We start from the raw sequence: 57073 nt of genomic DNA, 5'->3' as shown, positions 1-57073 counted from the left end.
ACCAGACGCGGGCGCTGCGCCGACGCTTTGTCGGTCCACAGATTCTTCGTATAGCGCTCGCTGGCGAGCTCGATCACCGCATTCGACGCCGCCAGAATCGGCCCGGTTGAGCGGTAATTGCGCTCGAGCGTGATCTGCCTCGCGGGCGGATTGAAGTGCGCCGGAAAATCGAGAATGTTGCGCACGGTCGCGCCGCGAAACGAATAGATCGACTGGGCGTCGTCACCGACCACGGTCAGGCCGCGGCCGTCGGGTTTCAGCGCGAGCAGGATCGACGCCTGCAGCCGGTTGGTGTCCTGATACTCGTCGACCAGCACGTGATCGAAGCGCGCCGACAGGTCGGTCGCGATCGCCGGCTCCGCGGCCATATGCGACCAGTAGAGCAGCAGGTCATCGTAGTCGAGCACACTCTGCTTCTGCTTGGCTTCGACGTACGCGGCAAACAGCATGCGCAAATCGGCTTCCCACTCGCGGCACCAGGGAAAGGCGCTGTTGAGCACGTCGGCGAGGGATGCGCCGGTATTCACCACGCGTGAGTAGATCGCAAAGCAGGTGCCCTTGGCCGGAAAGCGCCGCTCTTTCGCCGACAAACCGAGCTCGTGCCGCACGAGATTCATCAGGTCGGCCGAATCCTCGCGGTCGTTGATCGTGAAGGCGGGTGCGAGGCCGATCAGATCGGCGTATTCGCGCAAAAGCCGCGCGCCGACGCTATGGAAGGTCCCGGACCAGGTCAGCCCTTGCGCCAGCGCAGCCCGCGTACCGAGCGCCGCTCCGGCGATGCGCGTGACACGGCGGGTCATTTCGAGCGCGGCGCGGCGTGAGAAGGTCAGCAGCAGGATACGGCGCGGATCGGCGCCCTTGACCACGAGGTTGGCGACCCGGTGCGCCAGCGTATTGGTCTTGCCGGAGCCAGCCCCAGCGATTACCAGCAGCGCGCCCGGCGGCGCGTTAGGGCTGTCTGCGCCGTATTCGACGGCTTCGCGTTGCGCGTCGTTGAGCTTTGCCAGCCAGGCGGTGGTATCGGTGCCGGAAGCAGACGGTGGCGAAGATTCAGCGACGGAGAGCACAGTGGATTCAGGCCTGAGATGGAATTGACGCGACGACGCATACTGTATATCCATACAAGTATCGGAGACAAGCGACCCTTTTTCCCGTACCGCGCGTCCAAAAGAAATGGCCCGGACGCAGACGCGCTCCGGGCCATTTCATTGGCAAGACACAGCGAGACGTTGACGACGCCCCGCAGCAAGGCCGGCTGAGGCAGCCGCTAGACTTGCCGCAGCGCCCTCGTGCCTCAGAACAACTCAGGCTTAGTGCTTCACGTCGGCGCCGTTGTCCTGGTCGGACGCCTGGCCTTGCATGTTCATCTTCATTTCGTTGTTGGCTGTCTGCTTGTCAGCCTTCTGGTTGATCTTGGCGTCGCGCACCTGTTGCTTGTACTGCGACTTGGCAGCCTTTTGCTGCTGCGCCAACTCTGCCTTGGACGCCTTCTTCGACGCCTTGTATTCGGCGTTAGCCTGCGCGTTGGCGTCGCGCTTCTGGACCAGCGGATCGGTCGAGCCCGATGCCGTCAGACGCGTGGGCGCCGGCGTCACCGGCTGCACACCTTGCGCGGCCGGCGCTGCGGGCGCGACATCGGCGCCTTGGGTCTGGACCTGTGCCTGGCCGTTCATACCGGCGGCCGGTTGTGCGGTCTGCGCAAACGCCGCGGTAGCAGCAAAAGCAGTCAGGGCGGTACCGATCAGGAGCGTACGAATCTGAGTCATGGCTAAATCCTCTCTAAGGTTGTTGTGACGCGGGCGTCGTATCCGGTGCGGCACATTGATGTGTGCTTCATGCCATGCGCACCTCGCCCGGTCTATTCGTTACTGGAAAAATCCAGCAAGCTTTCCTACAGACCCGCACTTTACGAGTGAAGTTCGTAATATACGACCGGTGTTACGGAACGTTTCATTTTCTGACAACTACATAACATCTGCTTGCAATCGCCCGAAAACGCTCCGGCAGCACGCGGACTATTCATTCAGGGCAAGCTTGTGGCTTATGATGCGAACCCTTTGCTTCAAGGTGCAAACGCCATGCCCAACCTCGATTTCACACTGACCGGCGACTACGTCGAACTGCACAATCTCCTGAAGATAACGGGGCTTGCGGACAGCGGCGGGCAGGCAAAAATGATGGTCGCGGACGGCGCGGTGACAGTCGACGGCCGGGTCGAAACGCGTAAGACCTGCAAAATCCGCGCGGGCCAGGTCGTGCTGCTGGGCGATACGCGCATCGCGGTGCACGAGCCTTGACGCGCCAAGTCCGAAAACTCGGGGGACCGCGCGCACCAAAATCGTGCCTCTTCCATCGACATCCCCGCGCCTAAGCAATAAGCTGTCAGTTTCGACAGACAAACAATCGGCTGACAGCCGCCCTACGCTCCGGTGAGCCACCGCATCTCGCCGCCTCACCGGCAGCACGCACGCCCCGCGAATCGGCCGGGCTGCGCCCTCCGCCACGCTGTCGCCCCTTCCGCTTCCAAGCGCTCCATGACTCAATCCGGCTTCACCCGGGTGGCCGCCCGGCCGCCGACCCTGACCCGCCACGCAGCCGATACCGCCAGGCTCGCGGCTCCGCTCGCCATCGCGCAACTGTCGCAAATGGCAATGGGTGTCACCGACACGATCCTGCTCGGCTCGCTCGGCCCCGACGCGCTCGCCGCCGGCGGCCTCGGCGCCAACCTGTTCTTCGTTGTGGTCACGCTGCTGCAGGGCGTGCTCACCTCCGTCAGCGTGAGCGTGTCGCATGCGCGCGGCGCGCAGGACGAAGGCCGCGTGCCGCATATCTACTGGACTGGCCTTGTGCTGTCGGTGCTGCTGTCGGTACCCGCGTTCTTCCTGCTGTCGTTCGCCACGCCGATCCTGCTCGCGTTCGGCGAACCCGCGCTGCTTGCGCACAACGTCGGCGAATACGCGGCGGTGCTGCGCTGGGGCTCGCTCGGCAGTCTGATCGGCGTCGGCCTGATGCGCTCGTTCCTGCCGGCTATCGGCGCAGCCAAGCGGCTCCTGTGGGTGTCGCTCGTCAGCGTGTTCGTCAACGGCTTTCTCAACTACGGGCTGATTCACGGCGTCTATGGACTGCCTCGCCTCGGTTTCCTCGGTTCGGCGGCGGCTACCTCGATCACCGTCTGGCTGAGCGCGCTTGTGCTGATGGCCTTGTTGCATCTGCGGCCGCGCTATAAGCATTTCGTCGTCGCGACGCGGCCGAACGTGCCATTGATGGGCGAGTTGTTCGGCATCGGCTGGCCGGTCGCGATCACCTATGGCGTCGAATCGACGCTGTTCCTCGCCACCGGCCTGATGGTCGGTCTGCTCGGCGAATCGCAACTGGCCGCGCATCAGATCGCGTTGAACGTCGCCTCGGTGGCCTTCATGGTGCCGCTCGCGATCGGTCAGGCAGCAAATGTACGGGTCGGCTACTGGTCCGGCGCAGGGCAGCCGCTCGCCGCGCGCCATGCGGGTTTTGTCGCGCTCGCGCTCGGCGTCGGCTTCATGACGCTGTCGGGCATCGTGCTGATCGCCGCGCCGCACTGGATCGTCGGCCTGTATCTGCATCTCGACGACCCGGCCAACGCCGCCACGGTGGCGTTGGCGAGTTCGCTGCTCGGCGTGGCCGCGATCTTCCAGATCGTCGACGGCATGCAGACGGTCGGCTCAGGGTGCCTCCGCGGCCTGAAGGACACGCGCGTGCCAATGATCGCCGCGACGTTCGGGTACTGGGTCGTCGGCTTTCCGACCGGTTACGTGATGGCATTTCACTTCGGGCTGGGAGCGCGCGGCTTGTGGTGGGGACTCGCGGCCGGCCTCGCGAGCGTCGCCCTTCTGATGACGCTGCGCTTTCACAAACTGAGCTTGCGGCGCGTGCCGGTTATCGCCGGCACACCGCCTGCCCCTTCGGCCTGAAGTCATCTGAGGTCGGCCTGAGGCCGGCCTGAGATCGGCCTGAGATCAGCCTTAACCCACCATTCCGCGAATGGTTGCGCCCGCAACCATCGTTTCCCGGCAAGCGCGCCGCGAACGGTAAAATGCGCCCTTCGGCAAAACCGCGCGCACCCGCGCGACGCCGCGCGCGCCTCACGAAGGCCCGCGCCGCCTGGCGGCCCGACACCCGCCGCCGGCATCTGCCGCTCCTCGCGAGCGGCGCCCCAAGCATGCACCGCGCCTCGCGGCATGCCACTCGACCGACCACCGAATCTCGCTACAAAACATAATCAAGGACCACCCGTCATGCTTGCCCGCGTCACCCGTTTATTTCCGCTCTGGGCCGTGCTCGTTTCGATTACCGCGTACTTCTCGCCCGCCTCGTTCACCGGCATTGCGCCGCACGTCACCACCCTCCTGACGATCATCATGCTTGCCATGGGCGTCACGCTATCGGTGGCCGATTTCCAGCGCGTCTTCACGCGACCCGCGCCGGTTGTTGCCGGCATCGTGCTGCATTACCTCGTGATGCCGCTCGCCGCTTGGGTCATCGCCAAGGCGCTGCGCATGCCGCCGGATCTGACCGCCGGCATGGTGCTGGTGGGCAGCGTGGCGAGCGGCACGGCGTCGAATGTGATGATCTATCTGGCGCGCGGCGATGTGGCGCTATCGGTGACGATCAGCGCGTTGTCGACACTGGTCGGCGTGTTCGCGACGCCGCTGCTCACGCGTCTTTATGTGGATGCATCGATTGCCGTCGACGTGCACGGCATGCTGATGAGCATCCTGCAGATCGTCGCCCTGCCGATCGTGGTCGGCCTCGTCGTCAACCAGTTGTTCAACAAGGCAGTGCGCAAAATCGAACCGATTCTGCCGCTGATCTCGATGGTCGCGATTGTGCTGATCATCGGCGCGGTGGTGGGCGGCACGCAGAAGAGCATCGCGTCGGTGGGCCTCGTGGTCATGCTGGGCGTGGTGCTGCACAACGGTATCGGTTTGCTCGGCGGCTACTGGGGCGGCCGTCTGCTCGGCTTCGACGAAGCCGTCTGCCGCACGCTCGCTATCGAAGTAGGCATGCAGAACTCAGGGCTAGCGGCAACACTCGGCAAGTTGTATTTCACGCCGATCGCGGCATTGCCGGGCGCGTTGTTTTCGGTGTGGCATAACCTGTCCGGTTCGCTGCTCGCGGGGTATTGGGCAGGACGTCCCGCGAAAGGATCGACGCATCCGGATGGCGAGCGCGCCTTGAACGTCGAACGCGGATAATCACGAACCTGCGACGCGCATCGTAGCGACACGGAAGATCGAAAGCCCGCACGCCTGATTCCCCTTAGAATGCATTTGTCGACAGCGTAAGCGCGCTACCCGCGCTGCCGCGATGAGAAGCGTGCAAACCAGGGAGAGCCAGCGTGTCGCGGCATCAAAATCAAGATCAAGATCAGACCGCATCGCACCGCAAGTGCGCGTTCAGCACACCCGGCAGGAAGACCTCTTGGGAGACGACGAGACATTTCTTCCTGCTGTGCTGCGCAACAGCATTTCTGACCGCTTGCGCGACCAAGCCGCCCGCCACGGCATTCGACCGTCCGGTCACCCACGCACTGCCCGCTACTGAAACAACGCCGCTTCACACGGCCCTCGCGCCGCTCGAAGCCGCGCATCCGAATCAGACCGGTTTCCGGGTGCTCTCTAGCGGCACCGACGCCTTGCAGATGCGCATTGCGCTCGCGCGCGCGGCGACGAAAACCCTCGACATGCAGTACTACATCGCCAACGAGGACACCACCGGCAAGCTGTTGCTCGGCGCCGCGCTCTACGCGGCCGACCACGGCGTAAGAGTGCGCATGCTGGTCGACGATCTGAACTTCAAGGACATCAACCGTACGATGGCGGGGCTGAACTCGCACGACAACATCGAGATCCGCGTTTTCAATCCGTTCGGCAGCGCGCAGGAAGGCGTATTCGAACGCACGACGAACGTGTTCACACAGATCGGCCATTTCACGCGCCGCATGCACAACAAGTCGATGATCACCGACAACCAGTTGGCCATCGTCGGCGGTCGCAATCTCGGCGACGAATATTTCAGCGCCAGCGAAACGCTGCAGTTCCGCGACCTCGACGTGCTGGCCGCCGGCCCGGTAGTCGCCGACGTCTCCGCCAGTTTCGACGACTACTGGAACAGCAGCATCGCCTATCCACTGCGGGTGCTGAACAAGCAGAAGTTCGACGCGAAGGAACTCGACCAGACGCGCGACGATTTACGCCAGCACTGGCGCACCAATGCCGACCCGTACAACGCGAAACCGCTGAACGCTACGCCGCTCGCCACGCAGATTGCCCAGGATCAACTTGGCTTGACGTGGGCGCCGGCCGAATTCAAGGCGGACCTGCCGGAGAAAATCGAACATCCTTCGCCGGACTACGTCAGCCCGCCCATGCAGCGGCTGACCGAACTGATGCACGATGCGCAGAAAGATTTTCTGATCATTTCGCCCTACTTCGTGCCGCACGAGAGCGGCGTCAAGGCGGCCGGCGAACTGACGCATCGCGGCGTGCGCATCGCCGTGCTGACCAACTCGCTCGCCGCGACCGACGCGGTAGCGGTGCAAGCCGGCTATAGCCCCTTCCGGGTGCCGCTGCTGCAACAGGGCGTGGAATTGTATGAATTCAAACCGCAGCAGGAGGCGCGGCGTACTGGTTTCGCCGGATCCAGTTCGCGTGCCAGCCTGCATGCAAAGACCTATGTCATCGACCACAAGATTCTGGTGATCGGCTCGATGAATCTCGATCCGCGCTCGGCCAACCTGAACACCGAGCAGACGCTGGTCATCCACAGCCCGGCGCTCGCCGAACAAGTCGCAAAGATCTTCGAACACGCCATCGCGCCCGAGGCCAGCTACCACGTCACACTCGCCGACGCGGCGCAACTCGCCTACCTGCGCTCGATCGGCGCGCCTCTCTCGCCGCTCGTCTGGACCGACGTCGAGGACGGCACGCGCCGCACCTATATCTTCGACCCCCAAGCGGGCTTTTACCGGAACGCGCTAACAGGTCTATTCTCCTTATTGCCTGTCAACGCAGAACTTTGAGAAGCGGAGTTGAACCATGACCGAAGACGTACGAATGGAGCGCGACACGTTTGGTGAAATCGCCGTACCGAACGCTCGTCTATGGGGCGCGCAGACCCAGCGCTCGCTGCAGAATTTCCGCATTTCGTCCGAAAAACAATCCCCCGAGCTGATCACTGCGCTGGCCGTCATCAAGCGCGCCGCCGCCGAGGTCAACCAGGGTCTGGGCGTGCTCGACGAGAACAAGGCCAAGGCGATCATGCAGGCGGCCGACGAGATCATCGACGGCAAGCACCCTGAAGAATTTCCGCTCGCCGTCTGGCAAACCGGCTCCGGTACGCAGACCAACATGAACCTCAACGAGGTCATCGCGAATCGCGCGAGCGAGCTGCTCGGCGGCGAGCGCGGCGAAGCGCGCAAGGTGCATCCGAACGACGATGTCAATCGCGGCCAGTCGTCGAACGACGTGTTTCCGACCGCGATGCACGTGGCCGCCGCCTATGCGATCGTCAAGCATCTGCTGCCCGCGCTGAAGACGCTGCGCGAGACGCTCGACGGCAAGGCCAAAGCCTTCGCGGACGTCGTCAAGATCGGCCGTACGCACCTGCAGGACGCCACGCCGCTGACGCTCGGTCAGGAGTTTTCGGGCTACGTCGCGCAACTCGATCATGGCATCCGTCACGTGGAATCGGCGCTGCCGCACCTGTACGAACTCGCGCAAGGCGGCACGGCGGTCGGCACCGGCTTGAACGCGCATCCGCAGTTCGCCGACAAGGTGGCGGCGGCGATCGGCAAACTGACCGGCTTGCCGTTCGTCTCCGCGCCGAACAAATTCGAAGTGATGGCCGCGGCCGACGCGCTGGTGTTCGCCCATGGCGCGTTGAAGACGGTGGCGGCAAGCCTGAACAAGATCGCCAACGACATCCGCTGGCTCGCAAGCGGCCCGCGTTGCGGCCTCGGCGAACTGTCGATTCCGGAGAACGAACCGGGCAGCTCGATCATGCCGGGCAAGGTCAATCCGACTCAATCCGAAGCCTTGACGATGCTGTGCGCGCAAGTGTTCGGCAACGACGTCGCGGTGAATATCGGCGGCGCGAGCGGCAACTTCGAGTTGAATGTGTTCCGGCCGATGATCGCGCACAACGTGCTGCAATCGGTCCGTTTGCTCGCCGACGGCGCGCACAGTTTCAACGACAACTGTGCAGTGGGCATCGAGCCGAATCGCGAGCGCATCGATACGTTGCTCAACGAATCGCTGATGCTGGTGACGGCGCTCAATCCGCATATCGGATACGACAAGGCCGCGCAGATTGCGAAGAAGGCGCACAAGGAAGGTACGACGCTGAAGGCCTCAGCGCTCAAGCTCGGCTATGTGACCGAGCAGCAGTTCGACGAGTGGGTGCAGCCGAAGGATATGGTCGGGCATTCGGCGAAGTGATCGCCAACCGGATCTGCCGGCGCCTCTCGCCGGTCCGGCCGATTGACTGACGTGATTGCAAAACAGGCCATGCGAACGCGATGTTCGCGTGGCCTGTTTTTGCGTGCCGCTGGCAAGCAGCGGCACGTCTTCAGCAAGGCGTGCGGATGCCGCCCGAGGCGCCGTTTAAACCTTCCCTTGCGCCACTTCTTCCGGCTTCAGTTCGACGATCGCGTCGAGCGCGTCTTTCACGTCCATCGCGTACTTGGCAAGGCGCTTCTGTTCATCCGTTTCCGGTACGAACGCCGGCACCGGCACCGGGTGGCCGTTCTCGTTGACGGCGACCATCACCACGAGGCAGTCCGTGGTTTGCAGCAGCTCGCCGCCCTTCGGGTCGCCTGCCTGCACCGACACGTGGATGTGCATGCTGGTACGCCCCGTCGCCACGACCCGCGCGCGCAGCTCAACCAGGTTGCCGACGAGGATCGGCCGGCGAAAGCGGATATTGCCGACGCTGACCGTCACGCAGTAGCGCCCCGACCACACCGCCGAGCACGCGTACGCGGTCTCGTCGATCCACTTCATCAACGCGCCGCCATGCACCTTGCCGCCGAAGTTGACCGAGCTGGGCTCGGCGAGAAAGCGGAAGGTGGTTTCGGAACGGTCCAGGGGCGCTAAGGCAGGGGTGCTCATCTTGACTCCGGTCAATCGGACGCATTTAAAGGAGGCGATTATACGAGCGCAATATTGACTCCGTCGCGGGTCGGATGGGATTAAGCGGCCGAATTTCGGCCTGGGCGAGCGCAATACTTTCGTCGAGCTTTCGATTGACGGCCTACTTAACTCGCCGCCACGAGCGCAGAAACCGCCGCGCGCTGCGGCACGACCGCCGACTCGAATCGCTCCCGATACTCCAGCGGCAACACGCCGAAGCGCCGCACGAAGGCTCGCCTCAAATTCTGCTCGCTGCCGAAGCCACAATCGAGCGCAATCCGCTTCAGCGGCCGGCGCGACTCCGCCAGCGCCCGCGCGGCGGCTTCCAGCCGTAGTGCCGACACCGTTTTGGCCGGCGTGCGGCCCACCTCGTCAACGTAGCGGCGCGCGAAAGTCCGCGGACTCATCTGTGCACGCTCGGCGAGTCGCTCGACCGAGAGGTCGTCTCGCAAATGGCCCGCCATCCAGCTATGCAACGCTTCAAACGGTCCGCCTGCCGAAGCCTGTGCTGCCAACGCCGCGCTGAATTGCGACTGGCCGCCGGGTCGCTTCATGAACACCACCAGCCGCCGCGCCGCCTGCATCGCAACCGCATGGCCGACATCTTCTTCGATCAGCGCCAGCGCCAGATCGATGCCCGCCGTTACGCCCGCCGAGGTCCAGACGGCGCGTTTTCCCTCGCCATGGCCCACGTCGCGTATAAAGATCGGATCAGCGTCGACCTGTACGTTGGGAAAGCGCTGTGCGAGATGCGGCGCGTCCCGCCAATGGGTGGTCGCCCTCCGGCCGTCGAGCAGGCCCGCCGCGGCGAGATAGAAGGCGCCCGTGCAGACTGAGCAGACGCGCCGCGCCTCCGGCGCACGCCGCCTGATCCACGCGACGAGTTCCGGTTGCAACGTGCAGTGTTCGTCAATCGGGACGCCGGGGATGATTAGCGTGTCGATCGGCTGATTGTCGAGCGAATCGAGCCGTTGCGTGACGACCGGCAGGCCAGGAAAGGTTTGCAGCACGCCGCCGTCGATCGACGCGACCGTCGTGCGATAGGCGACAGGCTCGGCGGCGTTGCCGGGCTTGTCTGGTTTGCCCGCCGCAGCCGCCATCGTCAACTCCGCGCGCCAGAACGCCTCGAGCGGGCCGCATGCATCGAGCAGCACGAGTTCAGGCGCGACCGCGAAAACGATATGACGCGCAGTCATCAGGACACCCCCACCGCAAGTTGCCGCTTGCGCGACCACGCGTACGCCAGCGTGGCCAACGCCGCCATCCCCAGCAGCGGAAAGATCGCAGCATTGATCGTCGCCCAGCCGAAGCGCGCCAGCAATTGCCCGGCGAACAGCGAGCCCAGCGCGGAAAACGCAAACGTCGTGAATTCGCTGGTTGCCTGCGTCTTGGCCCGCTCGGACGGCCGGTACGACTGTGCGAGCAGCGTCGAGCCGCCGACGAACATGAAGTTCCACCCCACACCCAGACAGGCGAGCGCCGCGTAGAAGTGCGGCAGATCGGTCGAGCGCAGCGCCAACACACCGCACAGTGCCGACAGTACGATCCCCGCACCGATTACCGGCAACACGCCGAAGCGCCGGATCAGCCCCGCGGAAAACAGCGACGGCGCGAACATGCCGACAAGGTGCCATTGAATGATCGCCGCGCCGTCGCCGATCGTGTGGCCGCAGGCAACTGCAGCAATCGGCGTTGCGGTCATCACGAACATCATCACGGCGTAGCCGAGCGCGTTATTGGCGAGCGCCGCGGCAAAGATCGGCTGCCGCACGATTTCGCTGAGCGGCCGCGCCGGTTCATGCGTCACGGCCGCATTCGCGGACGGTGCGGCGTCGCGATACAGCAGCGCCAGCATGGCAATCGACACGAGCCCGAAGCCGGTGACAAGCGCATAGGAGCCGGCGAACGCGACCGGCGCGAGCCAATCCTTGCTCCATGCGGCGAGCAGCGGTCCGCAAACGGCGGCCACCACGCCGCCGGTGAGCACCGTCGAAATCGCGCGGCTTTTGCCTTCGATTCCGACCGCGTCCGCAGCCGCCAGCCGGTAGTACTGCGCGAACGCCTGGAACACGCCGACGGTCGCCGTGCCGGCGCAGAACGCCCAGAAGCTGTGATGAAAGATCGCCCACACAGAGACGGCGCCGCCCAGCGCGCCGACGCCCGCGCCGAGCATGAAGCCCGCGCGCCGTCCGATGCGCGCCATCAGGAACGACGCGAAGATGGTGGTCAGCGCGGCGGCGACGGTAATCAGTGAAAACGGCAGCGTCGCGAGCGCCTTGTCGTCGGCAAGCGTGTAGCCGACCAGACCGGTCAAGGTCAGATCGATCGAGACCGATGAGGTGTAAAGCGCCTGGCAGACCGCCAGCACGCGCGCGGCGCGCCGGTTGTGAGGATCGGAGTGGCCTGAGCCCGTTTGAGTGGCTGCAAAAGACGAAGCGGTGGAAGAAGCAGCGGGTGGCGGCATCGGTAGGCCTCGGACGGCGAAAGTGGCGATGCCTCGATCGTCACATGGCCTGAGATGGCAGAAATGACAATGATGCATCAATTCCAGCCAGTTGCCGCACTCGCCCACCTGAAAATTTGGCCGCACTAGCCTCGTGCTTACTTGCGGACCGAAATGCCCTCGTCGATCGTGCCGTACATCGTGATGCTGCCCGTGCCCGCGCCCGAACTCGAGCCGGAACCGCTCTGCGCGCACGCGCTGAACAACAGAACCGCGGCCGCGGCGGCAAGAAGAAATTTCATGACAGCGTGTTCCGGCAAAGACAGGCTTCGATTCTAGCCTGGCGGCCCAACGCACCGCCAAAGCGGCATCGCCGCACCGAAATGCGGAGGCACCGGCTCGCCGAAGCATGCGCGAGCGTGTCCTGGTCGCCGGATTTTCGTAGCCACTGCATTCGACGATTCACGCTAAGCTGAAACATCGAATACGGCAGCCAGATACAGTGGACTGCATGGCGCCCTGCCCGCGCCGCCAACCGGAGACGCCTAATGCCCACCACCCTCACCGACGAGCAGAATCACTTCCCCGGCTTAAGCCGCATCGGTGCGCTGCTCGCCGATCCCGGCCGCGCTGCGATGCTGTGGTCGCTGATGGACGGCAGCGCCCGCCCGGCCGGTGAACTGACAATGATCGCCGGGCTCTCGCCGTCGGCGGCCAGCGCTCATCTGGCGCGTCTGACCGACGGCGGCCTGCTCGCGCTCGAAGTGCGCGGCCGGCATCGCTATTTCCGGATCGCCTCGCCGGATATCGCTGCGTCCATTGAAGCGCTCGCCAACGTCGCGCAGGTCAGCGCGCCGCAACGGGCCGTGCCGCGGCCGGTGCGCACCGTGCCGGTCGACATGCGCTACGCCCGCACCTGCTACGACCATATGGCGGGCGAATTGTCGGTGCGGGTGTTCGAGCGGCTGGTCGAGCGCGGCCTGCTGACGCTGCACGGCACGTCGCTCGAAGCCACTACCGACGGCGCCGCCCGCTTCGCCGAATGGGGCATCGACATGTCTACCCAGAAGAGCCGCCGGCGCCGCTTCGCCTGCACCTGTCCCGACTGGAGCGAACGGCGTCCGCACCTGGGTGGCGCGCTCGGCGCTGCGCTGCTTGATTCGTGGTCGGCGCATGGCTGGGTCGAACGCACTGAGCGGCCGCGGATCTTGCGCATCACCCCGGCAGGCCACCGCCATTTCGACGCGTTCCTGGCCGTTTGAAACACGCTTAACTGATTGACGCGATTACAAAATTTGCGCATTCAGCTTACGAAACGCCTTATCGAGACCTTTTGTTACACGGTCGTAGGGAGGCCTTACAAAAGTGCGGGCCTTGAAACAATGCGCAAGGGTAGAGTGACTCTCACGGATGCCGCACAATGCACGTCCGTCGGAGATAAACCATGAGAACAGTGACCACACCCCAACAATCGAAACGCCGGATCACCGGCTACACGTTGATCGCCGCCGCGGCACTCCTGTTCGCGGCGCAAGCCACCCTCGCGCAGGAAGCCGAACAGGCGCCGCCAGGGGCCGCTTCACAACAGAACACCGATCCGCCTGGGCGCGTTGCACGACTGAACTACACGGCCGGCGCCGTGACCACCGAGCCGGCCGGCGCGACCGACTGGTCATACGCACAGGTCAATCGGCCGCTCACCACCGGCGATCAGTTGTGGAACGATCAGAATGCGCGCTCCGAACTGCACATCGGTTCGACGGCGGTGCGCCTCGACCAGTCCACCAGCCTCGACATCCTCAATCTCGACGACAACAGCGCGCAGCTGAAGGTCGCGCAGGGCACATTGTCGGCGCGCGTGCGCGAACTGGCGCCGGGCTCCTCCTATGAAATCGACACGCCGAATGTGGCGCTCGGCCTGAACGGCCCCGGCGACTATCGCGTCGACGTCGCACCGGACGGCAGCAGCACCACCGTCACCGTGCGCAGCGGCAGCGCGACCGTGTACGGCGACGGCGGCCAGGTGCCGGTCGCGGCTGGCCAGCAGATCCGCTTTGCCGGCACCAACCTGCAACAGGTCGCCGACAACGGCGCGCCGGGTCTCGACGGCTTCGATCAATGGGCAGCAAGCCGCGACGCAGCGGAAGACCGTTCGGTGTCGGCGCGCTATGTATCGCGCGACATCCCAGGCTACCAGGACCTCGATGCCAACGGTACGTGGCGCAGCAGCCCGCAGTACGGTGAAGTGTGGGTGCCGCGTGCGACCCCGGTCGGCTGGGCGCCTTATCACGACGGCCATTGGGTATGGCAAGCACCGTGGGGCTGGACCTGGGTCGATGACGCGCCGTGGGGCTTCGCGCCCTACCACTACGGCCGCTGGGCCTACGTCGACGATTCGTGGGCATGGGTGCCGGGGCCGGTCGTGGTCAGCGAGCCGCCCGTCTACGCACCTGCGCTGGTTGCCTTCGTGGGCGGCGGCGGTGGCGGCGGGATCAACTGGGGCGTGAGTCTGGCGATTGGCGGCGCGGTCGCGGCCGGCGTCGCATGGTTCCCGCTGGGTCCGGGCGAACCGTGGCACCCGCACTGGGGCGATCATGATCATTGGAGCCCGGGTTACTACAACCGCGTCAACAACACGACGGTCGTCAATAACTACAACCACAACGTGACGAATGTGAATGTGACCAACATTCACAACACGTACATCAACTATCGCGCGCCGGGCGGCGTAACCGCGGTGCCGGCGACAGCCTTCGTGCACGGTCAGTCGGTTGGCCGCTTCGCGCAGAAGGTCGATCCGCAGCAGTGGCGCAACGCGCAGATCAATCCGGGCGGTCCGGGGATCGCGCCGGTGAAGGAAAGCTTCGGACCGGGCCTGCGTAACGCGAACTACCGTCCGCCGGCAGGTGCGATGGCGCGTCCGGTCGTCGCTACGCGCAGTCCGGCCGTGCCGGCGGCGTACCACGACAGTCTCGCGCAACGTTTTGCACAGAGCGGCGGACGAGTGCCGGGCGCGGGCGCGCCGATCGTGAGAACCTCGGTGCCGGCTCACATGGCGGGCGCTCCGGGAGCCATGCCGGTGCAGAACGTGCGAGTCGTGCAGTCGCATATGGCCGGACGGACGCCGGGGGCGGCGCCGGGTGCACCGGGTGCACCGGGTGTGGCGGGTGCGCCGGGTGCGCCTAATGGCATGCAGCAGGCCGGTCAGCGGCCGGGCGAAGCGCCGGTCAACGGTCAACCGCAACGTGGCGGCGAACCACAAGCGCGGCCGGGCATGCCGCCGCAAATGGCCAACGTGCATCAGCAACCCGCCGAGGCAGCTCATCCGTCCAATGGCGTGCCCCGTCCGCCGCAAGCGAACGGCGCGAACCCGAACGCTTTCGCGCAGCAACACGGCGCGCCGGTGCAAGCGGGTCAACAACCGGGCGCGGAGGGACGGCACGAGCCTGCATGGACGCAACCGCACACGCCGATGGCCCAGCAGGCGCAGCAGCACGGCGCCCCGCAGGAACAGGCTCGTGCGGAGCAGCAGCAACAGGCGGCTCAGCGCCAGCCGGAAGCGCAGCCGCAGCGCGCGCCTGAAATGCGTGCACAGCAGCAGGAAGCCCGGCCGCAACCTGCGCAGGAGGCGCAGCAGCAACCGCGTCAGGAAAATCGTCCGCAGCCGCAGCAAGTACAGCAGCCGCGTCCTGAACCGCGTCCGCAACAAGTGCAGCAGCCGCGCCCTGAACCGCGTCCGCAGCAGGTGCAGCAGCCGCGTCCTGAACCACGTCCGCAACAGGTTCAGCAGCCGCGTCCTGAGCCGCGTCCGCAACAGGCGCAGCAGCCGCGTCCTCAACCGCAACCGCAGCGTGCGGAACAGCCGCATCCCCAGCCGCAACCGCAGCACGCCGAGCAGCATTCAGGCGGCGGCAATCGTGACGAGCATCACAAAGGCTGAAGGTTACGCGCGCAGTTAGCTGCGCTGATAACCTGATGGCTGGAAGCCGGCAAGAAAAAACCCCCGCGATTTGCATCGCGGGGGTTTTTCTTTGAACAGGCTGCGAGCAGATTGCTCAGCGCGCGTTCACACGGCCATAGGCGCCGTAAGCGGCTCATGATGCCGATAGCCGACCAGCGAGAAGTCCGACGGCTCGATCTTCTCCAGCCATTCCGGCTCATACACACCCGTTTTCGCATAGTCAGGCACACGGTCCGAGATCGCGAAGGCCGGGCTTTCATAAGGCTCGCGCGTGAGCTGTTGCTGCAGCATGTCGAGCTGGTTCTCGTAGATGTGCGCGTCGCCGATAAAGTAGGTGAACCAGCGCGGCGTATAACCCGTCAGCCGGCCAACCAGATGCAGCAACGCCGCGCCTTCGGTCAGATTGAACGGCGTGCCGAGGCCGACATCGTTGCTGCGGATGTACAAACACAGCGAGATTTCGCGCCGCGCAACATTCGGCAGGAACTGATAGAGCAGATGACAAGCCGGCAGCGCTATCTGGTCCAGCACGGCGGGGTTCCAGGCATGAAACAAAATTCGCCGGTCGGCCGGGTTCTGCATGATCGTGTCGAGACATTGCCGCAACTGGTCGATCGCCTTGTACAGCAGCACCTTGGGACTGCCGTCTTCCTCGAATTCCGTCACCACCTGGAAGCCACGGGCCGTGGCGTCGGCCAGCTGCGCGGCGGCGTCTGCGTCCAGCACCTTGTAGGCCGGCCACTGGCGCCACTGCACGCCATACACGTCGCCGAGATCGTCCGGGCCCTGGCGATACGGATTGGCGAGCCATTGCGGATTCTGGTTGGCATTCGCGTCCCATACCTTGCAACCGAGATCGCGGAAATCCGCGGCGCTGCGCGAGGCGCGCAGAAAGCCGACCAGCTCGCCCACTGCCGACTTGAACGCCAGTTTTTTCGTAGTGACCGCGGGAAAGCCCTGCTGGAGGTCGAAGCGCAACATGGCGCCCGGCATGCTGATGGTGCGGATGCCGGTGCGGTTCTCCTGCCACGTGCCGGTGTCGAGAATCGTGCGGACGAGGTCGAGGTATTGTTTCATGCGGGTTCCTTCGACGAAGCGCGCGCCCGGTCAGGCACACGCGCCACGGAGATTGAGCGGAAAACCCGATTTTAACAAGCGCAGCCGAACGGCGCCCGGTCGAGGCGCGCCGCGGAGAAAATATCAGTGGCTAAGCGGACGTTGAGTGGGCGCTGAGTGGACAACCAGGCCCGTTAGAGATGCGGCACTGAGGCCGGCAATTCACCGTGCGGCGTGCCCAGCGGTTCGCCTTCCATATGGCGCATGCCGTGCGAGCACAGCAGGCGATATAGCGTGACGCGTGAAATGCCGAGTTCCTGCGCGGCGTCGCCGAGACGGCCACGATGGCGCAGCAACGCGAGCTCGATGGCCTGACGTTCGGCCGCTTCGCGCGCCTGGGCGAGCGAGACGGGCACGATCTCCACATACTCGGCCAACTCGAGATCACGTGCCGTGATCGCACGCCCTTCCGACATCACGATGGCGCGCCGCACGCGATTGATCAACTCGCGCACGTTGCCCGGCCAGCCGTAGTTATGCAGCGCCGCGATGGCGTCGGGCGCGAAACCGCGCAGACGGCGGCTTGCATCTTTCTTGAAACGTTCCAGCATGTGCCGCGCAAGCAGTTCGATATCCTTACCACGTGCGCGCAACGGTGGCTCGTCGATTTGCAGCACGCACAGACGGTGATACAGGTCGGAGCGGAACCGCCCTTCGATCATCGCAGCCGTCATATCTACGTGCGTTGCCGAAATGATGCGCACGTCGACGTCGATTGAACCGTGGCCGCCGAGCCGCTCCACCTTGCGTTCCTGCAGGAAGCGCAGCAGGCTCGCCTGGCTTTCGAGCGGCAGATCGCCGATTTCGTCGAGAAACAGCGTGCCGCCGTTGGCCGCTTCCACGCGGCCGATCTTGCGCTGGTTGGCGCCGGTAAACGCGCCGCGCTCATACCCAAATAGTTCGGATTGCAATAGATGTGGGGGAATCGCACCGCAGTTGATCGGCACAAAAGGCGCATTGCGGCGCGCCGAGCGTTCGTGGATCGCGACTGCGGTCAGCTCCTTGCCGGTGCCCGACTCGCCTGAGATAAACACCGGCGCGTCGGTCATGGCCACTTTGCGGATCGAGCGGAACAGCGCGAGCATCGCGTCGCATGAACCGACCATTTCGCCTTCGGCGCCTTGCGAAGCGTCGTTCGATGCCGGCTCGCCGAGCGAGATCATGCCGTATGCATGACCGACCGAATCGACGATCCTGTCGCCCGAGTACGGCACCGTTACATAGTCGAAACAATAGTCCCGTACGAGCCGGCGCAAGGCCGCGTCCTGCAATTGTCCAGGCGTGGTTGCCGCCACCCAGCCGACGTTCGGCATGGTCAGGCAGGACTCGAAAGCGGCAATCTCGTGTGGCTGAAAATCACTAGACAGATCGAGCAGGCCGCCCGCGGCCATTCCGGCGCGAACAGCACGGCGCACATCGCGCGCCGACCCCACGACTTCGACATGCCAGCCGCGCTGATGGAAGCGAGTATTCAGTTCCGCGCTCGGATCGCGTGAAACGTAAATCAGTTGCCGCGTTGCGGGTTCCATTATTCAGATCCTCTCGTCAACGAACGTTAAGGATGACGCACGCACCTGAACTCCAGTTCAGACACGCTGACTCGTTCGGGATTCGCGATATAGCAAAAACCGAACGGCCATTCCATTCCGTGCGGACAGCTGATCCCCAAGAAAGCGGCGTGTGTGTTTGAGACGGCCCGTTAGCGGGCTTTTTTAAATCTGAAGCTGTTTTCGAGAGCTTACTATACACGCGCCGCTTGGAAAACAATTATGCGAATTTAATCGGGGACTCCTTGTCCAGTAAGGCCAAGCGGCCGATAAATAGTTATTCAGCTTATGAATAAAAGCATTGTGGAAGCGCTTTTCCTAGCGTAGACCCGAAGGTACTTCATACCTTCGGATTTAACGAATTACAGGTATTTTCTGCCTGCCGTTTCAGCGCTGAAACGTTTTTGTCCGATTTCTTACCTGTTACTCCGCGGTATGCGGGTCACATCCAGACGCACCAATGGATTGCGACTCATGGCACACGTTTCGCTAAATGCTGTGCACCAAGGAGACACATCATGCGACTCGCTTTCCGCATCGACCTGAGCAGCATTGCACCTTGCGCCGCACTATGCGCCGCCGCGGTGACCTTGACCGTGCTGTCCGCTGGCGTCAATGCACAGGAATCCGCACAACCTCAATCCGCCACGATGGCCGAAACCGCCGATGCCGGTTCCGCCACCCTCGCGAGCACGACGCTCGCAGCGGTGGCCTCGCCGACCACGACGGTTACGGACGTCACGAATACGGCAAGCGCCGCCGCGGTGGACAACACCGTGGCGGCCACGAACGACAGCGCCGCGCCCCGCAGCGATCTGGCCGGCAACGCGCTGAGCATTCCCGCCGATGCCGCGTCTGTGACCGATCTCGTGCTGGACGATCAGGCGCTGTCCCACCAACGCGGCGGCTTCGGCGGCATGTTGATGGTCTCCGCGACGCCACAGCTGATGCGCGGCTTTAACAACAGTGGCAACGGCGTGACGCTGTGGGACGAAATCGCCCCGCCGTCGCAGTTGCCGGTTCCCGTCGACGTCGCCCGCTCCGCTCAAGGCAACGTCACGAGCTACCAGAGAAATTAGCGCAACGAGCCGCTCGCTGCCCAAGACCGCACCGACCGATCGTCCGCCCGCAAGGAACTGACATGAACGCCTCAACCCAGAAGCCGAGCAGCAGCCGCCCCTGTGCAGCCGTGCTGTGCGCGCTGCTCGGCGTGCTCGCTACCGGCGCCACAACGAGTGCGACCGCGCAGCAGTTGACGCAGCCGGGCAACCTCGTCATCGAGCGCGAAATCACGCCACGCGATGCGTTCGTGCCGGTGCCGAAGAGCCAGGACCCGATCGCAGTCCAGGTCGAAACTTTCCCGAGGGCCGCTTTCGATGGCGCGATCGGCTCGATGGCGAGCGATCTCGACCTGAACGGCGCGCACGGCACCGCCGGCATCGCTGGCAACGGCTATATGCCTGCGCTAGTCGGCGCCAACGGTATTACACACATGCTGGCAGGCGCCGGCAACAACGTTCCGGTCGGCGCGGGCGCCAGCTTCGGCGGCGCAGGCGGAATCGGCAGCTCGATTGCCCAGTCGGTCAACAGTGCACTCGCCCCCTTGGGCGCCGCTCTAGGAGCCATGAAATGACAACGTCACGCGCACCGGCCAGGCGCCTTCCGTCACGCAAACAGTCGCGCTGGCCCCTGCTCGCATGGGCATTGCTTGGCTGTGCGAGCTTCGCGGTCCATGCCCAAACGCTGCCGGCCCAGATCGACGCGGAGTCGCTGATCGGCAAAGGCGCGGTCAGCGGCAGCCTGGGGGTTATCGCCATCAACGAGACCTCCGGGCTCGACAACGCACAAGCGAATCAGGGCGTGTTCACTAGCGGAGCCACGCCTATCAACCTGATCGGCAGCTTGCAGATCGCAGCCACCAACGCCAAGACGGCGGCTGCAAAAAGCACGATCGGCAGTAATGCATTTTCAAACACCTCTGGCCTTATCGAAGTGAATCAGTCGGCGGGTGTAGGGAATCTCCAGCGGAACAGCGCCGTAGTTGGTTCTGGACCGATTGGAGCGGAGATCGTAGCGGATGGGGTGCTATCCGCTACGACCGCCAAGGGCGGTGGCCTGGGAAGGTCTAGCGAAAACCACGACGTACGCGAGGTATCCATCGGTACGGATGCGCTCAAAAACGTCAGTGGGATCGTTCAGATCAACCAGACAGCCGGCTCAGGTAACGTCAGTTCAAACAGTTTTGTGCTCCGTCCCCCGGCGGGCACCTTTTTCTAACGAGCCACACTCTTTATCGGAGCGTCATCATGAAGCGCACTCTCATTGCAGCGGCTGTCCTGTCGACGTTGGCAGCAAGCTCGGCTTACGCCGAATGCACGGCCGGCTGCGACCCGGCTGAGCTCTTTACGGCAACCAACATCTACACCGACATTGGCGAATTCGGCTTCATTACCTTGCGCGGCCACGTCAATGTGTCGAGCAGTTCCGGCGCCACGGTCAACAACACGCAGAATGTAGACATCAGTGGCGTCAACATGAAGACGCCGCCGCAGAGCTACACCACCGGCCACGTGACCACGACCATCGACGCGACCAAAGGCTGGTTCAACGGCAGCGGCAGCGGTTCGAACTACGCGGTTCATTCGTCGTACAGCGCGGGCTCGTTTGCTGAAGGCTCACAAGAACAATCGGCTGCAGCTTATGCACAAGGCCAGAGCTTCGGCGAAAGCAGCGGCTTCAATCAAGGCTATCAAGCATCGGTTGCCGGCGGCAGCCACGTCAACACCCACAACAGCGCGAACGGCTATCTGGCAGCCGGCTTCATCGCCGGCCTCGGCGGCGGCGGCGGCGTGATCGTCGGCGGAGTAGCAGCAGGTTTCGCCGCTGCGCTGAACACGCACTCCTCGGATAACTTCGGCGGCTACTTCGCCGAGCAGTCCTCGGGACATCAGGCCGCATGGGGACAGGAACATTCGTCCGGCTACTTCGCTCAAGCTGCGGAACAAAGCGCCTCGGGCTACTACAAGGCCAGCCATGTCTCCGCGGACGCCAACGCATGGGGCTGGAGCGCGCATGACAGCATCAGCGCAGGCACAGTGAATGTCTACGGCAGCATCACCCAGCACATCAACACCGAAAAACCGACGGTGATGTCTGCCTCGATCGGCGACGGCGCACTGAAAGGCGCAAACGGCAACATCGGCGTCAACATGGCCACCGGTGTCGACAACGCGCAATCCAATGATGCCGCCCTGTCCAACATGGACGTCGGCCCCGTGTTCGGCACTGCGCAGATCTACTCGACGCAATCGTCGGACGGCCGGGCGCGGATTGGTGACTTCGACTTCACCGCCAGCGTCGGAGCCGACGTGCTGAAGGGCGCGACCGGCAACATCGGGGTGAACGTGGCGTCGGGTGTCGGCAACGTGCAAAACAACAGCCTCGCCGCATCGGCCACCACGGATAGCAGCAGCAGCGGTGGCTGGGGTCACAGGGGCGGCAAGGACGGCGGCGAAGTCATCGCAAGCGACCAGAACTGCCAAACCGCAGGCGCATCGGTTAGCGGCAACTTCACCGGTTCGTCGATGCTCGGTGCAGGCGCCCTGTCCAACTCCGCCGGCAACATCGGGGTGAATATCGCGTCGGGTGTAGGCAACCTGCAACACAACGGCCTTGCAGTCGCCAGCGTGTCGCATCAGTAACTAAAGCTGTATCGCAGGAAGACACCGGTCAGCCTCGCGCTGGCCGGCTGTCTCTGCAGGGGGGGGGGACATACCATGTTCGGGGTGAGCAGGGTAACGCACGGCTTTTTCCTGGCATTCTTCGCTGGACTCGTGCTTTCGCAGACGGGTCACGCGCAGAGTGCCCTTTCCATGAACGCAGCAGCGGGCGTGCCGTTCGACGTGAACGTGCGCTCGATCCGCGAGATCCGCTACAACCACATCGTTTCGCAGCGTTACGACTACAGCTGCGGCTCGGCCGCTCTGGCCACGTTGCTGAAGTACGGCTACGGCATCGACATTCCCGAACCCGAAATGATCCAACGCATGATGGTGTTTTCGACACCAGAGGTGGTGGTCAAGAACGGCTTCTCGATGCTTGACATGAAGAAGTTCGTCGAAACGATCGGCCTGCGTGGCCGGGGTTTCCGCGTTACCCCTGAAGCGCTCTATCACCTGCAGATTCCTGTGCTCGTGCTGATGAACAGCGACGGCTACGAACACTTCGTGATCGTCAAGCACGCGGAAGACGGCCGCATCTTCATCGCCGACCCAGCGCTCGGCAACCGCATCGTCATGGAAGACGACTTCGTCAAGAAATGGAACGGCCTCGTGTTCGCGGTCGTCGGCAAGCCATTCATGGAGGATTCTCCGCTCTTGCAAGGCAACGAGTCGCTCGCGCTCAAGCTGCGCGAACGTGCACTGGAAAACGGCACGGCCGCGACTCCCTTTGTTGAATACGGTTTGATCAAGGCAGAGCTGTTCTGACTCATCATGGAACGAAACTTACTCACCATTGGCTGCGCGTTGTGTTTCACAACGTGCGGCCTCGCATCAGTCGCACACGCTGCCGAGCAGACATCTACGGTGTTTGAAGACGTCGGCGCCCTCAAGCTGCAACCTGTCGACGACGCCATCCTCGCCAATCAGACCGGCAAAGGCATCGTCGGGGACATCATTTCGGGTGTCGTTATCACCCTGCTGTCGCAATGGCAGTTGCCGAACGGCGCCACCGCTGTCGCCTCGGGCTCGCTCGCCATCGGTACAAACACGCCCAACCAGCCGAACGTGCAGTTCAATTCAACGGCCTCAGTGACCGGTCCGAACGTGGGCGGCGGCAGCGGCGCAAACCGCAACGCCAGCGCAACCGGCGGACAGAACGTCAGCGTCAACGGCGTCTCGCAGATTACCCAGGTGGCCGGCAACGGCAACCTCGGGACGAACCAGGCGCTGATCGATTTCGACGCCTCACCTGGCAGCCTCGCGGGCGGATCCTATAACAACGCAACGGCGGCCGCCGCAAGCAATGCGAACGGCTCGGTGAAAGCCTCCGTCAGTCTCGCCAACGGCGGCATTTCGATTTCGTTGCAGACGCCAAGCGGTATCGCGACCCAAACCATCGCGCCGTCGAGTGCGCTGCAGGCCGGCAAGATTGCCCAACTCTTGCAGATCGCAGGCAATAACCAGCAAGTCGCCAACCAGTTGCAACTGCATTTGCAGACGCAACCGATGTCGGCCTCGATGCTGCGCCAGATTGGCGTCCTGCAAGCCCTGCAAAACACGGTAAGGAGATAACACGGGCCGCCACCCGACCAGGAAGGAGACCGAAGTACCAAACGACCGCGTGATGCACAAGGAGACATGCGACGCGCAGTCAGAATACCGGGGGAACAAAAATGATCAGATTCTCAAAGACCGGGGCGCCGCGCATGGCGTTAGCGGCTATTCCAGCCGCCGTCATGCTGTTTGCGCTATCGCAGGGGGCCAGCGCGCAAGCGCTCGCCGATCAATCGGTGGAAGAACGGCTGAACACGCTCATGCGTGTTGTCAGCGAGCAGCAAAAGCAGATCATCTCACTCGAACGTCAGGTCACGAACCTCGAGATGTCGCAGCGCGGCCGCGGCGCACCGGGTTACGGCGAGCAGGCCGGAAACGCGGCGGTCGCCGAGCAGCCTGGCGCAGACGGCTTGCCTGTGCCGTTGCCACCGCTTGCCCAGGTGAATCCGGGTACTCCCGCGCCGGGGGGCGCCACGGGTACCGCGACAGGCGTACCGGTCACGCCGCCCGTGCCGGAAGGCAGCAGCGGCGGCGGCCTGCCGGCCGCGACCGACGGCAGCGGTGCAATCGGCCAGACGCAGAAGGCCGCCCAACCGGTGCGCACCCAATCGGAAGACGCGGTGGTGCAAAGCCAGCAGCACACGCCGCTGTTCGAGCACAAGCTGACCCTCGACTGGGGTATCAACGATACCTACTACGACCGCCGCCAGTTGCAACTGTCCGGCTTCCTCGCGCTCGATGCGATTTTCCTCGGCAACATCAACCTCGGCGAAACCAAGTCGCACCAGGTGATGGCCGACCTCGACACGCGCTACGGTCTGACCGACCGCATCAGCGTCGACGTCGACGTGCCCTATGTCTACCGGCACAGCAACTTCATCGTCGGCGGAGCAGGCGGAGCGGCGAATACGGTCTCGGATGCCTCGGCAAATTCGAGCAATATCGGCGACGTCAACTTCGGGATCTACTACCAGTTCCTGAAGGAAACCAACAATCTGCCGGACCTGGTCGGCAGCCTGCGCATCAAGGCGCCGACCGGTACGTCGCCGTTCGGCATCAAGCTGGCGCAGGTCGATGCCAACAACACCAACCTCGTCGCCCCCACCAAGCTGCCCACCGGCACCGGCTTCTGGAACATCACGGCGGGTTTGTCGGTGTTGAAGACCTACGATCCGGTCGTGCTGTTCGGCAGCGTTTCGTACACCTACAACATCGCCCGCTCGTTCCAGGACATCTCGTCGGTCATCGGACAGACCGAACCGGCGACGGTCAAGATCGGCGACGTGGTGCAGTTCGGCGGCGGCGTGGCGCTGGCGTTCTCGGACAAGGATTCCGCCAGCATTTCGTACACCATGGCGCTGGAACCCGAGTCGCAGACCAAGTCGCCAGGCGGAACCTATTCGAAGGTGCCGGGCAGCGAGACCACCGCTGCCGCATTGACCTTCGGCTTGAATCACGTAGTGAACAAGCACCTGACGATCAATGGTTCGGTATCGGTCGGCCTCACGCCCGACACGCCGAACTTCGTGATCGGCGTGCGCTTTCCCTACACTTTTTGACGTGTCAACGATACGAGGCTGATCGTGCGCGAATCACCCCATTTGAGCAGCGTTACACCGCCCTCCGGCACTCATCTGTCGATTGCCCGAGCGTCGGACGTTTCTGTGACACGAGCAGCGGAAGTCCTTGTGGGGCGGCCGCCGGAAGTTTCTTTGGCGCGACCTCAGGAGGCCGCTGTGGGACGCTTGCACGAGGCGTCCCCCGCCGCGAGTGGGAGCGGTCTGCTGCACGCGCGGACCGACCGGCTGCTGCTGTATGTTGCGCGTACGCCGGACGAAGCGCTCGCCGCCCATCTGAAGAGCCGCGGCTGGCACGTGATGGTCGCCCGCTCGGCGCATGAGGTCTCGCGCCTGCTCAAGCCCGACGTGATATGCGCCGGCATCGTCGACCTGGCCAGCTTTGCGCCGCGCGACCTCGGCGGGCTCGAAGCGAGCCTGCGTCAACAGCAGATCGGCTGGATTGCGCTCGCCACGCCGGAACGCCTCACCGATGCCAACGTGCGGCGCCTGATCCGCCACTACTGCTTCGACTACGTCAAGACACCCGTGGCCAACGCCACGATCGATTACCTCGCCAGTCACGCATTCGGCATGGTGACGTTGTGCGATGCCGATGAGATCCCGCCTGCCGCACCCGCCGCCGACGACGAAGAGGAAATGGTCGGGACCTGCGAAGCGATGCAGCAACTCTTCCGCACGATTCGCAAAGTCGCCAACACGGACGCCAGCGTGTTCATCTCGGGTGAATCCGGCACCGGCAAGGAACTCACGGCACTGGCGATTCACGAACGCTCGCCGCGCCGCAAGGCGCCGTTCATCGCCATCAACTGCGGCGCGATTCCGCATCATCTGTTGCAATCCGAACTATTCGGTTACGAACGCGGCGCGTTCACCGGCGCGAACCAGCGCAAGATCGGCCGGGTCGAGGCCGCGGACGGCGGCACGCTGCTGCTCGACGAAATCGGCGACCTGCCGATGGAAAGCCAGGCCAGCCTGCTGCGCTTCTTGCAGGAAGGCAAGATCGACCGCCTCGGCGGCCGCGAATCTATTCCCGTGGATGTGCGAATCATCTCGGCGACCCACGTGGATCTCGAGAGTGCGATGCGCGACGGACGATTCCGCGCCGACCTGTTCCACCGCCTGTGCGTACTGCGTGTCGACGAGCCGCCGTTGCGCGCCCGCGGCAAGGACATCGAGATTCTTGCGCATCACATCATGCACAAGTTCAAGACCGACAGCGCGCGCAAGATCCGCGGCTTTACGCCGTCGGCGATCGAGGCAATGTACAACTACGGCTGGCCAGGCAATGTGCGCGAGATGATCAACCGGGTGCGCCGCGCGATCGTGATGGCGGAAAACAAGCTGATTTCCGCCGAAGACCTCGACCTCGCACAGTTCACCGAGCAGGAGACCATGAGCCTCTCGCAGGCGCGCGACGCCGCCGAGAAACGCGCGATCGAAGCTGCGTTGTTGCGGCATCGTCATCGGTTGAACGAGGCGGCGATTGATCTGAATATTTCGCGCGTCACGTTGTACCGGCTGATGGGTCACCACGGGTTGCGGGAGCTGAGCGTCGTTGACGAGAAGGCGCCGTTTGAATCGAGCGTCGCCGACGAGGCCGCCCACGAATGATGCGGCGCCTGGCGAGGCACCGGCTGCCCGGCCGGTGCCTCGCCGCCCCGCCATGGCGCAAGAGCCAACCGGTCAACGGGTCAGACGCGCGCCCACGTAGCCGCACGTCCGGGCTCCGGGCAGCTGACATAGCGGCACCGCGTTGCGCCTCAGGTAGAATCATCCTGGTTACGTTCCCCTTTCCATTCGATGACGACGCTCACCCTGATCGTCGCTCGCGCCAATAACGGCGTGATCGGCCGCGACAACCAGTTGCCCTGGCGACTCCCCGAAGACCTCGCGTTCTTCAAGCGCACCACGATGGGCGCACCCATCATCATGGGCCGCAAGACGCATGAATCGATCGGCCGGCCGCTGCCGGGACGCCGCAACATTGTCGTGACACGGGATGCCGCACGGCGCTTTCAGGGCTGCGACGCGGCCACCACGCTCGAAGACGCGCTGAAGCTGGCTGCGCAGGATCAGGCCCCGGAAGCGTTTCTGATCGGCGGCGCGCAGTTGTATGCAGAAGGTTTGCGTCAGGCTGACAAGCTGATCATCACCGAGATTTCCGCCGACTTCGAAGGCGACGCCACCTTCCCCGAGCTCGATGAAAGCGAGTGGGAAGAAGTCGCGCATGAAACGCATCGCGCGGACGCGCCGAATGACTTCGATTACGCGTTCGTGACGTATAAGCGTAAGGGCGCTTGAGGGGGTTGCAGCGCGTCTGACTGACGGTCTGCGCTTCGCTTCGTGCATTCGCCATTCGTCTTTCGTCTTTCGTCTTTCGTCTTTCGCCGCCACTCATCGTGCACGCATAAAAAAACGCCACGCTTTGCTTGCGTGGCGTTTCTTTTTGCAGCGCCGTTGTGCAGACGCTGCGCCTGATAGAACCGCTTACTGCCCGGCGATCGTCATCCGTTCGATCAGCACCGAGCCCGTTTCCTTGGTGCCGCGCGTGATCGTATCCGCGCCGATCGCAACGATATGGCGGAACATCTCTTGCAGCGTGCTCGCCACGGTGATTTCCTCGACCGGATACTGGATCTTGCCGTTCTCGACCCAGAAACCCGACGCGCCGCGCGAATAGTCGCCTGTCACGTAGTTCACGCCCTGCCCCATCAGTTCGGTCAGCAACAGGCCCGTGCCGAGTTTCTTCAGCATTTCTTCGAAGTCGTCTCCCGGGCGCGTTTTCGAACTGCGCAGCGACAGATTGTGCGAACCGCCGGCATTGCCGGTTGTCTGCATGCCGAGCTTGCGCGCCGAGTAGGTGGACAGGAAGTAGCCTTCCACCACGCCGTCCTTCACCACCGAACGTTGTTTCGTACGCACGCCTTCTTCGTCGAACGGCGCGCTACCCATCGCACGCGCGACGTGCGGATCTTCGACCACCTGGACGTGCGGCGCGAACACCGGCTTGCCGAGGCTGTCGACGAGGAACGAGGTCTTGCGATACAGCGCGCCGCCGCTCGTGGCTTGCACAAACGCACCGAGAATGCCGGCGGCAAGCGGCGCTTCGAACAGCACCGGCACCTTGCGCGTGTCGAGCCCGCGCGCGCCAATGCGCGACAGCGCCCGTTGCGCGGCGTAGCGGCCCACCGCTTCCGGATCGGCGAGGTCGGCTGCGCTACGGGTCGACGTGTACCAGTCGTCGCGCTGCATGTTGCGCGCGCTGCCGGCGATCGGCGCGCAGGCGATGTAGTGGCGCGAGTACGGATAGCCCGCGAGGAAGCCGCGCGAGGTGGCCAGCACGAACTGCGAGTGCTGCGCCGAGACGCTCGCGCCTTCCGAGTTCTTGATCTGCGGATCAGTGGCGAACGCGGCGTCTTCCGAGCGACGGGCGATTTCCACCGCTTCGTCGGCCGTCAGATTCCACGGGTGATACAGATCGAGATCACGCGGCGCGGTTTCGAGCAGGTCGGCTTCGGCGAGACCCGCGCAGTCGTCCTCCGCGGTGAAGCGGGCGATGTTGTACGCCGCCGCGACCGTGTCCTTCAAGGCCTGCGACGAAAAATCCGAGGTGCTCGCGTTGCCGCGCTTGTTACCGATGAACACCGTCACGCCGACCATCTTGTCGCGGTTGTGTTCGATCGTCTCGACTTCGCCGCGCCGCACGGAGACGGACAGGCCGTCGCCTTCGGAGATCTCGGTCGCCGCGTCGGTGCCGCCGAGCGACTTCGCGTGACGAAGGATGTCCGAGGCGATTTCCTTCAGTTCATCCTGGGTATGCGGAAAAAAGCGCTGCTTGACGTCCATGTCTGCTGCCATTGTCGTTGCCGTCCTGTTCGGGGCCGAGCGGCCCTGTGTGTTCGCCCATGCCACGCCCATGCGTGCGCATTTGCAATTGCATTTGCGTGCGCGTTTGCGTAGTCACGCATCCCGCGATCATAGCAAGGTACGCGAAGCTGCACCTGGCATTCGCCGCGCTCGCTCGATGAGACTGTTGGCCGAATTTATCGCCGCCTCGGCGATGCCTGCCTTCGCGGCCGCCCCGACCGGCATCGCCGCGTCCGCCGAAGCTGGCAAGCGCACTTGTGCACAGCAGCACGGCGGGTTCTGCGTGCGCGGCACGCTACAATATCGGTATGACACGCAAAACCCGCATTCAACCCATCGAATCCGCCGAGCCGGAAGTCGACGAGAACGGCTACGACCGTCCCAGCAAGTCCCAGCTCAAGCGCGAAATGCACGAGCTGCAGGAACTGGGCTCGGCGCTGATCGCCCTGCCGAAAGACGCGCTCAAGCGCATGCCGATGCCCGAAAAGCTCGACGACGCCGTGCGCGAAGCGCGCCGCATCACCGATCACGAAGGCAAGCGCCGCCAGGTGCAGTACGTCGGGCGCGTGATGCGCTCGCTGCTGGACGAGGAAACCGCCGCGCTGCGCACCGCGCTCGACACCTATAACGGCGTCAACAAGGCGGAAACGGCCAAACTGCACTGGATCGAGCGCACCCGCGAGAAACTGCTCGCCGACGACGCCGCGCTGACCGAATTCATCCGCCAGCACCCGAACGCCGATCCGCAGCAGGGCCGCACGCTGATCCGCAATGCCCGCAAGGAAGCACAGCAAAGCAAGCCGCCGCGCTACTTCCGCGAGCTGTTCCAGTGGATCAAGAACGCCGACGGCCCGTCTGCCGACACCGATTCCGATGCAGAAGACGCGCAGGAAGACGACGATGACGACCGCGACGCGTAAGTTGGCAAATAAGGCAACGCGTAATCATCCGGACGAAATCGTGATCGGCCTCGTGTCGATCAGCGATCGCGCGTCGACAGGCGTCTACGAGGACAAAGGCATTCCGGCGCTGCAGGAATGGCTCGGCGCTGCCCTGACCTCGCCGTTCCAGGTGGTTACACGGCTGATTCAGGACGATGCACCCACCATTTCCGCCACGCTGATCGAGCTGGTCGACGAAGTGGCTTGCGATCTGGTGTTGACCACCGGCGGCACCGGCCCGTCACGCCGCGACGTGACGCCGGAAGCGACTTTGGCGGTGGCGACCAAGGAAATGCCGGGTTTCGGCGAGCAGATGCGACAAATCAGTCTGAATTTCGTGCCGACCGCGATCCTGTCGCGTCAGGTGGCGGTGATCCGCGAAACCGCGGATCACGCGGCGCTGATCATCAACCTGCCGGGGCAGCCGAAGTCGATCAAGGAAACGCTGGAAGGTTTGCGTGACGCAGACGCGGGGGGCGCCGTGAAGGTGCCGGGGATTTTCGCCGCGGTGCCTTTCTGCATCGACCTGATCGGCGGCCCGTATGTGGAAACGAACGCCGACGTGGTGAAGGCGTTCCGGCCGAAAAACGCGGTGCGCGCCCCTCGGCAGGGTTGATTTCAAAGCCGCGGCGACGCTGTTTCACTACCAGCGCCTCCGCAGCCGCAGCAGCGTTACTCCGCCGCCGGCGCTTCCGGCGCCGTCGGAATCAGGAAGTGCTCGCGGTAGTACTTCAGCTCGTCGATCGATTCATGGATGTCGGCCAGCGCCGTGTGCATGGCGCGTTTCTGGAAGCCCTTGTAGATCGCCGGCTGCCAGCGGCGGCACAATTCCTTCAGCGTGCTGACGTCGAGATTGCGGTAATGGAAGAAGCGTTCCAGATCCGGCATCCAGCGCGCCATGAAGCGGCGGTCCTGGCAGATCGAGTTGCCGCACATCGGCGATTTGCCCGGCGGTACATACGCGCTAAGAAAGTCGCGAATCTGTTCCGTGGCCTCGGCTTCGCTCACCGTCGACGCCTTCACGCGGTCGATCAGCCCCGAGCGGCCATGCGTGTTCTGGTTCCACTGATCCATTTTGGCGAGCGTTTCGTCGCTCTGATGAATCGCCAGCACCGGCCCTTCGACCAGGCGGTCGAGTGTCGAATTCGTCACGACCACCGCGATTTCGATGATGCGGTCGGTATCCGGTTCGAGCCCGGTCATTTCCATGTCCAGCCAGACGAGATTCATGTCGCTGCGCACGAGCGGCGGCTGTTCGGTGGAGGCGAGGATGTCAGTCATGAAGGCAGCCCTGATGGCCGCGCAGACGCGCTTCTCCGGAAGCGCGCATGCCGCGGCGAATGTTCGTATGAGATTGGTTTAAGCCGGGTTTGATCTTATCCCCCCGCCGCCAGGCGGGAAGAAACATATAATTCTCGCATAGATACCACGGAATCCCCGGATGCCTACCCTGTACTTCACTGTTCTGTTCGTCGTCGCCGTCGTGGCGATGGTCGGCACCAAGCTGTGGCTCGCGTCGCGGCAGATCCGCTTCGTCGCCGGCCATCGCGAGCAGGTGCCGAGCCAGTTTGCCGGCACCATCGCGCTCACCGCGCATCAGCGCGCCGCGGACTACACCGTCGAACGCACGCGGTTGACGATGATCGAGATCGTTGTCGGCGCGGCCGTGCTGATCGGGCTGACGCTGCTGGGCGGCGTTCAGTCACTCGACCTGGCGATCTCAGACTGGCTGGGCCGCGGCTACGCCGGCCAGATCGCGCTGGTCGCGGCAGTGATCGCGATCACCAGCGTGATCGATCTGCCGTTCGAGTACTACCGGCAATTCGTGGTCGAGCAACGCTTCGGCTTCAACCGCATGAGCAAGGGCATTTTCTTCCTCGACCGTCTCAAAGGCGTCCTGCTCGGCGCCGCGTTCGGTCTGCCGCTACTGTTCGTCGTGCTGTGGCTGATGAACCAGGCGGGCAGCCTGTGGTGGCTGTGGACGTGGATCGTCTGGGTCGCGTTCCAGTTGCTCGTGCTGGTGCTGTATCCGTCGTTTATCGCCCCGCTCTTCAACAAGTTCGAGCCGCTCAAGGACGAAGCGCTGAAAAGCCGCATCGAAGCGCTGATGAAGCGCTGCGGCTTCGCCGCCAAGGGCCTGTTCGTGATGGACGGCAGCCGCCGTTCGGCGCACGGCAATGCGTATTTCACCGGCTTCGGCGCGGCCAAACGGATCGTCTTCTTCGACACGCTGCTCGCGCGACTGTCGGGCAACGAGATCGAAGCGGTGCTCGCACACGAACTCGGCCACTTCAAGCGTCGTCACGTGATCAAACGGATGGTCGTCATGTTCGCGATCAGCCTCGTGATGCTCGCCCTGCTCGGCTGGCTGACGCAATGCGTCTGGTTCTATGAAGGACTGGGCGTGCGGCCCTCGCTGATCGGCGGCAATAGCGGTCTCGCGCTGGTGCTGTTCTTCCTCGCACTGCCGGTGTTCCTGTTCTTCGTCACGCCGCTCGGCAGCCTTAGCTCACGCAAGCACGAGTTCGAGGCCGATGCCTTCGCCGCGACGCAAACTGATGCGCAAGACCTCGTCAACGCGCTCGTCAAGCTCTATGAAGACAACGCGTCGACCCTGACGCCCGATCCGCTCTACACCGCCTTCTATTACTCGCATCCGCCGGCGTCGCAGCGGATCGACCGCCTGCTGCGGCACGCATGAGCGGCCGCTCCCCGAAAGCGCCGCGCGCGCCGTCCAGCACGCGCGTAGGCGGCCTGGTGATTGCCGCTCATGGGCGGCACTACCTGGTCGCGCCGGAAGACGGCAGTCCGATGCTCCAGTGCTTCCCGCGCGGCAAGCGCAGCGAAGTAGCGGTCGGCGACCGCGTGATTTACGAGCCGACTTCGGCCGATCAGGGTGTGATCGTCGAGATCGGCGAGCGGCGCAATCTGCTGTATCGCTCGGATCAGTACAAGTCGAAACTGTTTGCCGCGAATCTCGACCAGTTGCTGATCGTGCTCGCGACCGAACCGCATTTCAGTGAAGACCTGCTTGGCCGCGCGCTCGTCGCCGCGGAGGCGAATGAACTGAAGCCGTTGATCGTGCTGAACAAGATCGACGTGACCGGCGCGCTGGAGGGTGCGCGCAAGCGGCTCGAGCCATACCGTGCGCTTGGCTACACCGTCGTCGAAGTCTCGATCAAGACGCAGCCTGACGCCGCGCGACCCGCTTTGCTCGAGCATCTGCAAGGTCACTCGACGCTGCTGCTCGGACAGTCGGGCATGGGCAAATCGACGCTGGTGAATCTGCTGATCCCGGATGCCGAAGTCGCGACGCGCGAAATTTCGACCGCGTTGAACAGCGGCCGGCACACCACCACCTTCACGCGACTCTACCCTTTGCCTGGCGCCGACGGCGGCGCGCTGATCGATTCGCCGGGCTTCCAGGAATTCGGCCTGCATCATCTGACCGAAGGCCGGCTCGAACGCGCTTTTCCCGAGTTCCGGCCGTTGCTGCCGAACTGCCGCTTCTACAACTGCCATCACTTGCAGGAGCCGGGCTGTGCGATTCTCGAAGCGGTCGCCGATGGCAGCATCCGGCGCGAACGTCATGCCCTGTATGCGCAACTGGTGCACGAAGCCAGCCAGATCGTGCGCTAACGCGCGCGGCAGCCAAACCTTGGGTTCACGATGAAATTGATGCGCGCGCCGAATCTGATCATCGGACAGCATTGGGTCAATGTGCTGGAGACGGCGGGGATCGCTTGCGAGTTGCATAACCGTTATCTGAACGGCGCGCTCGGCGAGATTCCGGCGGATCAGTGCGCGCCGGAGCTGTGGCTTGTGGACGAGCGCGATGAGGGGATGGCGCGGCGGTTGATCGACGCGGCTTCGCATGGACCCGCTGCGGGTGCGCCTTCGTGGCAATGCCGCCAGTGTGGGGAGACGCTTGAGGCGCAGTTCACGGTGTGCTGGCAGTGTGGGACGGCTCGGGATCCGCTGGATGGGTGAAGTGGTTGCCCGCCCCGGTTGGTCGGTTAAATGGTTCGGGCGCGGATGATAGACGTTGAAACGGCCCGCACTCAGCTTCCGAGCGGTAAAACTACCGCGGCATGAGCAATAAAAAAAGCCGGGTTTAATACCCGGCTTTTTTCTAAGTTGGTCTAGGTTGCCCTACGTTGCGTTAGCCGCGCGCTCTGGCTCAAGCGAGTTGCATCAGGCAAGCCAGACCGCGATCGTCAACATCAACAGCAGAATCATCCACAGCACCACCGCACGCCACACGAGACCCACCGCAGATTGGAGCGTGCGCGGCGTGCAGTCGTCGCCGACTTGCATCGGGCCGCCGTCGCCGGTAGCCAGTGCGTCGAGGCTCGACTGTTCCGCGAGCGGGCCACTCAGACGCGCACCCAGCGCCCCGCTGCCTGCGGCCAGCAACACGCCGTCGTTCGCATCCGGCCACTGACGCGCATGGTTGCGCCACGCATAAATCGCGTCTTCGAAATTGCCGACAATCGCAAAGCCCAGCGACGTGAGCCGCGCCGGCACCCAGTCGATCACGAAGAAAGCACGTTGCGCGAAGCTCGAAAACGCCGCGGTGCGATCGTCGACCGGCCGCGCCCACGTGCGCGCCAGATATTCGGCGATGCGATACAGCACCGCGCCCGCCGGCCCGACCGGAATCAGGAACCAGAAGAACACGCCGAACACATGCCGATGCGAAGCGACCACCGCGTGAATCAGCGTATGACGCACGATCTCGCTGACGGGCATATCCACGGTATCGAGCCCGGTCCATTCATTCAGGATTTCACGCGCACGCGGGACGTCGTCGTTATTCAACGCGAGATGGATATCCGTGAAGTAATGGCTGAACTGACGGAAACCGAGCGTGAAGTACAGCACCGCGACGTTCCACAGGAACGCCAGCGCAAAGTGAATGTGATACAGCACGTAGTAGATGAGCGCGACGGCGAGCGTCCAGGGCACCACCACCACCAGCCACGCGAGCAAGCCGTGCTTGGGCTTGCCGGCATCGAATCCGTGCGCCGCCGACTCCGCATGGTATTGAAGCAATGCCGCCACCGGATTGTTCAGCGACAGCGCGCGGACCTGTTCAATAATCAGAGCCAGCAATACGGAGAAAAAAGTCATGCGATGCGCCGTGCTTTTCGAGTTTTTACGATTGTTTTATAACGATAGCACAGGGTCGGATGCCACTGAGCACGGACGTTGACAAACACCCAACAAGTGCACAACCCGAGGCGATTCAAGCCGCGAGAAAGCGATAAAAGTTGCGCAGCATCGCCGCCGTCGCGCCCCAGATGAAATAGTGGCCGCCCACCTGCCCCTCGCGATCCTCAGCTTCCGCCGACGCGGGCCGCGGATAGGGCATGGCGAAAAAGCGCCGCTGACCGCCTTCGTAACGAAACACGCGTTCTTCGTGATGCGCGGGGTTCATCAGGAAAGCGAGCGGCACTTCGAAGACTTCGGCCACTTCGAACGCATCCGCTTTCAACGTGAAGGGTGGGTGCACCAGACCGATCACAGGCGTCACCCGAAAACCGGTGCCCGTCAGATAGTCGGGCAACGCACCGAGAATTTCAACGCGCGACGGATCGAGACCAACCTCTTCCTGCGCCTCGCGCAACGCCGTGGCGGTTGCATCCGCGTCGAACGGTTCATGACGGCCGCCGGGAAAGCTCACCTGGCCCGCGTGGTCGTTCAGATGGTCTGCACGTTGAGTCAGGAGCACGGTGAGGCCATTGTCGCGCACGACCAGCGGCACCAGCACAGCGGCAACGCGCGGATCGACATGCTGATCGCGCCACGGTGCTTCGATAATCGGCTCAGGCGCCCAACTCAGACGCTGCTCGAAGCGCGCACGCAGACCGTCGGGCGTCAGGCGCCCGGCAACCACCGGTGGCAGATCGGCACCCGTCGCTTCGACAGGTAGAGTTTCAGGCTCAAAGGCGGGGCGGATCAACGGGTCTCTCGGAATGAGCGGATAGGGGACATTCCGCTATTTTGACCTGGCAAACAAAAAAGCACCCGCGAGGGGTGCTTTTTCTTACAGCTTTTACGCTTCCGGAGCAGCGCGGTCTTTCTTGGCGACCAGCTTTTCCTTGATTCGAGCCGACTTGCCCGAACGGTCGCGCAGGTAGTACAGCTTCGCACGACGCACATCGCCACGACGCTTCACGACGATGCTTGCCAGCAGCGGCGAGTACGTCTGGAACGTACGCTCGACGCCTTCGCCCGACGAAATCTTGCGGACGATGAACGACGAATTCAGACCACGGTTACGCTTGGCGATCACAACGCCTTCGTAAGCCTGAACACGCTTACGCGTACCTTCAACCACGTTCACGCTGACGATCACCGTATCGCCGGGGGCGAATTCGGGGATGGTCTTCTCGCCGAGGGCGCGGCCGATTTCTTCCTGCTCGAGTATTGCAATCAGATTCATCACTGACTCCTATGTCCATCTTGTCGGCGTTCGTACCTGCTTCACAGAAAACTGTTCGGCTACGGCCCCGATAGAGGATGGGTTCACATCTGGCGCCGTACACGCATGTGCGGCGCCGCCTATGTCCGCTCGAAAGCCCAAGGCTTTACGCCTTCGACACTTCCTTCGCGAGACTCGTAAGCCATGCCTCGTCGGCACGGCTCAACATCTTGTTCTTTCTGGCCTTCACGATCAGATCGGGCCGTTTGTTCAACGTGTTACGCAAGGCTTCACGCCGACGCCACGCTTCGATTTCCGCATGATGGCCGCCAAGCAGCACATCAGGGACACGCACGCCGTCGTATTCCTCCGGACGCGTGTAATGCGGACAATCCAGCAACACGTCGACGAAACTATCCTGCACCGCCGATTGCGAGTCGTTCAGCACGCCGGGCAACTGACGCACCACGGCATCCATCAACGCCATCGCCGGCAATTCGCCGCCTGACAGCACGAAGTCGCCGAGACTGACCTCTTCGTCGACAACACGGTCGAGCAAACGCTGATCGATCGCTTCATAGCGCCCGCACAACAGGATCAGACCGGGCTCGGCCGCGAACTGCATGACACGATCGTGATTCAGCGTGGCGCCTTGCGGCGACATCATCACGACGCGCGACGCGCCGATGCCCTGCTCCGCCTGCGCCGCTTTCGCCGCGCCGATCGCGTCTTCGAGAGGCTTGGCCAGCATGACCATGCCGGGGCCGCCACCGTAGGGACGATCGTCGATTGTGCGGTAATTGTCCGTCGTGAAATCGCGGGGATTCCACGTGCGCAACCCGTAGCGCTCCTGCTTCGCCGCACGGCTGGTGATACCCCAGTCGGTCAGCGCACGAAACATGTCAGGAAAGAGCGTCACGACATCAAACTGCATCGCTCTCTCCAGTCAGCGAGTTATTTAGTAATCGGTTTCCCAGTCGACGATGATCTGCTTCGCCGCCTGATCCACCGTTTTGACAAAGACGCCGACGAACGGGATCAAACGCTCGCCGGTGACCGGCTTACCGCTTTTGTCGGTATCCGGATATTCGATGCGCAACACCGAGTGCGCACCGTTGTCGATCATGTCTGCAACCTTGCCGAGGTGGACCCCGGCAACGTTCACCACATCCAGGCCGAGCAGGTCGACCCAGTAGAATTCGTCGGCCTCGAGGGCCGGAAATTCGCTGCGGCTGATATAGACGCGCGTGCCGCGCAGTGCCAGTGCCACATCTCGGTCAGCTACGCCGCCCAGATGGGCAACGATACTGTCGCTATGCGTTTTTGCCTGTAATGACGGCGCCGATTTGCGCTCGTGGCCTTTCAGCAACCACCAGCGCTTCGCGCTTAACAATGCGTCTCCGCCGTGCCCGGCATCCGCATGCGCGGCCACCTTGACCCAGCCTTTGAGGCCGTAAGCGTCGACGATTGCACCGACCTCGACCGCATCGGCCGGCCAGCTTTCCACCGTTTCCGGTCGCATTTCTGCTGCGCTGGAAGCGGCGTTTGCAACTTTGGCTTTCGCCTGCCCTTCGGCTGCTTCGACCGGCTTGCGGACGAATGCACCGAACGGCGCCTGACCAGACGTCTTCGCGCGCGGGGCTGCCGCTTTTGCCTTTACGCGACCAGAATTGCCGGAATCACGTTCAGACATAAGAGAACCTCGCTGCCAACTTCGACGTCTGCTTCAGCAAAACTCGCGCATCGGACTGCTCACGCAAGCTGCGCGAGCCGCCGGCCGAACCGACGACGATACGCATGCTAGCTACCATTAAGCAGCCGGCTGCGCCTTTTGCGCTTCTTTCACGAGACGCTGAACGGTCGGCGACAGTTGCGCGCCAACACCTTGCCAGTACGTCAGGCGATCTTGAGCGATACGCAGCGACTCACCCTTCGTAGCGACCGGGTTGTAGAAGCCAACGCGTTCGATGAAGCGGCCGTCACGACGGTTACGCGAATCGGTTGCGACGATGTTGTAGAACGGGCGCTTCTTGGAGCCGCCACGAGCCAAGCGGATGATGACCATACTAGAATCCTTGAAAACCGGGGTTCGGAACGACTGAAACACGCGATTATAGCGGGAAACCGACGCCATAACAAACACTTACCGGGATAAACTGCACGACGGGGTTGTGCCGGCCATACGTGCCAAGGCCTCGAAACACGCCGAAACGCCCGAATTACCTGACGGAACGCCCGTGAAACTCCTGCCGCCATCTGCGTTTTTTTTCGTTTCACGCGCCGTCTTTCGGCGAGTTGCCGGCTTTTCGCCGATTACAGGCTCTTTGCGCGCCGTCCGTGTTCAGGCCCTGCGAATGGGCACAGCGTTGTTGCTTGCCACCATGGCCTTGCCGGCGCTGGCCGCGCTGCCGGTCGAGCGCATCAAACTGCCGCCCGGCTTCCACATCGAGGTCCTCTCGGACGCCGTGCCGAGCGCGCGGGCCATGGCACTCTCGCCGAAGGGCATTCTTTATATAGGCAGCCTTGACGGCCACGTCTACGCGCTCGAGTTGCAAAATGGGCGCGTCACGGCCCGCCATGTAATCGCTTCCGGGCTGGAAACGCCGGCGGGCGTGGCATGGCGAGACGGCACGCTGTACATCTCAGCAGTGTCGAAAATTCTACGCTTCGACGCGATCGACGCCCATCTGAATGACCCGCCCAAGCCAGCCATCGTCACCGACTCACTGCCGACAGAGACCCATCATGGCTGGAAATTCATCGCTTTCGGCCCGGATGGCAAGCTCTACGTGCCGCAAGGCGCGCCCTGCAACGTCTGCCTGAAAGACCGCGACCGCTTTGGGATGATCGGCCGTATGGACCCGGACGGCAGCCATTACGAAGTTGTGGCGCGCGGCATTCGCAACTCTGTCGGCTTCGCGTGGCATCCGGGGACGCACGAATTGTGGTTCACCGACAACGGCCGCGACCTGATGGGCGACGACGTACCGGACGACAAACTCAACCGCGCTCCGCGCGCCGGCATGGACTTCGGCTTTCCGTACTGCCATGGCGGCGACACGCCCGACCCCGAATTCGGCAAAGACCATCCATGCAGCGCCTTCACGCCGCCAGCTGTCAAACTCGGCGCGCACGTCGCCGCGCTCGGCATGCGCTTTTACAGCGGTTCGATGTTTCCGGCCGCTTATCGCAACAATATTTTTATCGCCGAACACGGCTCGTGGAATCGCAGCAAGAAGGTCGGCTACCGCGTCGTGCGGGTGATCACCAACCCGGACGGTAGCAACGCGCACCCGGAGGTTTTTGCCGAAGGATGGCTCCAGCCTGGCGAATCGGTATGGGGCCGCCCCGCCGACGTGCAACCGATGCCCGACGGCTCGCTCCTCATCAGCGACGACTACGCCGGCGCGGTCTATCGCGTGACCTATTCAGCGCCTTAGCCTTAGCCTCAACCTTAGCCGTAAGCGCGCCGCGGGCGTAGAATGCGCCTCGGCCCGCGCACCGGCGCCCCGCTCCTTTCGACAGCCTGTCACTCTACCCTCGCCTACATGTCCACCCTTGCTTCGACGTCCTCGCATTTCAGATCCAAGACGCTTACCGCCGCGCTGGCCTTCTTCTTTGGCAGCCTCGGCGCCCACCGCTTCTATCTGTACGGCATGCGCGACATCTACGGCTGGGCACACCTGCTCGGCACGCTGATCGGAATTCCGGGCGCCATGCTGGTAGTGGCGAGCGAACGGGCCTCGATGCTCGGCTGGGTGCTCGCGTTTTTCGGCGCCGTTTCGCTGCTCTCCGCCTTTCTGGCCGCGATCGTCTACGGCCTGCGCCCGGATGAAAAATGGGACGCACAGTTCAACGCGCAAACCCAGCGTAAAAGCCGCTCTGGCTGGACTGTCATTTTCATCGTGATCTTTTCGCTGCTGATCGGCGCATTCCTGCTGATGACCGGCCTCGCGATCTCGTTCCAGACTTACTTCGAAGGTCAGGTGCAGGCCGCCAAAGCACTCTCGCAGTGACCCACTGCGCGCCACGCTAAAAAAGCCTCAACTGTGGATTGTCGGGCGGCGGCGGTTCGGTGCGCACCGGCTCAACCCGGCGAAAATGCGACATATCGAGAATGCCGCGATCGCGCCGGTCTAGCCCGAGCCGGCGCACAGCATTGTGAAAGCGCTGCTTCAGCAGGTCCGCCCACAGACCTTCTCCCTTCATTCGCGTGGCGAAGTTCGAGTCATAGTCCTTCCCGCCCCGCATATCGCGCACGCGGCTCATCACCCGGTCAGCCCGATCAGGAAAATGCGCCGCGAGCCAATCCTTGAAGAGCGGCGCAACCTCCCACGGCAAACGCAGCACGATGTAGCTCGCATTGCTTGCACCTGCCTCCGCACACGCTTCCAGCACGCGCTCCATGTCCGGCTCCGTGACGAACGGGATCACCGGCGCGATGCTGACGCCAACCGGAATGCCCGCCTCGCTCAACGTACGGATCGTGCGCAACCGACGCGACGGCGTGGCCGCACGCGGCTCAAGCGTGCGCGCGATATCCGCGTCCAACGTGGTGATGGTGATGGCCGCCATGAACTGCCCGCGCGCCGCCATAGGTGCAAGCAGATCGATATCCCGCTCAATCAGCGACGATTTGGTGATCGCCGCGAACGGATGGCCGCACTCGCTGAGCACTTCGACTACGCGCCGCGTGAGGCGCAGATCGCGCTCGACGGGTTGCCAGGCGTCGGTGTTGACGCCAAGCGCGATTGGCTCAGGCACATAGGACTTTTTCGACAACTCGCGCGCGAGCAATTCGGGCGCATTGATCTTCGCGTAAATACGGCTTTCGAAATCGAGTCCCGGCGACAACCCCAGATAACTATGCGTAGGCCGCGCAAAGCAATAGATGCAGCCATGTTCGCAGCCCCGATACGGATTCAACGACACGCTGAACGGAATATCCGGCGACGCGTTGCGCGTGAGGATGGTCTTGGCCCGCTCTTCGAAAACCTGCGTGCGCAAGACCTTGGGTTCGCCGTCTTCCTCCGGCGACGCAAGCCAGCCGTCGTCCACCACTTCACGCTGGTCGACTTCGTAACGGCCTTGCAGGTTCGTCACTGCACCCCGCCCCTTGCGAGGCGTGGGCGGAGCAATCGGAAATTCGTTGGCGGAGTGGGTGTCGGAGTCGGTCACGGCTGAAGCACGCAAAAAGCAGGACGGCAAGCAAAACGGCGTAAAACACCTGTATAAATATACAGTGTTTACGCCGTTTGTCGAGTCCAGCTACGCGACTCCCGCGCGAGCTAATCGCCAACCGCAATCGTCAGCGTTTCCTTGATCTCTTCCATCACCACGTAGCTCTTCGACTGCACCGCGCCGGGCAGTTGCAGCAGGATGTCCCCCAGCAGCTTCCGGTAGTCGGCCATTTCGCCGATGCGCGCCTTGATCAGATAGTCGAAGTCGCCCGAGACGAGGTGGCACTCCAGCACTTCGGGGATCTTCTGCACCTCGCGGCGGAACTGGTCGAACATGTTGCCGCTCTTGTGATCGAGCGTGATCTCGACAAATACCAGCAGCGCCGCGCCCAGCTCGGCTGGGTTCACGCGCGCGTGGTAGCCGGTGATCACGCCGTCGCGCTCCATCCGCTTGACGCGTTCGATGCACGGCGTGACGGACAGCCCGACCTGCTCGGCGAGGTCTTTCATCGCCATCCGGCCGTCCTGTTGCAGGAGCCGCAGGATCTTGTGATCGAGTTTGTCGAGGGCCCGGATCGGTTGGCGCTGTGTACGCATGGTGTTTTTGCTGAAAATCTTGAAAATACAATAACAAAACCTACCTGACTGTTAATAGTATAGCGGTTATCACTGGGCGATCCGCGTTACACCTCGTTAATCGAACGAATTCAAACGAATCGACGAGCGCACCGTCCTCAGACCTCTTATTGAACATCCTGGAGCAGCTATGCGAGTCGTCGTTTTGGGCAGTGGCGTTGTCGGAGTGACGAGTGCTTATTACCTCGCGCGCGCCGGCCATGAAGTGACCGTCATCGACCGCGAGGCCGGCCCGGCGCTCGAAACCAGCTTTGCCAATGCCGGCCAGATCTCGCCGGGCTACGCGTCGCCGTGGGCCGCGCCGGGCGTGCCGCTGAAGGCCGTCAAATGGATGTTCCAGAAACACGCGCCGCTGGCGATCCGTCTCGACGGCACGCAATTCCAGTTGCAATGGATGTGGCAGATGCTGCAGAACTGCACGTCGGCGCGTTATGCGGTGAACAAGGGCCGTATGGTCCGCCTCGCCGAATACAGCCGCGATTGCTTGCAAGCGCTGCGCGCCGAAACCGGCATTCAGTACGAAGGCCGTACCGGCGGCACGCTGCAGGTGTTCCGCACGCAACAGCAGTTCGACGGCGCCGCGAAAGACATCGCCGTGCTGCAGGAAGCGAACGTGCCCTATGAACTGCTGTCGCCTGCCGAACTCGCGCAAGCCGAACCGGCGCTCGCCGCGGTTTCGCACAAGCTGACGGGCGGCCTGCGCCTGCCGGGCGACGAAACCGGCGACTGTCAGATGTTCACCACGCGCCTCGCCGCGATGGCCGAGCAACTGGGCGTCAAATTCCGCTACAACACGCCGATCGACTCCCTCGCCATGGCGGGCGACCGTATCGCCGGCGTGCAGTGCGGCGATGAACTGGTGCGTGCGGATTCGTTCGTCGTCGCGCTCGGTTCGTACTCGACGAAATTCCTGTCCGGCCTCGTGAAAATTCCGGTCTACCCGCTCAAGGGTTATTCGATCACCGCGCCGATCGTCAACGAAGCGTCCGCGCCGATTTCGACAGTGCTCGACGAGACCTACAAGATCGCGATCACGCGTTTCGACGACCGGATTCGCGTCGGCGGCATGGCGGAGATCGTCGGCTTCGACAAGTCGCTACGCCAGGCGCGCCGCGAAACGCTGGAACTGTGCGTGAACGATCTGTTCCCGGGCGGCGGCGATACGTCGAAGGCCACCTTCTGGACCGGTCTGCGCCCGATGACGCCGGACGGCACGCCGATCGTCGGCCGCACCCCCGTGCCGAACCTGTTCCTGAACACGGGGCACGGCACGCTGGGCTGGACGATGTCGTGCGGCTCGGGTCAACTGCTGGCCGACGTGATGTCGAGCAAGCAGCCGGCAATCAAGGCGGATGATCTGTCGGTGCATCGCTATCTCGGCGAGACCGGCGGTGCACATCGCCCGGCTTATGCGTAAGACGCTTGTGCGTAATAATTAATGTTTTAACGCTTCGCGAGCGGTTGCGCCGGTTCTTCATCTCAGACGGACTGGCCTGACAAAGACAAACGGCGCCCAACAGGGCGCCGTTTGTCTTTTTATGCGCGAGCCTCCACTACCTGGCTCGACAGAAATGCAACATCAGAACTGATCGTCCGACAACGCCAGCACACTCTCCCCACCCTTCGCGCTGACGATCGAGGCTTCCAACGCCGAAGCCAGCGGCAGCACATGCTCAGCATAGAACTGTGCGGTGGCGATCTTCGCGCCATAGAACGACGGATCTTCAGTGCGCTTTTCAGCCGCCACTAGCAACGCACGCGCCATCTGCCAGCCGCCCAGCACAACGCCCGCCAGTTTCAGATACGGCACGCTGCCGGCGAACACGGCGTTCGGATCGCTCTTCGTGTTGGCGACAACGAAATCGACCACCGCGCTCAGCGAACGATGACCCTGCGTCAGGTACTTTTTCATCGAATCGAACGCAGCGCCTTGCTGCGCGCCGAGTGCTTCGATCGTTTCAGCCACGCTGGCCAACAGCGCCTTCGCCACCTTGCCGCCGTCACGCACGGTCTTGCGGCCGATCAGATCGTTGGCCTGGATCGCGGTTGTTCCTTCATAGATCGGCAGAATGCGCGCGTCGCGGTAGTACTGCGCGGCGCCGGTTTCTTCGATGAAGCCCATGCCGCCATGCACCTGCACACCGAGGCTCGTCACGTCGATCGACAGCTCCGTGCTCCAGCCCTTCACGATCGGCACGAGGTATTCGTAGATGGCCTGATGTTCGGCACGCCTGGCTTCGTCGGGATGACGATGCGCGATATCGCAGTGAGCCGCGGCGACATACGCCAGCGCGCGCGACGCTTCGGTAAGACCGCGCATCGTGGCGAGCATGCGGCGCACATCCGGGTGCTGAATGATCGCCACCGATTGCTTCGCAGAGCCATCCACCGGCCGGCTTTGCACGCGATCCTTCGCATACGCCACAGCCTTCTGATAAGCACGATCCGACACGGCAACACCTTGCATGCCCACCGCGAAACGCGCCGCGTTCATCATGATGAACATGTACTCGAGGCCGCGATTTTCTTCGCCGATCAGATGACCGATCGCGCCGCCGTGGTCGCCGAATTGCAGCACCGCGGTCGGGCTAGCCTTGATGCCGAGCTTGTGCTCAATCGACACGCAATGCACGTCGTTACGCTCACCGAGCGAGCCGTCTTCATTGATGAGAAACTTCGGCACGATGAAAAGCGAAATGCCCTTCACACCTTCCGGTGCATTCGGCGTGCGCGCCAGCACGAGATGGGCGATATTCTTCGCCATGTCGTGCTCGCCCCACGTGATGAAAATCTTCGTGCCGAACAGCTTGAACGAACCATCGCCCTGCGGCTCGGCGCGCGTGCGTACCAGCGCGAGATCTGAACCGGCCTGCGGCTCGGTCAGGTTCATCGTGCCGGTCCACTCGCCGGAAATCAGCTTGGGCACATAGGTTTGTTTCTGCTCTTCGCTGCCCGCCGTGAGCAGCGCCTCGATGGCGCCGTCCGTAAGCAGCGGACACAGCGCGAACGACAGGTTCGACGCGTTCAGCATCTCGATACAGGCCGTGGCGATCAGCTTGGGCAGACCCTGGCCTTCGTAGTCGACCGGATGTTGCACGCCTTGCCAGCCGCCTTCGCCGAACTGGCGGAACGCATCCTTGAAACCGGGTGATGCGGTGACCACGCCATCCTTCCAGCTGCTCGGATTGCGATCGCCTTCCACATTCAGCGGCGCCAGCACTTCGCCGCACAGTTTCGCCGATTCGTCGAGGACGGCTTGCGCCGTGTCGAGGTTCGCGTCTTCGAAGCCCGGCAGCGTCGCAATATCTTCGAGACCGGCCAGTTCTTTCATCACGAACAGCATGTCCTTGATGGGCGCCGTATAGCTCATTTCAGTTCTCCTCCTGCCTGTCGATATGAAAAAGGGCGCCGGACTTGATAGGTCCCACGCCCTTTGTGTGCTGCCAGACGCCTTTTTACACGGCGCTGTGGCTGTGTTAGCCGAGCTCGCTAACGAGTTCCGGCACGACCGTGAACAGATCGCCCACCAGACCATAATCGGCGACGCTGAAAATCGGCGCTTCCGGGTCCTTGTTGATCGCCACGATGACCTTCGAGTCCTTCATGCCGGCCAGATGCTGGATCGCACCCGAGATGCCGACCGCCACATACAGTTGCGGCGCGACGATCTTGCCGGTCTGGCCGACCTGATAGTCGTTCGGCACGAAGCCCGCATCCACTGCTGCGCGCGATGCGCCCAGCGCTGCATTCAGCTTGTCCGCCAGCGGCTCCAGAACCTTCGTGTAGTTCTCGCCGTTGCCGAGACCCCGGCCGCCCGAGACGATGATCTTCGCCGAGGTCAGCTCCGGACGGTCCAGCTTCGTCACTTCACGGCTCACGAACTGCGAGAGGCCCGTGTCGGCTGCCGCTTCGATCTTCTCGACCGCTGCGCTGCCGCCTTCTGCTGCCACCGGGTCGAAACCGGTCGTGCGGACCGTGATGACCTTGATCGGGTCTTGAGACTGAACCGTTGCGATCGCGTTACCAGCATAGATCGGGCGCTCGAACGTGTCGGCGCTGTCCACTGCGGTGATGTCGCTGATCTGCGCGACGTCCAGCTTCGCGGCGATACGCGGCGCGATGTTCTTGCCGTAAGCGGTCGCCGGCGTGAGGATGTGCGTGTAGTCCTTCGCGATGTTCAGCACGGTTGCCTGGATGTTTTCCGCCAGACCCGCTTCGAGTTGCGCCGCGTCAGCCAGCAATACCTTCGAAACGCCTGCAATCTTCGCTGCGGCATCTGCCGCGGCTTGCGCGTTGTGACCTGCGACCAGCACGTGGATATCGCCACCAATCTTCTGCGCCGCTGCAATCGTGTTCAGCGTCGCGGCCTTGATCGACGCGTTGTCGTGTTCAGCAATTACCAGATTCGTCATTTCGTCCGTCTCCTCACAGCACCTTGGCTTCGGTCTTCAGCTTCTCGACCAGCGTCTTCACATCCGGCACCTTCACACCGGCGGAGCGCTTGGGCGGCTCGACGACTTTCAGCGTCTTCAGGCGCGGCGTCACATCAACGCCGAGGTCTTCCGGCTTGATGACTTCCAGCGGCTTCTTCTTTGCCTTCATGATGTTCGGCAGCGTCACATAGCGCGGCTCGTTCAGGCGCAGATCGGTCGTGATCACAGCCGGCAGGCTCAGCGACAGCGTTTCCGCGCCGCCGTCCACTTCGCGCGACACCGTCGCCTTGCCGTCAGCGACGACAACCTTCGATGCGAAGGTCGCTTGCGGCAGGTTAGCCAGCGCAGCCAGCATCTGTCCGGTCTGATTCGAATCGTCGTCGATGGCCTGCTTGCCGAGGATGACCAGTTGCGGCTGTTCCTTGTCGACCAGCGCCTTGAGCAGCTTGGCGACCGCCAGCGGCTGCAGGTCTTCGCCCGACTCGATCAGGATCGCGCGGTCCGCGCCGATTGCCAGCGCCGTGCGCAGCGTTTCCTGCGCTTGCGTCACACCCGCCGACACGGCGATCACTTCGGTCGCCACGCCCGCTTCGCGCAGACGAACAGCTTCTTCAACCGCGATTTCGTCGAACGGATTCATCGACATCTTCACGTTCGCGATGTCGACGCCCGTGCCGTCCGATTTGACTCGAACCTTCACGTTGTAATCGACCACTCTCTTGACTGGCACCAGGATTTTCATGCACACGCTCCAAAGTTACGAATACGTCAACCCAACGGACATTATAGCGACTGCCCTCATGGCAGCCTTGTCGCGGGCGCTCTAGCAGAAGGATATCGCTCCTCAGCGGCGTGACGGCAATAACGAACGATCGTTCTATTTTAATCTCGAAAAAACCCGGGAGACAACCCCGGGTTAAGACTTACGACTCTAATTTTGCATTGCCGTCGTGTTCTGTCGGGCGAAACGGTCGAAAAACGGCCGTCAAATCACCACGCGGTGATCACCGCCCCACCAAACTTGCTTTCGACAAACTGCTTCACTTCCGGCGAATGATACGCCGCGACCAGCTTCGCAACCCACGGCTTGCCCTTGTCGGCTTCGCGGATTGCGATGATGTTCACGTACGGACCCTTCGGGTCTTCGATCGCGATGGCGTCCTGCTTGGGCTTCAAACCCGCTTCCATTGCAAAGTTCGTATTGATCGCGGCAGCGTCCACGTCATTCAGCGAGCGCGGGATCTGCGCGGCGTCGAGTTCGACGATCTTCAGCTTCTTCGGGTTGTCGACGATATCGAGCGGCGTCGCCTTCAGACCCGCGTCCGGGCGCAACTTCAGCAGACCCTGCTTCTGGAGCAACAGGAGTGCCCGGCCGCCATTGGTCGGATCGTTCGGCACCGCGATCTTTGCGCCGGGCTGCAATTCAGCCAGCGTCTTCACTTTCTTCGAGTAGATGCCCATCGGGTACGTAACCGTATCGGCGATGCGGATCAGTTTGTAGCCGCGGTCCTTCACCTGCGCCTGCAGGTACGGGTCATGCTGGTAGCTGTTCGCGTCCAGGTCGCCGCCGGCGAGCGCCGCATTCGGCTGCACGTAGTCGGAGAATTCTACGATCTTGATGTTCAGACCGTTCTTTGCCGCGACCGTCTTCACGACTTCCATGATCTGCGCGTGCGGGCCGCCGGTGACGCCGACCTTGATCGTGTCGTCAGCGTGAGCCACGGTGGCGGCAGCGAACAGCGACGCGGCGCCGAGTGTGGCGGCCAGCTTGAGAATGAAACGACGTTGCATGATGGACCTTTTTTTGATTCTGCTTGGTGGGCTCCGATAGCCCTTGCTTATTTGTGGCTCAAACGACGCACGAGCCAATCCCCGAACGACTGCACCAGTTGCACGAAGACGATCAGGATCACCACGACCGTCACCATCACTTCCGGCAGGAAACGCTGATACCCGTAACGAATGCCCAGATCGCCGAGCCCGCCGCCGCCGATCGCACCGGCCATCGCCGAATAGCCGACCAGCGAGACGAAGGTGATCGTCAAACCGGCGACCACGCCCGGCAGCGATTCCGGCAACAGCACCTTGAAGACAATCTGACTGGTGGTCGCGCCCATCGCCTGCGCGGCTTCGATCAGACCGCGATCGACTTCGCGCAACGCGGTTTCGACCAGACGCGCAATGAACGGCGCTGCGGCGATCGTCAACGGCACCACGGCCGCAGCCGTACCGATCGACGAACCCACCACGAGACGCGTGAACGGAATCACGGCAACCAGCAAGATGATGAACGGCGTTGAACGCACGGCGTTGACGATCACGCCCATCACGCGATTCACGGCGATGTTCTGCAACACGCCCTGACGGTCCGTCAGATACAGCAGCACGCCAAGCGGCAAACCGACCGCCGCGCCGACCAGTCCGGAAATGCCCACCATCACGAGCGTTTCCCAGAACGACTGGACGAACATATCGAACATTTCACTCAACATACGACAGCTCCTCTACCACCACACCCTGTTCGCGCAGATAGGTCAGCGCCTGTGCGACCTTCGCCGGTTCGCCACCCGCGAGCACCGCGAGCGAACCGAATGCCTGCCCCTGGATCTCGTCGATCTGGCCGTGCAGGATGTTGAAGTCAAGTTCGTAGCGGCGAATCGTTTCCGACAGGATCGGTTGATCGACGCCCGAACCGGTGAACGCCAGGCGCAGCAAGTGGCCGCTGCCGGTCTTCAGGCGTTCGGCCACGCGCGCCTTCATCGCGGGCGGCAGCTCCTGCGCGATCACGTCGCCGATCAGCGCGCGCGTCACTTCGTGATGCGGTTGCAGGAACACGTCGATGACCTTGCCCTCTTCGACCACACGGCCGGCATCCAGAACCGCAACGCGGTCGCAGACCTGCTTGATCACATCCATCTGGTGCGTGATCAACACGATCGTCAGGTTGAGTTCGCGATTGATGCGCTTGAGCAAATCAAGGATCGAGCGCGTGGTTTCGGGATCGAGCGCCGAAGTCGCTTCGTCGGAGAGCAGGACCTTCGGCTTGCTCGCCAACGCACGCGCGATGCCCACACGCTGCTTCTGCCCGCCGCTGATCTGCGCCGGATAACGATCCTTCTGCGCCGACAGGCCAACCAGTTCGAGCAGCGGCAGTACGTTCGCCTCGATCTCATCGCGCTTCATGCCGGCGAGTTCGAGCGGCAGCGCCACGTTCTCGTACACCGTGCGCGACGACAGCAGGTTGAAGTGCTGGAAGATCATGCCGATTTCGCGACGCGCCTCGCGCAACTGCGCGGCGGGCAGCGTCGTCAGATCGCGGCCGTTGACGACGATGTTGCCTTCGCTCGGACGCGTCAGCAGATTGATAGTGCGCACGAGCGTACTCTTGCCCGCGCCGCTGCGGCCGATGATGCCGAACACCTCACCCGCCGGAATCGACAGATTGACGTTGTGCAGCGCTTCGACCCAGCCCCGGGGTCCGGCGAACCGCTGAGAGATATTGCGTATTTCGATCATGGAAAAACGAAACGGCGGAGTTTGCCAACGAGCGTTGTGCGCTCCCGACAAGCGGCCGCCGTTGCTTTTATTGGGATTTGAGGCCGCAATTCTACCGCAGCGTCGTCATTCCCTTTAATAATCAATTTCGATCTTTTCATAACCACAGAGCATTAGAGGCATGCCCGGCGCGAGATGCTCGCGCGTGCGCGCCCGCTGCGACTATGATCGGGCGAATCGAAATCAGGACCCATCCAGGATAAACGGCAGACATGGAAACAACCCGATCCGGCAATGTGCGTCCCGCAGCGGCCGCCCCTGCGGGCGCCCCGAAAGGCGCCGCCGCGCTGCGCTCCACGGTCACGACCCGCGACGGCATCGAACTGCCGTTGTATCGCTGGCCCGCCACAACACCCCTGCGCGGCACGGTCGCGCTGGTTCACGGGCTCGCGGAGCACGCCGGGCGTTACGCGGCACTGGCGGATCGGCTGAACTCGGCCGGCATCGAACTCGTCGCTATCGATTTACGCGGACACGGGCATGCGCCAGGCAAACGCGTGTGGGTCGACCGGTTCGACGACTATCTGCTCGACGCCCAGGCCTTGCTCGATGAAGCGGCAACCAGCTGCGCGCCGCTATTTCTGATGGGCCACAGCATGGGCGGCGCGGTCGCGGCGCTCTACGCAATCGAACGGCTGGAGGCAAGCGGGCGTCGGCTGAGCGGTCTGATCCTGTCGAGCCCCGCGCTCGCGCCCGGCCGCGATGTGCCGCGCTGGATGCTCAAGGTGAGCCAGGTGATCAGCCGCGTCTGGCCGACCTTCCCGGCGATGAAAATCGACGCGGCTTTGCTGTCGCGCCTTCAGCCCGTGGTGAACGCCAATCGCAACGACCCGCTGGTTCATCACGGCGCGATTCCCGCGCGTACAGGTGCGGAGTTGTTGCTGGCGATGGCACGCATTGAACGCGGCCGTGCGGGGCTGCGCGTACCGCTGCTGGTGTATCACGGCACCGCCGACAAGCTCACCGAACCTGAAGGCAGCCGCGATTTCGGCGCGCACGCAGGATCGCCCGACAAGACGCTCACCATGCACGAAGACAGCTATCACGAGACGATGAACGATCTCGACCGGGATCGGGTGATTGGCGCGCTGATCGACTGGATCGAGAAGCGGCTGCCCAAAGCCTGAGCGCAGCACGGCGTTTCGACGACGCAAACAGGAAATGGCGTGAGTCGATGCGCGGACGCCTCAAGTTTCGGCGTCGGAGCGCATTCTGAAGCTCAAGTGCGGACAAGTCGTTGCAGGGACAGGCTCCGGCAAGAACGGTCCAGTCCGGCTAGCGCTTCCAGTCGGGCGGTCGTTTGTCGATGAAGGCCTGCACGCCTTCGAGCGCGGAGTCGTCCATCATGTTGCAGGCCATGGTCTGGCCGGCTAACTGGTACGCCGCTTCGATCCCCATTTCGAGTTGACGATAAAACAGGCCCTTGCCGGCGCTCACCGCTTCGACGGGTTTCGCGCAGATGCTCTTCGCGAGCCGCGCGACCTCCGCATCGAGCGCGTCCGCCGGCGCGATGCGATTCACGAGTCCCTGCTGCTTCGCCTGAAGAGCATCGATGAAATCACCGGTGAGCAGCATTTCGAGCGCCGCCTTGCGCGATAGATTGCGCGACAGCGGCACCGATGGCGTCGCGCAGAAAAGACCCAGATTGACACCCGAGACCGCAAAGCGCGCGGTGTCGGCAGCGACAGCCAGATCGCACATCGCTACCAGCTGACAGCCGGCCGCCGTAGCGATGCCGTGCACACGCGCGATCACCGGTTGCGGCAAGCGCTGGATCGTCAACATCAGTTTCGTGCAGCGCGCGAACAACGCCTGGTAGTACGTGAGCGACGGCGCCGCGCGCATTTCCTTCAGATCGTGTCCCGCGCAAAACGCGCGGCCGGCGCCGGCGATCACCACCACCCGCGCGTTGGACTCCGCCAGCGCCGTCAGCGCAGACTGCAACGCATCGAGCAGAGCCTCGGAGAGCGCGTTGAAGGCATCGGGCCGGTTCATCGTCAAACGGACGACGCCCGGCACGCCGTAGGCGTCGTGTTCGATTTCGACCAGCGACGCACCGCGCACCTCGGCATTCATGGCTCGCTCCTCGTTGAATTCATGCAGTTCGCAAAGTTCGCGCAGTTCGCGCGGCGTGGTGTGGCGTGGTGCGGCGTCGTGTAGCAGCTCAGATACCGGCCAGCGAGCGCACGTGCGCAACCACGCTACGCCCCAACGCCGACAGGTTGTACCCGCCCTCGAGACAGCTGACGATCCGTCCCCGCGCATAGCGCTTCGCAATCTCGCGCACCTGATCGGTGATCCATGCGTAGTCGTCTTCGACGAGACCCATGTTGCCGAGATCGTCCTCGCGATGCGCATCGAAGCCGGCCGAGATGAAGATCATTTCCGGCTTGAATTCATGGAGGCGCGGCAGCCACATCATGTCGACCGCCTCACGCACCGCCATGCCTTTCGAGCGTGCCGGCATCGGCACATTGCACATGTTGGGCGCCTGATTGTCGGCGCCGCTGAACGGATAGAACGGGTGCTGGAAGATGCTGCACATCAGCACGCGCGAGTCGCCCGAAAAGGCCGCTTCAGTGCCGTTACCGTGATGGACGTCGAAATCGATGATCGCCACGCGCTGCATGCCATGCACTTCAAGCGCATGACGCGCGGCAATCGCGACGTTGTTGAAGAAGCAGAAGCCCATCGCACGCGCCGGCTCCGCATGATGGCCGGGCGGACGCACGCTGCAGAACGCGTTGTCGTAGCGGCCTTCGATCACGGCGTCGGTCGCGGCCACCGCGGCGCCGGCCGCGCGCAACGCGGCCTGCAAGGTGTGCGGGTTCATCGACGTGTCGGGATCGATTTCGGCGAGACCCTCCACGGGCGACCGGCTGCGAACATAATCGACGTGGGCTTGCGTATGCACGCGCAACAGCGCTGTGTCTTCGGCGAGCGGCGGCGACTCGCGCTCGATCAGCGAGTCGATGCGGCTCGCGATCAGTTGATCTTCAATTGCCTGCAGGCGCGCCGGGCATTCGGGATGCCATTGCCCCATATCGTGCAGCAAACAATCGGCGTGGGAATAGAAGCCTGTTGCCATGATTCTCGTCTGCGGCGCGGCGCTTTCAAGGCGCGCGCGGCGTGTCTCCGTCCAGGGGCGCGCACACTGGGCGCGCCAACATTTGCCAAGTTACCACACCATGCGACTGTGACGCGCCGGGCACAGTTTTGCAGAAAGCGTCGGGTATACTGCCCTGTCCGTTTCCCCCTGTCTCTTTCGCACTGCGCCCCTAGCTCACTATGACCGTCAAGCTTGCTCTGTCTGCACGAAACCGGCTACGCATGAAGACCGCAACCGCCGCACTGTCCGTCGCATCGTGCATGTTCATGGCAACCAGTCCGGCGATGGCGCAAAGCGCCGCGAAAAAGCCGCCGGTGCTGCTCGCGCAAAGCCAACCGCAACCGGCAGTGCCGCAAGGGCAAACCTTCGAAGAAGAGATCATTCCGCAGCGCTACGCGAATAACCCGAATGTCGACGCGTTCATCAGCGACATGTCCGCGCGCTATGACTTCGACGAAGCCGCATTGCATGCGCTGTTCGCTCGCGTGAGCTATTCGGCCACCGCGGTCAAGCTCGTCACGCCGTCGCCCTCGCCGTCGGTCAAGAACTGGCGCGTATATCAGTCGCGCTTTCTCGACCAGGTGCGCATTAACGCCGGCGTGCGCTTCTGGCGCGCCAACCAGGCCACGCTGCAACGCGCCTATGAAGAATTCGGCGTGCCGCCGGAAGTGGTCGTCGGCATCATAGGTGTGGAGACGATCTATGGGCGCTTCATGGGCAACTTCCGTGTGCTCGACGCGCTGACCACGCTCAGTTTCGACTACCCGAACACCGCCAATCGCGCGGATCGTCAGGCAACCTTCCGCAAGAATCTTGAAGATTACCTGGTCTGGACGCGCGATTCGCAAATCGATCCGACCACTGTGCTCGGCTCCTACACCGGCGCGATCGGCATTCCGCAGTTTCTGCCGAGCAGCATCGTGCAATACGCGGTGAGCTACGACGGCAACAAGCAGATCGATCTGCGCACTAGCCAGGCGGATGCGATCGGCAGCGTGGCGAACTATCTGCGCCAGAACGGCTGGGAAAACGGCCGGCCCGTGGTTTGGAAGATCGGCACGGACGCCGGCAGCCTGGGCGTGGCGCAAGCGGCCGCCGACGGTAAACCGGAGCCGCATTGGCCGCTGGACCAGTTGCTCCGTGCCGGATTGCTGCTAAACGAGCCGGGAATCGATATCGCGTCGGAAGCCGGCACGCCGGTGACGGTGGTGGATCTGCCTTCCCCGGGGCGTGGCACCGAGTACATGCTCGGCCTGAAGAACTTCTATGTGCTGACGCGCTATAACCGCAGTTTCTTTTATGCGCTCGCGGTTTATCAATTGGGCGAGCGCGTCAAGGCTCAGATGGAAGCAAGCGATGCGGCGAACGCTAGCAGCAATGCTGCACCGCCGGTCGCAGCCTCACAATGAGCTGACCGGCGGCGGTTGCCAGGCACTCGTCGCATCACGAGCCGCTAGCAAGCGACACAAAAAAAGCGCCGGTTAAACCGGCGCTTTTTTATTGGCTAACTCAGATCGAGAGATCGAGAGCCACTCAATGCGCCGCGGCGCAATCAAGCCGGGAACACGCCCGTAGACAGATACCGGTCACCCCGATCGCAGACGATAAACACGATCGTCGCGTTCTCGACCTGGCGCGCGACGCGCAACGCCACCTCGCAAGCCCCGCCCGACGAGATGCCGGCGAAGATCCCTTCGACCGAGGCCATGCGCCGCGCCATTGCTTCGGCTGCGGCCTGGCTCACATTCTCGACGCGGTCCACGCGGCTACGATCGAAAATCTTCGGCAGATAGGCTTCCGGCCATTTGCGAATGCCCGGAATGCGCGAGCCCTCTTCCGGCTGCGCGCCGATGATCTCGATCGCCTGATTCTGTTCCTTCAGATAGGTGGACACGCCCATGATCGTGCCGGTCGTACCCATCGACGAAACGAAATGCGTGATGCGCCCTTCTGTGTCGCGCCAGATTTCCGGACCGGTGCCTTCGATGTGCGCGGCCGGATTGTCCGGGTTCGCGAACTGATCGAGGATGATGCCCTTGCCTTCACGCTGCATCTGTTCAGCTAGATCGCGCGCGTATTCCATGCCGCCCGTGACCGGCGTCAGCACGATCTGCGCGCCATAGGCGGCCATGCTCTGACGGCGCTCCACCGACAGGTCTTCCGGCATGATCAGCACCATCTTGTAGCCGCGGATCGCTGCCGCCATGGCCAAGGCGATGCCAGTGTTGCCGCTGGTCGATTCGATCAGCGTGTCACCCGGCTTGATGCGCCCGCGCGCTTCCGCTTTCTTGATCATCGACAGCGCCGGGCGGTCCTTCACCGAACCCGCGGGATTGTTGCCCTCGAGCTTTGCAAGGATCACGTTATTGCGGCTGCGGATCTCGTCGTCAGGGAGACGGACGAGTTGCACGAGCGGCGTATTGCCGATCGTGTCTTCAATCGTTTTGTAAGCCATATGGGTTCTGGTGCTGTCGATGCGCGAAGTCTTCAATCCGTCGATTCTAAACCACCGTGCGCACGGCTGCCGTCCGGCCCTTCTGTCCGCATGGATGCAGGTGCTGACCGGCTGGCGCGCACCACGCAAAAAGCCCGCGGCTGAGAACCGCGGGAGCCAATCATCTGCGTGACAGCTGAAGGAGTGTTCTTAGCCACTCCGACCATGAAGGGGAAAGACGGTAACAGGTCAGATGCGGGACCGTGCGCGCGAGGTGACCCGCCTGACGCGCACGGCCCGCTTCAGGCTATTTCTTCACCGCCACAGTGGCGTTCTTTGGGGTTGCGGCCGCGCTGGTCGAGTTGGCCGCATTGGCGCCATTGCCCGCAGCGGGCGCGCCCTTGTTCTGTGCAGACGCCGCAGTCTGCGTGTTAGCAGCCGCGCCAGCCGGACCGACAGCGAGACCCTCCGCCTGCAGGCGCTCGACGGTATGCCCGCCCATGCCTTTGACGCGCTTGCCGAGATCGGACGGGTCCTTGAACGGACCATGCGCTGTACGCTCTTCGAGAATGGCTTTCGCTTTGGCAGGACCGATGCCCTTGACGCCGCGCAGCGCATCTTCGTTAGCGGTGTTGACGTCGACCGCCGCATACGCGTGGCCGAAAGCGGCCAGCATCGCCGCGGTAACCAGAATTTTTCGAAACATATGGAATCTCCCTCGTACAACCGGTTGGCGATCATCACCAACCGGGAGATTCCAGTTTAAAGAGGTATCCGAAAGATTTACACCTGGCCGAATAGCCAACGTACGTAGCGATCGACACCTTCCTGCACGCTCAGAAACGGCGCGTCGTAACCGGCGGCGCGCAGTTTCGACTGATCAGCCTGCGTGAAGCACTGGTACTTGCCGCGCAATGCATCGGGGAACGGAATGTATTCGATCAGCCCGCGTTGCACCTGATCCGCCAGCGAGAGCGGGGATTCGTTGTTCAACGTACGCAGCGTATTGACCACCGTGCTCGCGATGTCGTTGAACGGCTGCGCACGGCCGCTGCCCAGGTTGAAGATGCCCGACTTGTCCGGATTGTCGAAGAAGAACAGGTTCACCTTGACCACGTCTTCGACGGAGACGAAATCGCGCGTCTGCTCGCCCGCGGGATAGCCGTTGTATTCGCCGAACAGCTTGACCTTTCCCTCGGCGCGGAACTGGTTGAAGTTGTGAAACGCCACCGACGCCATGCGCGCTTTGTGTGTCTCGCGAGGCCCATACACGTTGAAATAGCGGAAGCCGGCAATCTGGCTCTTCGCGGTGGGCAGCACGCGGCGAATCACCTGGTCGAACAGGAACTTCGAATAGCCGTACACATTCAGCGGCTGCTCGACTTCGCGCTCTTCGACAAA

The 57073-nt window shown here is 63.1% G+C and carries 55 protein-coding genes (2 of these 55 running past the window's edge); 26 read left to right on the top strand and 29 right to left on the bottom strand.

The features are described 5' to 3' along the window. Positions 1 to 1121 carry the 5' portion of an ATP-dependent helicase gene (locus R8871_RS14385; protein WP_175051052.1) on the bottom strand. It extends 1084 nt beyond the left edge of the window, so the window shows 1121 of its 2205 coding nt (coding positions 1-1121); its start codon is at positions 1119 to 1121; its stop codon lies off the left edge, out of view. Between the two features lie 189 nt (positions 1122 to 1310). After that, the gene (locus R8871_RS14380; protein WP_175051051.1) at positions 1311 to 1766 is read right to left on the bottom strand and encodes a hypothetical protein; all 456 of its coding nucleotides are present in this window, start codon (positions 1764 to 1766) and stop codon (positions 1311 to 1313) included. Between the two features lie 312 nt (positions 1767 to 2078). Between R8871_RS14380 and R8871_RS14375 the strand changes: the two genes are divergently transcribed. The 5 genes from R8871_RS14375 (at position 2079) to fumC (ending at position 8474) form a co-directional block, all read left to right on the top strand. Continuing rightward, positions 2079 to 2297, top strand: coding sequence for an RNA-binding S4 domain-containing protein (locus R8871_RS14375; RefSeq protein WP_175051050.1), 219 nt, complete (start codon positions 2079 to 2081; stop codon positions 2295 to 2297). A gap of 237 nt (positions 2298 to 2534) precedes the next feature. After that, positions 2535 to 3947, top strand: a complete 1413-nt coding sequence (locus R8871_RS14370; protein WP_175051049.1) for an MATE family efflux transporter — start codon at positions 2535 to 2537, stop codon at positions 3945 to 3947. Between the two features lie 324 nt (positions 3948 to 4271). Then, complete coding sequence (gene panS, locus R8871_RS14365; RefSeq protein WP_175051048.1) at positions 4272 to 5231, top strand: ketopantoate/pantoate/pantothenate transporter PanS; 960 nt, start codon at positions 4272 to 4274, stop codon at positions 5229 to 5231. A 143-nt stretch (positions 5232 to 5374) separates the two neighbouring features. Next, a complete protein-coding gene (locus R8871_RS14360; RefSeq protein ID WP_175051047.1) occupies positions 5375 to 7057 on the top strand; it encodes a phospholipase D family protein in 1683 nt (560 codons plus the stop codon). A gap of 16 nt (positions 7058 to 7073) precedes the next feature. Continuing rightward, positions 7074 to 8474, top strand: coding sequence for a class II fumarate hydratase (gene fumC, locus R8871_RS14355; protein ID WP_175051046.1), 1401 nt, complete (start codon positions 7074 to 7076; stop codon positions 8472 to 8474). A 165-nt stretch (positions 8475 to 8639) separates the two neighbouring features. Here the strand turns inward: fumC and R8871_RS14350 are convergent, their stop codons facing one another. The 4 genes from R8871_RS14350 to R8871_RS14335 form a co-directional block, all read right to left on the bottom strand. Beyond that, positions 8640 to 9146, bottom strand: a complete 507-nt coding sequence (locus R8871_RS14350; RefSeq protein ID WP_097390047.1) for an acyl-CoA thioesterase — start codon at positions 9144 to 9146, stop codon at positions 8640 to 8642. A gap of 146 nt (positions 9147 to 9292) precedes the next feature. Then, positions 9293 to 10363 carry a GlxA family transcriptional regulator gene (locus tag R8871_RS14345; protein ID WP_175051045.1) on the bottom strand — a complete coding sequence of 357 codons (1071 nt, stop codon included), beginning with the start codon at positions 10361 to 10363 and terminating at the stop codon, positions 9293 to 9295. After that, positions 10363 to 11631, bottom strand: coding sequence for an MFS transporter (locus R8871_RS14340; RefSeq protein ID WP_175051044.1), 1269 nt, complete (start codon positions 11629 to 11631; stop codon positions 10363 to 10365). Before R8871_RS14340 ends, R8871_RS14345 begins: the two co-directional genes overlap by 1 nt. A gap of 137 nt (positions 11632 to 11768) precedes the next feature. Beyond that, positions 11769 to 11912 (bottom strand): hypothetical protein, encoded by a 144-nt coding sequence (locus tag R8871_RS14335; protein ID WP_175051043.1) that lies wholly within the window; start codon positions 11910 to 11912, stop codon positions 11769 to 11771. A 246-nt stretch (positions 11913 to 12158) separates the two neighbouring features. On the opposite strand from R8871_RS14335, the gene R8871_RS14330 reads away from it, so the two are divergent. Further along, positions 12159 to 12872 carry an ArsR/SmtB family transcription factor gene (locus tag R8871_RS14330; protein ID WP_175051042.1) on the top strand — a complete coding sequence of 238 codons (714 nt, stop codon included), beginning with the start codon at positions 12159 to 12161 and terminating at the stop codon, positions 12870 to 12872. Between the two features lie 182 nt (positions 12873 to 13054). Further along, positions 13055 to 15550, top strand: coding sequence for a DUF6600 domain-containing protein (locus R8871_RS14325; protein WP_175051041.1), 2496 nt, complete (start codon positions 13055 to 13057; stop codon positions 15548 to 15550). Positions 15551 to 15676: 126 nt separating this feature from the next. Here R8871_RS14325 and R8871_RS14320 read toward each other — a convergent pair whose 3' ends face one another. Further along, positions 15677 to 16648, bottom strand: a complete 972-nt coding sequence (locus R8871_RS14320) for a thymidylate synthase (RefSeq protein ID WP_175051040.1) — start codon at positions 16646 to 16648, stop codon at positions 15677 to 15679. A gap of 173 nt (positions 16649 to 16821) precedes the next feature. Next, positions 16822 to 18216: a sigma-54 dependent transcriptional regulator gene (locus R8871_RS14315; protein WP_175051039.1), complete on the bottom strand. Its 1395-nt coding sequence runs from the start codon at positions 18214 to 18216 to the stop codon at positions 16822 to 16824. 536 nt (positions 18217 to 18752) lie between these two features. Between R8871_RS14315 and R8871_RS14310 the strand changes: the two genes are divergently transcribed. The 9 genes from R8871_RS14310 to R8871_RS14270 all read left to right on the top strand — a co-directional run bounded on the left by R8871_RS14310 (position 18753) and on the right by R8871_RS14270 (position 27391). Further along, a complete protein-coding gene (locus R8871_RS14310) occupies positions 18753 to 19313 on the top strand; it encodes a RodZ family helix-turn-helix domain-containing protein (RefSeq protein WP_175051038.1) in 561 nt (186 codons plus the stop codon). Between the two features lie 62 nt (positions 19314 to 19375). Continuing rightward, complete coding sequence (locus tag R8871_RS14305) at positions 19376 to 19867, top strand: hypothetical protein (protein ID WP_246287568.1); 492 nt, start codon at positions 19376 to 19378, stop codon at positions 19865 to 19867. Then, positions 19864 to 20511: a hypothetical protein gene (locus tag R8871_RS14300; RefSeq protein WP_175051037.1), complete on the top strand. Its 648-nt coding sequence runs from the start codon at positions 19864 to 19866 to the stop codon at positions 20509 to 20511. The genes R8871_RS14305 and R8871_RS14300 overlap by 4 nt, the downstream gene beginning before the upstream one ends. Before the next feature lie 29 nt (positions 20512 to 20540). Further along, on the top strand, positions 20541 to 21935 hold the full coding sequence (locus R8871_RS14295; RefSeq protein ID WP_175051036.1) for a hypothetical protein: 1395 nt from the start codon (positions 20541 to 20543) through the stop codon (positions 21933 to 21935). 171 nt (positions 21936 to 22106) lie between these two features. Next, positions 22107 to 22721 carry a C39 family peptidase gene (locus tag R8871_RS14290; protein ID WP_246287567.1) on the top strand — a complete coding sequence of 205 codons (615 nt, stop codon included), beginning with the start codon at positions 22107 to 22109 and terminating at the stop codon, positions 22719 to 22721. Positions 22722 to 22727: 6 nt separating this feature from the next. Then, positions 22728 to 23528 carry a peptidase C39 gene (locus tag R8871_RS14285; protein WP_175051034.1) on the top strand — a complete coding sequence of 267 codons (801 nt, stop codon included), beginning with the start codon at positions 22728 to 22730 and terminating at the stop codon, positions 23526 to 23528. Between the two features lie 134 nt (positions 23529 to 23662). After that, positions 23663 to 25069, top strand: coding sequence for a hypothetical protein (locus R8871_RS14280; protein WP_175051310.1), 1407 nt, complete (start codon positions 23663 to 23665; stop codon positions 25067 to 25069). A gap of 186 nt (positions 25070 to 25255) precedes the next feature. Next, on the top strand, positions 25256 to 26701 hold the full coding sequence (locus R8871_RS14275) for a sigma-54 dependent transcriptional regulator (RefSeq protein WP_246287590.1): 1446 nt from the start codon (positions 25256 to 25258) through the stop codon (positions 26699 to 26701). 189 nt (positions 26702 to 26890) lie between these two features. Further along, on the top strand, positions 26891 to 27391 hold the full coding sequence (locus R8871_RS14270) for a dihydrofolate reductase (protein ID WP_074282597.1): 501 nt from the start codon (positions 26891 to 26893) through the stop codon (positions 27389 to 27391). A gap of 186 nt (positions 27392 to 27577) precedes the next feature. On the opposite strand, the gene pmbA is transcribed toward R8871_RS14270, so the two are convergent. Then, the gene (gene pmbA, locus R8871_RS14265; protein WP_054036131.1) at positions 27578 to 28948 is read right to left on the bottom strand and encodes a metalloprotease PmbA; all 1371 of its coding nucleotides are present in this window, start codon (positions 28946 to 28948) and stop codon (positions 27578 to 27580) included. A gap of 317 nt (positions 28949 to 29265) precedes the next feature. Here pmbA and yjgA point away from each other — a divergent pair, with 317 nt between their 5' ends. Beyond that, positions 29266 to 29877 (top strand): ribosome biogenesis factor YjgA, encoded by a 612-nt coding sequence (yjgA, locus tag R8871_RS14260; protein WP_175051033.1) that lies wholly within the window; start codon positions 29266 to 29268, stop codon positions 29875 to 29877. Beyond that, a complete protein-coding gene (gene mog, locus R8871_RS14255; RefSeq protein WP_175051032.1) occupies positions 29858 to 30514 on the top strand; it encodes a molybdopterin adenylyltransferase in 657 nt (218 codons plus the stop codon). Before yjgA ends, mog begins: the two co-directional genes overlap by 20 nt. Positions 30515 to 30570: 56 nt before the next feature. Here the strand turns inward: mog and orn are convergent, their stop codons facing one another. Continuing rightward, positions 30571 to 31179 carry an oligoribonuclease gene (gene orn, locus R8871_RS14250; protein ID WP_175051031.1) on the bottom strand — a complete coding sequence of 203 codons (609 nt, stop codon included), beginning with the start codon at positions 31177 to 31179 and terminating at the stop codon, positions 30571 to 30573. 160 nt (positions 31180 to 31339) lie between these two features. On the opposite strand from orn, the gene R8871_RS14245 reads away from it, so the two are divergent. Genes R8871_RS14245 through R8871_RS14235 form a run of 3 tightly spaced genes read left to right on the top strand, consistent with a single transcriptional unit; the run spans position 31340 to position 33888 of the window. Continuing rightward, positions 31340 to 32599, top strand: a complete 1260-nt coding sequence (locus R8871_RS14245) for a M48 family metallopeptidase (protein WP_175051030.1) — start codon at positions 31340 to 31342, stop codon at positions 32597 to 32599. Then, a complete protein-coding gene (gene rsgA / locus R8871_RS14240; RefSeq protein ID WP_175051029.1) occupies positions 32596 to 33537 on the top strand; it encodes a ribosome small subunit-dependent GTPase A in 942 nt (313 codons plus the stop codon). The genes R8871_RS14245 and rsgA overlap by 4 nt, the downstream gene beginning before the upstream one ends. 30 nt (positions 33538 to 33567) lie before the next feature. Beyond that, positions 33568 to 33888 carry a putative signal transducing protein gene (locus R8871_RS14235; RefSeq protein WP_175051028.1) on the top strand — a complete coding sequence of 107 codons (321 nt, stop codon included), beginning with the start codon at positions 33568 to 33570 and terminating at the stop codon, positions 33886 to 33888. Between the two features lie 204 nt (positions 33889 to 34092). Here R8871_RS14235 and R8871_RS14230 read toward each other — a convergent pair whose 3' ends face one another. The 6 genes from R8871_RS14230 to rpsP form a co-directional block, all read right to left on the bottom strand. Then, entirely contained in the window at positions 34093 to 35031 is a 939-nt protein-coding gene (locus R8871_RS14230; RefSeq protein WP_175051027.1) for a CobD/CbiB family protein, read from the bottom strand. Between the two features lie 115 nt (positions 35032 to 35146). Beyond that, entirely contained in the window at positions 35147 to 35863 is a 717-nt protein-coding gene (locus R8871_RS14225; RefSeq protein WP_175051026.1) for a CoA pyrophosphatase, read from the bottom strand. A gap of 93 nt (positions 35864 to 35956) precedes the next feature. Further along, entirely contained in the window at positions 35957 to 36346 is a 390-nt protein-coding gene (rplS, locus tag R8871_RS14220; protein WP_012433948.1) for a 50S ribosomal protein L19, read from the bottom strand. A 145-nt stretch (positions 36347 to 36491) separates the two neighbouring features. After that, on the bottom strand, positions 36492 to 37259 hold the full coding sequence (gene trmD, locus R8871_RS14215; protein ID WP_054036120.1) for a tRNA (guanosine(37)-N1)-methyltransferase TrmD: 768 nt from the start codon (positions 37257 to 37259) through the stop codon (positions 36492 to 36494). A gap of 24 nt (positions 37260 to 37283) precedes the next feature. Beyond that, entirely contained in the window at positions 37284 to 38018 is a 735-nt protein-coding gene (gene rimM / locus R8871_RS14210) for a ribosome maturation factor RimM (protein ID WP_175051025.1), read from the bottom strand. A gap of 117 nt (positions 38019 to 38135) precedes the next feature. Next, positions 38136 to 38390 (bottom strand): 30S ribosomal protein S16, encoded by a 255-nt coding sequence (gene rpsP / locus R8871_RS14205; protein ID WP_006476550.1) that lies wholly within the window; start codon positions 38388 to 38390, stop codon positions 38136 to 38138. Positions 38391 to 38562: 172 nt separating this feature from the next. On the opposite strand from rpsP, the gene R8871_RS14200 reads away from it, so the two are divergent. Both R8871_RS14200 and R8871_RS14195 read left to right on the top strand, forming a co-directional pair. Then, positions 38563 to 39765: a PQQ-dependent sugar dehydrogenase gene (locus R8871_RS14200; protein WP_407673156.1), complete on the top strand. Its 1203-nt coding sequence runs from the start codon at positions 38563 to 38565 to the stop codon at positions 39763 to 39765. Between the two features lie 108 nt (positions 39766 to 39873). After that, entirely contained in the window at positions 39874 to 40341 is a 468-nt protein-coding gene (locus tag R8871_RS14195) for an NINE protein (RefSeq protein WP_175051024.1), read from the top strand. A 16-nt stretch (positions 40342 to 40357) separates the two neighbouring features. Here the strand turns inward: R8871_RS14195 and R8871_RS14190 are convergent, their stop codons facing one another. Both R8871_RS14190 and R8871_RS14185 read right to left on the bottom strand, forming a co-directional pair. Beyond that, positions 40358 to 41503, bottom strand: a complete 1146-nt coding sequence (locus R8871_RS14190) for a PA0069 family radical SAM protein (RefSeq protein WP_175051023.1) — start codon at positions 41501 to 41503, stop codon at positions 40358 to 40360. A 110-nt stretch (positions 41504 to 41613) separates the two neighbouring features. Next, positions 41614 to 42102, bottom strand: a complete 489-nt coding sequence (locus R8871_RS14185; RefSeq protein WP_054036112.1) for an Lrp/AsnC ligand binding domain-containing protein — start codon at positions 42100 to 42102, stop codon at positions 41614 to 41616. A gap of 169 nt (positions 42103 to 42271) precedes the next feature. Here R8871_RS14185 and R8871_RS14180 point away from each other — a divergent pair, with 169 nt between their 5' ends. Next, positions 42272 to 43558, top strand: a complete 1287-nt coding sequence (locus R8871_RS14180) for a D-amino acid dehydrogenase (protein ID WP_175051022.1) — start codon at positions 42272 to 42274, stop codon at positions 43556 to 43558. A 162-nt stretch (positions 43559 to 43720) separates the two neighbouring features. Here the strand turns inward: R8871_RS14180 and R8871_RS14175 are convergent, their stop codons facing one another. From R8871_RS14175 to R8871_RS14150, 6 genes are all read right to left on the bottom strand, one after another. Beyond that, entirely contained in the window at positions 43721 to 45511 is a 1791-nt protein-coding gene (locus R8871_RS14175; protein WP_175051021.1) for an acyl-CoA dehydrogenase, read from the bottom strand. A gap of 106 nt (positions 45512 to 45617) precedes the next feature. Continuing rightward, positions 45618 to 46553, bottom strand: a complete 936-nt coding sequence (locus tag R8871_RS14170; RefSeq protein WP_175051020.1) for an electron transfer flavoprotein subunit alpha/FixB family protein — start codon at positions 46551 to 46553, stop codon at positions 45618 to 45620. A 13-nt stretch (positions 46554 to 46566) separates the two neighbouring features. Next, positions 46567 to 47316, bottom strand: a complete 750-nt coding sequence (locus R8871_RS14165) for an electron transfer flavoprotein subunit beta/FixA family protein (RefSeq protein WP_172316903.1) — start codon at positions 47314 to 47316, stop codon at positions 46567 to 46569. A 248-nt stretch (positions 47317 to 47564) separates the two neighbouring features. After that, complete coding sequence (locus tag R8871_RS14160; RefSeq protein WP_175051019.1) at positions 47565 to 48365, bottom strand: MetQ/NlpA family ABC transporter substrate-binding protein; 801 nt, start codon at positions 48363 to 48365, stop codon at positions 47565 to 47567. Between the two features lie 47 nt (positions 48366 to 48412). Next, a complete protein-coding gene (locus R8871_RS14155) occupies positions 48413 to 49066 on the bottom strand; it encodes a methionine ABC transporter permease (protein ID WP_054037200.1) in 654 nt (217 codons plus the stop codon). Further along, entirely contained in the window at positions 49056 to 50090 is a 1035-nt protein-coding gene (locus R8871_RS14150) for a methionine ABC transporter ATP-binding protein (RefSeq protein ID WP_175051018.1), read from the bottom strand. The genes R8871_RS14155 and R8871_RS14150 overlap by 11 nt, the downstream gene beginning before the upstream one ends. Before the next feature lie 251 nt (positions 50091 to 50341). On the opposite strand from R8871_RS14150, the gene R8871_RS14145 reads away from it, so the two are divergent. Continuing rightward, complete coding sequence (locus R8871_RS14145; RefSeq protein WP_175051017.1) at positions 50342 to 51256, top strand: alpha/beta hydrolase; 915 nt, start codon at positions 50342 to 50344, stop codon at positions 51254 to 51256. Between the two features lie 148 nt (positions 51257 to 51404). On the opposite strand, the gene R8871_RS14140 is transcribed toward R8871_RS14145, so the two are convergent. Together R8871_RS14140 and R8871_RS14135 are read right to left on the bottom strand one after the other, a co-directional pair. After that, a complete protein-coding gene (locus R8871_RS14140) occupies positions 51405 to 52205 on the bottom strand; it encodes an enoyl-CoA hydratase (RefSeq protein ID WP_175051016.1) in 801 nt (266 codons plus the stop codon). An 88-nt stretch (positions 52206 to 52293) separates the two neighbouring features. Continuing rightward, on the bottom strand, positions 52294 to 53217 hold the full coding sequence (locus R8871_RS14135) for a histone deacetylase family protein (RefSeq protein WP_175051015.1): 924 nt from the start codon (positions 53215 to 53217) through the stop codon (positions 52294 to 52296). A 242-nt stretch (positions 53218 to 53459) separates the two neighbouring features. On the opposite strand from R8871_RS14135, the gene mltB reads away from it, so the two are divergent. Then, positions 53460 to 54647 (top strand): lytic murein transglycosylase B, encoded by a 1188-nt coding sequence (gene mltB / locus R8871_RS14130; RefSeq protein ID WP_246287564.1) that lies wholly within the window; start codon positions 53460 to 53462, stop codon positions 54645 to 54647. 143 nt (positions 54648 to 54790) lie between these two features. Here mltB and cysM read toward each other — a convergent pair whose 3' ends face one another. The 3 genes from cysM to rfaD form a co-directional block, all read right to left on the bottom strand. Beyond that, the gene (gene cysM / locus R8871_RS14125; protein WP_175051013.1) at positions 54791 to 55693 is read right to left on the bottom strand and encodes a cysteine synthase CysM; all 903 of its coding nucleotides are present in this window, start codon (positions 55691 to 55693) and stop codon (positions 54791 to 54793) included. Positions 55694 to 55979: 286 nt separating this feature from the next. Continuing rightward, positions 55980 to 56378: a ComEA family DNA-binding protein gene (locus tag R8871_RS14120; RefSeq protein ID WP_175051012.1), complete on the bottom strand. Its 399-nt coding sequence runs from the start codon at positions 56376 to 56378 to the stop codon at positions 55980 to 55982. 77 nt (positions 56379 to 56455) lie between these two features. After that, on the bottom strand, positions 56456 to 57073 hold the 3' portion of the coding sequence (gene rfaD / locus R8871_RS14115) for an ADP-glyceromanno-heptose 6-epimerase (RefSeq protein ID WP_175051011.1). It continues 375 nt past the right edge of the window; 618 of the gene's 993 nt are visible here — the last part of the coding sequence; its start codon lies beyond the right edge, outside the window; its stop codon occupies positions 56456 to 56458.

It is taken from the genome of Paraburkholderia sediminicola, from assembly GCF_902859805.1.
GTDB lineage: Bacteria > Pseudomonadota > Gammaproteobacteria > Burkholderiales > Burkholderiaceae > Paraburkholderia > Paraburkholderia sediminicola.
Note: the sequence above shows the minus strand (reverse complement) of the source record. Positions and strands in the feature narration are given on the sequence as shown.

Bases quoted from the DNA above. Each gene is read 5' to 3' on its own strand.
- R8871_RS14380 (WP_175051051.1), bottom strand. From the start codon at position 1,766: ATGACTCAGATTCGTACGCTCCTGATCGGTACCGCCCTGACTGCTTTT.
- R8871_RS14375 (WP_175051050.1), top strand. From the start codon at position 2,079: ATGCCCAACCTCGATTTCACACTGACCGGCGACTACGTCGAACTGCAC.
- R8871_RS14370 (WP_175051049.1), top strand. From the start codon at position 2,535: ATGACTCAATCCGGCTTCACCCGGGTGGCCGCCCGGCCGCCGACCCTG.
- panS (WP_175051048.1), top strand. From the start codon at position 4,272: ATGCTTGCCCGCGTCACCCGTTTATTTCCGCTCTGGGCCGTGCTCGTT.
- fumC (WP_175051046.1), top strand. From the start codon at position 7,074: ATGACCGAAGACGTACGAATGGAGCGCGACACGTTTGGTGAAATCGCC.
- R8871_RS14350 (WP_097390047.1), bottom strand. From the start codon at position 9,146: ATGAGCACCCCTGCCTTAGCGCCCCTGGACCGTTCCGAAACCACCTTC.
- R8871_RS14345 (WP_175051045.1), bottom strand. From the start codon at position 10,363: ATGACTGCGCGTCATATCGTTTTCGCGGTCGCGCCTGAACTCGTGCTG.
- R8871_RS14340 (WP_175051044.1), bottom strand. From the start codon at position 11,631: ATGCCGCCACCCGCTGCTTCTTCCACCGCTTCGTCTTTTGCAGCCACT.
- R8871_RS14335 (WP_175051043.1), bottom strand. From the start codon at position 11,912: ATGAAATTTCTTCTTGCCGCCGCGGCCGCGGTTCTGTTGTTCAGCGCG.
- R8871_RS14330 (WP_175051042.1), top strand. From the start codon at position 12,159: ATGCCCACCACCCTCACCGACGAGCAGAATCACTTCCCCGGCTTAAGC.
- R8871_RS14325 (WP_175051041.1), top strand. From the start codon at position 13,055: ATGAGAACAGTGACCACACCCCAACAATCGAAACGCCGGATCACCGGC.
- R8871_RS14320 (WP_175051040.1), bottom strand. From the start codon at position 16,648: ATGAAACAATACCTCGACCTCGTCCGCACGATTCTCGACACCGGCACG.
- R8871_RS14315 (WP_175051039.1), bottom strand. From the start codon at position 18,216: ATGGAACCCGCAACGCGGCAACTGATTTACGTTTCACGCGATCCGAGC.
- R8871_RS14310 (WP_175051038.1), top strand. From the start codon at position 18,753: ATGCGACTCGCTTTCCGCATCGACCTGAGCAGCATTGCACCTTGCGCC.
- R8871_RS14305 (WP_246287568.1), top strand. From the start codon at position 19,376: ATGAACGCCTCAACCCAGAAGCCGAGCAGCAGCCGCCCCTGTGCAGCC.
- R8871_RS14300 (WP_175051037.1), top strand. From the start codon at position 19,864: ATGACAACGTCACGCGCACCGGCCAGGCGCCTTCCGTCACGCAAACAG.
- R8871_RS14295 (WP_175051036.1), top strand. From the start codon at position 20,541: ATGAAGCGCACTCTCATTGCAGCGGCTGTCCTGTCGACGTTGGCAGCA.
- R8871_RS14290 (WP_246287567.1), top strand. From the start codon at position 22,107: ATGAACGCAGCAGCGGGCGTGCCGTTCGACGTGAACGTGCGCTCGATC.
- R8871_RS14285 (WP_175051034.1), top strand. From the start codon at position 22,728: ATGGAACGAAACTTACTCACCATTGGCTGCGCGTTGTGTTTCACAACG.
- R8871_RS14280 (WP_175051310.1), top strand. From the start codon at position 23,663: ATGGCGTTAGCGGCTATTCCAGCCGCCGTCATGCTGTTTGCGCTATCG.
- R8871_RS14270 (WP_074282597.1), top strand. From the start codon at position 26,891: ATGACGACGCTCACCCTGATCGTCGCTCGCGCCAATAACGGCGTGATC.
- pmbA (WP_054036131.1), bottom strand. From the start codon at position 28,948: ATGGCAGCAGACATGGACGTCAAGCAGCGCTTTTTTCCGCATACCCAG.
- yjgA (WP_175051033.1), top strand. From the start codon at position 29,266: ATGACACGCAAAACCCGCATTCAACCCATCGAATCCGCCGAGCCGGAA.
- mog (WP_175051032.1), top strand. From the start codon at position 29,858: ATGACGACCGCGACGCGTAAGTTGGCAAATAAGGCAACGCGTAATCAT.
- orn (WP_175051031.1), bottom strand. From the start codon at position 31,179: ATGACTGACATCCTCGCCTCCACCGAACAGCCGCCGCTCGTGCGCAGC.
- R8871_RS14245 (WP_175051030.1), top strand. From the start codon at position 31,340: ATGCCTACCCTGTACTTCACTGTTCTGTTCGTCGTCGCCGTCGTGGCG.
- rsgA (WP_175051029.1), top strand. From the start codon at position 32,596: ATGAGCGGCCGCTCCCCGAAAGCGCCGCGCGCGCCGTCCAGCACGCGC.
- R8871_RS14235 (WP_175051028.1), top strand. From the start codon at position 33,568: ATGAAATTGATGCGCGCGCCGAATCTGATCATCGGACAGCATTGGGTC.
- R8871_RS14230 (WP_175051027.1), bottom strand. From the start codon at position 35,031: ATGACTTTTTTCTCCGTATTGCTGGCTCTGATTATTGAACAGGTCCGC.
- rplS (WP_012433948.1), bottom strand. From the start codon at position 36,346: ATGAATCTGATTGCAATACTCGAGCAGGAAGAAATCGGCCGCGCCCTC.
- trmD (WP_054036120.1), bottom strand. From the start codon at position 37,259: ATGCAGTTTGATGTCGTGACGCTCTTTCCTGACATGTTTCGTGCGCTG.
- rimM (WP_175051025.1), bottom strand. From the start codon at position 38,018: ATGTCTGAACGTGATTCCGGCAATTCTGGTCGCGTAAAGGCAAAAGCG.
- rpsP (WP_006476550.1), bottom strand. From the start codon at position 38,390: ATGGTCATCATCCGCTTGGCTCGTGGCGGCTCCAAGAAGCGCCCGTTC.
- R8871_RS14195 (WP_175051024.1), top strand. From the start codon at position 39,874: ATGTCCACCCTTGCTTCGACGTCCTCGCATTTCAGATCCAAGACGCTT.
- R8871_RS14185 (WP_054036112.1), bottom strand. From the start codon at position 42,102: ATGCGTACACAGCGCCAACCGATCCGGGCCCTCGACAAACTCGATCAC.
- R8871_RS14180 (WP_175051022.1), top strand. From the start codon at position 42,272: ATGCGAGTCGTCGTTTTGGGCAGTGGCGTTGTCGGAGTGACGAGTGCT.
- R8871_RS14175 (WP_175051021.1), bottom strand. From the start codon at position 45,511: ATGAGCTATACGGCGCCCATCAAGGACATGCTGTTCGTGATGAAAGAA.
- R8871_RS14170 (WP_175051020.1), bottom strand. From the start codon at position 46,553: ATGACGAATCTGGTAATTGCTGAACACGACAACGCGTCGATCAAGGCC.
- R8871_RS14165 (WP_172316903.1), bottom strand. From the start codon at position 47,316: ATGAAAATCCTGGTGCCAGTCAAGAGAGTGGTCGATTACAACGTGAAG.
- R8871_RS14160 (WP_175051019.1), bottom strand. From the start codon at position 48,365: ATGCAACGTCGTTTCATTCTCAAGCTGGCCGCCACACTCGGCGCCGCG.
- R8871_RS14155 (WP_054037200.1), bottom strand. From the start codon at position 49,066: ATGTTGAGTGAAATGTTCGATATGTTCGTCCAGTCGTTCTGGGAAACG.
- R8871_RS14150 (WP_175051018.1), bottom strand. From the start codon at position 50,090: ATGATCGAAATACGCAATATCTCTCAGCGGTTCGCCGGACCCCGGGGC.
- R8871_RS14145 (WP_175051017.1), top strand. From the start codon at position 50,342: ATGGAAACAACCCGATCCGGCAATGTGCGTCCCGCAGCGGCCGCCCCT.
- R8871_RS14140 (WP_175051016.1), bottom strand. From the start codon at position 52,205: ATGAATGCCGAGGTGCGCGGTGCGTCGCTGGTCGAAATCGAACACGAC.
- R8871_RS14135 (WP_175051015.1), bottom strand. From the start codon at position 53,217: ATGGCAACAGGCTTCTATTCCCACGCCGATTGTTTGCTGCACGATATG.
- mltB (WP_246287564.1), top strand. From the start codon at position 53,460: ATGAAGACCGCAACCGCCGCACTGTCCGTCGCATCGTGCATGTTCATG.
- cysM (WP_175051013.1), bottom strand. From the start codon at position 55,693: ATGGCTTACAAAACGATTGAAGACACGATCGGCAATACGCCGCTCGTG.
- R8871_RS14120 (WP_175051012.1), bottom strand. From the start codon at position 56,378: ATGTTTCGAAAAATTCTGGTTACCGCGGCGATGCTGGCCGCTTTCGGC.